This is a genomic window from Marinomonas ostreistagni (genome assembly GCF_016888445.1).
Classification (GTDB): domain Bacteria; phylum Pseudomonadota; class Gammaproteobacteria; order Pseudomonadales; family Marinomonadaceae; genus Marinomonas; species Marinomonas ostreistagni.
The window spans coordinates 461,042-517,554 of the sequence record NZ_JAFEKF010000001.1 but is presented as its reverse complement, the minus strand read 5'-3'; the positions used below and the strand labels follow the sequence as shown (position 1 = coordinate 517,554).

60 protein-coding genes, 1 pseudogene and 1 riboswitch (2 of these 62 running past the window's edge) are annotated in these 56,513 nt (G+C 47.7%); of the genes and pseudogenes, 25 read left to right on the top strand and 36 right to left on the bottom strand.

Annotation, left to right across the window (positions count from 1 at the left end):
* The 6 genes from JQX58_RS02430 to JQX58_RS02405 all read left to right on the top strand — a co-directional run.
* Positions 1-2,144, top strand: the 3' portion of a protein-coding gene (locus JQX58_RS02430) for a heavy metal translocating P-type ATPase (RefSeq protein ID WP_204145224.1). It extends 229 nt beyond the left edge of the window; only the last 2,144 of its 2,373 coding nucleotides appear in the window; its start codon lies off the left edge, out of view; the stop codon is at positions 2,142-2,144.
* A gap of 7 nt (positions 2,145-2,151) precedes the next feature.
* Positions 2,152-2,310 carry a cbb3-type cytochrome oxidase assembly protein CcoS gene (gene ccoS / locus JQX58_RS02425; RefSeq protein ID WP_204145223.1) on the top strand — a complete coding sequence of 53 codons (159 nt, stop codon included), beginning with the start codon at positions 2,152-2,154 and terminating at the stop codon, positions 2,308-2,310.
* Positions 2,307-2,975: a sulfite exporter TauE/SafE family protein gene (locus tag JQX58_RS02420; protein ID WP_204145222.1), complete on the top strand. Its 669-nt coding sequence runs from the start codon at positions 2,307-2,309 to the stop codon at positions 2,973-2,975. Before ccoS ends, JQX58_RS02420 begins: the two co-directional genes overlap by 4 nt.
* Before the next feature lie 72 nt (positions 2,976-3,047).
* Positions 3,048-4,418: an oxygen-independent coproporphyrinogen III oxidase gene (gene hemN, locus JQX58_RS02415; RefSeq protein ID WP_204145221.1), complete on the top strand. Its 1,371-nt coding sequence runs from the start codon at positions 3,048-3,050 to the stop codon at positions 4,416-4,418.
* A gap of 28 nt (positions 4,419-4,446) precedes the next feature.
* The gene (gene fnr, locus JQX58_RS02410; RefSeq protein ID WP_204145220.1) at positions 4,447-5,208 is read left to right on the top strand and encodes a fumarate/nitrate reduction transcriptional regulator Fnr; all 762 of its coding nucleotides are present in this window, start codon (positions 4,447-4,449) and stop codon (positions 5,206-5,208) included.
* Between the two features lie 25 nt (positions 5,209-5,233).
* Entirely contained in the window at positions 5,234-5,776 is a 543-nt protein-coding gene (locus JQX58_RS02405) for an adenine phosphoribosyltransferase (protein WP_204145219.1), read from the top strand.
* An 89-nt stretch (positions 5,777-5,865) separates the two neighbouring features.
* On the opposite strand, the gene JQX58_RS02400 is transcribed toward JQX58_RS02405, so the two are convergent.
* The 4 genes from JQX58_RS02400 to JQX58_RS02385 form a co-directional block, all read right to left on the bottom strand.
* Positions 5,866-6,432 (bottom strand): YfaZ family outer membrane protein, encoded by a 567-nt coding sequence (locus tag JQX58_RS02400; RefSeq protein ID WP_204145218.1) that lies wholly within the window; start codon positions 6,430-6,432, stop codon positions 5,866-5,868.
* Between the two features lie 12 nt (positions 6,433-6,444).
* Positions 6,445-7,281 (bottom strand): tRNA 2-thiocytidine(32) synthetase TtcA, encoded by an 837-nt coding sequence (gene ttcA, locus JQX58_RS02395; RefSeq protein ID WP_204145217.1) that lies wholly within the window; start codon positions 7,279-7,281, stop codon positions 6,445-6,447.
* Between the two features lie 92 nt (positions 7,282-7,373).
* Entirely contained in the window at positions 7,374-7,874 is a 501-nt protein-coding gene (locus JQX58_RS02390; protein ID WP_338040649.1) for a SprT family zinc-dependent metalloprotease, read from the bottom strand.
* A complete protein-coding gene (locus JQX58_RS02385; RefSeq protein WP_204145216.1) occupies positions 7,875-9,638 on the bottom strand; it encodes a RecQ family ATP-dependent DNA helicase in 1,764 nt (587 codons plus the stop codon). It lies immediately after the preceding gene.
* Positions 9,639-9,696: 58 nt separating this feature from the next.
* Between JQX58_RS02385 and JQX58_RS02380 the strand changes: the two genes are divergently transcribed.
* Complete coding sequence (locus JQX58_RS02380) at positions 9,697-10,347, top strand: YecA/YgfB family protein (protein ID WP_204145215.1); 651 nt, start codon at positions 9,697-9,699, stop codon at positions 10,345-10,347.
* Between the two features lie 82 nt (positions 10,348-10,429).
* Here the strand turns inward: JQX58_RS02380 and JQX58_RS02375 are convergent, their stop codons facing one another.
* Positions 10,430-10,906 (bottom strand): Spy/CpxP family protein refolding chaperone, encoded by a 477-nt coding sequence (locus JQX58_RS02375; protein ID WP_204145214.1) that lies wholly within the window; start codon positions 10,904-10,906, stop codon positions 10,430-10,432.
* Positions 10,907-11,331: 425 nt separating this feature from the next.
* On the opposite strand from JQX58_RS02375, the gene JQX58_RS02370 reads away from it, so the two are divergent.
* The 3 genes from JQX58_RS02370 (at position 11,332) to JQX58_RS02360 (ending at position 14,923) form a co-directional block, all read left to right on the top strand.
* On the top strand, positions 11,332-12,441 hold the full coding sequence (locus JQX58_RS02370) for a glycerol dehydrogenase (RefSeq protein ID WP_204145213.1): 1,110 nt from the start codon (positions 11,332-11,334) through the stop codon (positions 12,439-12,441).
* 230 nt (positions 12,442-12,671) lie between these two features.
* Positions 12,672-13,610, top strand: coding sequence for a LysR family transcriptional regulator (locus JQX58_RS02365; RefSeq protein ID WP_204145212.1), 939 nt, complete (start codon positions 12,672-12,674; stop codon positions 13,608-13,610).
* Positions 13,611-13,720: 110 nt separating this feature from the next.
* The gene (locus tag JQX58_RS02360; RefSeq protein WP_204145211.1) at positions 13,721-14,923 is read left to right on the top strand and encodes an NAD-dependent formate dehydrogenase; all 1,203 of its coding nucleotides are present in this window, start codon (positions 13,721-13,723) and stop codon (positions 14,921-14,923) included.
* Positions 14,924-14,993: 70 nt separating this feature from the next.
* Here JQX58_RS02360 and JQX58_RS02355 read toward each other — a convergent pair whose 3' ends face one another.
* The 5 genes from JQX58_RS02355 to JQX58_RS02335 all read right to left on the bottom strand — a co-directional run bounded on the left by JQX58_RS02355 (position 14,994) and on the right by JQX58_RS02335 (position 18,373).
* A complete protein-coding gene (locus JQX58_RS02355; RefSeq protein ID WP_204145210.1) occupies positions 14,994-15,662 on the bottom strand; it encodes a hypothetical protein in 669 nt (222 codons plus the stop codon).
* Between the two features lie 362 nt (positions 15,663-16,024).
* Positions 16,025-16,918, bottom strand: coding sequence for a DMT family transporter (locus JQX58_RS02350; protein WP_204145209.1), 894 nt, complete (start codon positions 16,916-16,918; stop codon positions 16,025-16,027).
* A 99-nt stretch (positions 16,919-17,017) separates the two neighbouring features.
* Positions 17,018-17,431: a universal stress protein gene (locus JQX58_RS02345; protein ID WP_204145208.1), complete on the bottom strand. Its 414-nt coding sequence runs from the start codon at positions 17,429-17,431 to the stop codon at positions 17,018-17,020.
* Positions 17,432-17,535: 104 nt separating this feature from the next.
* The gene (locus JQX58_RS02340; RefSeq protein WP_204145207.1) at positions 17,536-17,862 is read right to left on the bottom strand and encodes a hypothetical protein; all 327 of its coding nucleotides are present in this window, start codon (positions 17,860-17,862) and stop codon (positions 17,536-17,538) included.
* A gap of 130 nt (positions 17,863-17,992) precedes the next feature.
* A complete protein-coding gene (locus JQX58_RS02335; protein WP_204145206.1) occupies positions 17,993-18,373 on the bottom strand; it encodes a Gfo/Idh/MocA family oxidoreductase in 381 nt (126 codons plus the stop codon).
* A gap of 302 nt (positions 18,374-18,675) precedes the next feature.
* Between JQX58_RS02335 and JQX58_RS02330 the strand changes: the two genes are divergently transcribed.
* The gene (locus tag JQX58_RS02330; protein WP_204145205.1) at positions 18,676-19,068 is read left to right on the top strand and encodes a hypothetical protein; all 393 of its coding nucleotides are present in this window, start codon (positions 18,676-18,678) and stop codon (positions 19,066-19,068) included.
* Here JQX58_RS02330 and JQX58_RS02325 read toward each other — a convergent pair.
* Together JQX58_RS02325 and JQX58_RS02320 are read right to left on the bottom strand one after the other, a co-directional pair.
* Positions 19,065-20,018, bottom strand: coding sequence for a D-2-hydroxyacid dehydrogenase family protein (locus JQX58_RS02325; protein ID WP_204145204.1), 954 nt, complete (start codon positions 20,016-20,018; stop codon positions 19,065-19,067). The genes JQX58_RS02330 and JQX58_RS02325 overlap by 4 nt on opposite strands.
* A 156-nt stretch (positions 20,019-20,174) precedes the next feature.
* Positions 20,175-20,531 (bottom strand): hypothetical protein, encoded by a 357-nt coding sequence (locus tag JQX58_RS02320; RefSeq protein ID WP_204145203.1) that lies wholly within the window; start codon positions 20,529-20,531, stop codon positions 20,175-20,177.
* A 449-nt stretch (positions 20,532-20,980) separates the two neighbouring features.
* On the opposite strand from JQX58_RS02320, the gene JQX58_RS02315 reads away from it, so the two are divergent.
* The 8 genes from JQX58_RS02315 (at position 20,981) to JQX58_RS02280 (ending at position 29,143) form a co-directional block, all read left to right on the top strand.
* The gene (locus tag JQX58_RS02315) at positions 20,981-21,490 is read left to right on the top strand and encodes a hypothetical protein (RefSeq protein WP_204145202.1); all 510 of its coding nucleotides are present in this window, start codon (positions 20,981-20,983) and stop codon (positions 21,488-21,490) included.
* A 76-nt stretch (positions 21,491-21,566) separates the two neighbouring features.
* Positions 21,567-22,067 (top strand): hypothetical protein, encoded by a 501-nt coding sequence (locus JQX58_RS02310; RefSeq protein WP_204145201.1) that lies wholly within the window; start codon positions 21,567-21,569, stop codon positions 22,065-22,067.
* A 75-nt stretch (positions 22,068-22,142) separates the two neighbouring features.
* Entirely contained in the window at positions 22,143-22,850 is a 708-nt protein-coding gene (locus JQX58_RS02305) for a molecular chaperone (RefSeq protein ID WP_204145200.1), read from the top strand.
* A gap of 2 nt (positions 22,851-22,852) precedes the next feature.
* Positions 22,853-23,545 carry a fimbrial biogenesis chaperone gene (locus tag JQX58_RS02300; protein ID WP_204145199.1) on the top strand — a complete coding sequence of 231 codons (693 nt, stop codon included), beginning with the start codon at positions 22,853-22,855 and terminating at the stop codon, positions 23,543-23,545.
* Entirely contained in the window at positions 23,529-26,021 is a 2,493-nt protein-coding gene (locus JQX58_RS02295) for a fimbria/pilus outer membrane usher protein (protein ID WP_204145198.1), read from the top strand. The genes JQX58_RS02300 and JQX58_RS02295 overlap by 17 nt, the downstream gene beginning before the upstream one ends.
* A complete protein-coding gene (locus tag JQX58_RS02290; protein WP_204145197.1) occupies positions 26,011-26,898 on the top strand; it encodes a hypothetical protein in 888 nt (295 codons plus the stop codon). Before JQX58_RS02295 ends, JQX58_RS02290 begins: the two co-directional genes overlap by 11 nt.
* 106 nt (positions 26,899-27,004) lie before the next feature.
* Positions 27,005-27,688 (top strand): response regulator transcription factor, encoded by a 684-nt coding sequence (locus JQX58_RS02285; protein WP_204145196.1) that lies wholly within the window; start codon positions 27,005-27,007, stop codon positions 27,686-27,688.
* A 198-nt stretch (positions 27,689-27,886) separates the two neighbouring features.
* A complete protein-coding gene (locus JQX58_RS02280) occupies positions 27,887-29,143 on the top strand; it encodes a cation:proton antiporter (protein WP_204145195.1) in 1,257 nt (418 codons plus the stop codon).
* Positions 29,144-29,228: 85 nt separating this feature from the next.
* Here the strand turns inward: JQX58_RS02280 and JQX58_RS02275 are convergent, their stop codons facing one another.
* Entirely contained in the window at positions 29,229-30,440 is a 1,212-nt protein-coding gene (locus JQX58_RS02275) for a hypothetical protein (protein ID WP_204145194.1), read from the bottom strand.
* A gap of 261 nt (positions 30,441-30,701) precedes the next feature.
* Between JQX58_RS02275 and JQX58_RS02270 the strand changes: the two genes are divergently transcribed.
* Positions 30,702-31,172 (top strand): hypothetical protein, encoded by a 471-nt coding sequence (locus tag JQX58_RS02270; RefSeq protein WP_204145193.1) that lies wholly within the window; start codon positions 30,702-30,704, stop codon positions 31,170-31,172.
* A 77-nt stretch (positions 31,173-31,249) separates the two neighbouring features.
* On the opposite strand, the gene JQX58_RS02265 is transcribed toward JQX58_RS02270, so the two are convergent.
* Together JQX58_RS02265 and JQX58_RS02260 are read right to left on the bottom strand one after the other, a co-directional pair.
* Positions 31,250-31,855 (bottom strand): hypothetical protein, encoded by a 606-nt coding sequence (locus JQX58_RS02265; RefSeq protein ID WP_204145192.1) that lies wholly within the window; start codon positions 31,853-31,855, stop codon positions 31,250-31,252.
* A gap of 105 nt (positions 31,856-31,960) precedes the next feature.
* Positions 31,961-32,107 carry a hypothetical protein gene (locus JQX58_RS02260; protein WP_204145191.1) on the bottom strand — a complete coding sequence of 49 codons (147 nt, stop codon included), beginning with the start codon at positions 32,105-32,107 and terminating at the stop codon, positions 31,961-31,963.
* A 224-nt stretch (positions 32,108-32,331) separates the two neighbouring features.
* Between JQX58_RS02260 and JQX58_RS02255 the strand changes: the two genes are divergently transcribed.
* Positions 32,332-33,207 carry an MYG1 family protein gene (locus JQX58_RS02255; RefSeq protein ID WP_204145190.1) on the top strand — a complete coding sequence of 292 codons (876 nt, stop codon included), beginning with the start codon at positions 32,332-32,334 and terminating at the stop codon, positions 33,205-33,207.
* A 75-nt stretch (positions 33,208-33,282) separates the two neighbouring features.
* Here JQX58_RS02255 and JQX58_RS02250 read toward each other — a convergent pair whose 3' ends face one another.
* The 5 genes from JQX58_RS02250 to JQX58_RS02230 all read right to left on the bottom strand — a co-directional run bounded on the left by JQX58_RS02250 (position 33,283) and on the right by JQX58_RS02230 (position 37,638).
* The gene (locus JQX58_RS02250; protein WP_204145189.1) at positions 33,283-33,510 is read right to left on the bottom strand and encodes an EexN family lipoprotein; all 228 of its coding nucleotides are present in this window, start codon (positions 33,508-33,510) and stop codon (positions 33,283-33,285) included.
* Between the two features lie 375 nt (positions 33,511-33,885).
* Complete coding sequence (locus tag JQX58_RS02245; protein ID WP_338040647.1) at positions 33,886-34,836, bottom strand: serine hydrolase domain-containing protein; 951 nt, start codon at positions 34,834-34,836, stop codon at positions 33,886-33,888.
* 309 nt (positions 34,837-35,145) lie between these two features.
* Positions 35,146-35,709, bottom strand: coding sequence for a hypothetical protein (locus JQX58_RS02240; protein ID WP_204145187.1), 564 nt, complete (start codon positions 35,707-35,709; stop codon positions 35,146-35,148).
* Positions 35,710-36,061: 352 nt separating this feature from the next.
* Positions 36,062-36,691: a LysE family translocator gene (locus JQX58_RS02235; RefSeq protein WP_204145186.1), complete on the bottom strand. Its 630-nt coding sequence runs from the start codon at positions 36,689-36,691 to the stop codon at positions 36,062-36,064.
* A 218-nt stretch (positions 36,692-36,909) separates the two neighbouring features.
* Complete coding sequence (locus JQX58_RS02230; RefSeq protein ID WP_338040645.1) at positions 36,910-37,638, bottom strand: HNH endonuclease; 729 nt, start codon at positions 37,636-37,638, stop codon at positions 36,910-36,912.
* 148 nt (positions 37,639-37,786) lie between these two features.
* Here JQX58_RS02230 and JQX58_RS15570 point away from each other — a divergent pair.
* Positions 37,787-38,751 (top strand): annotated as a pseudogene (locus JQX58_RS15570) (transposase).
* Between the two features lie 669 nt (positions 38,752-39,420).
* Here the strand turns inward: JQX58_RS15570 and JQX58_RS02220 are convergent.
* From JQX58_RS02220 to rsmI, 8 genes are all read right to left on the bottom strand, one after another.
* Positions 39,421-40,461, bottom strand: coding sequence for a potassium channel family protein (locus JQX58_RS02220; protein WP_204145185.1), 1,041 nt, complete (start codon positions 40,459-40,461; stop codon positions 39,421-39,423).
* Between the two features lie 581 nt (positions 40,462-41,042).
* Positions 41,043-41,357 (bottom strand): type II toxin-antitoxin system MqsA family antitoxin, encoded by a 315-nt coding sequence (locus JQX58_RS02215; protein WP_204145184.1) that lies wholly within the window; start codon positions 41,355-41,357, stop codon positions 41,043-41,045.
* A gap of 544 nt (positions 41,358-41,901) precedes the next feature.
* Positions 41,902-43,059 (bottom strand): 2-iminoacetate synthase ThiH, encoded by a 1,158-nt coding sequence (gene thiH, locus JQX58_RS02210; RefSeq protein ID WP_204145183.1) that lies wholly within the window; start codon positions 43,057-43,059, stop codon positions 41,902-41,904.
* Complete coding sequence (locus tag JQX58_RS02205; protein ID WP_204145182.1) at positions 43,056-43,829, bottom strand: thiazole synthase; 774 nt, start codon at positions 43,827-43,829, stop codon at positions 43,056-43,058. The genes thiH and JQX58_RS02205 overlap by 4 nt, the downstream gene beginning before the upstream one ends.
* 1 nt (position 43,830) lies before the next feature.
* Positions 43,831-44,028: a sulfur carrier protein ThiS gene (gene thiS / locus JQX58_RS02200; RefSeq protein WP_204145181.1), complete on the bottom strand. Its 198-nt coding sequence runs from the start codon at positions 44,026-44,028 to the stop codon at positions 43,831-43,833.
* Complete coding sequence (gene thiE / locus JQX58_RS02195; RefSeq protein WP_204145180.1) at positions 44,009-45,145, bottom strand: thiamine phosphate synthase; 1,137 nt, start codon at positions 45,143-45,145, stop codon at positions 44,009-44,011. Before thiE ends, thiS begins: the two co-directional genes overlap by 20 nt.
* Positions 45,146-47,122, bottom strand: a complete 1,977-nt coding sequence (gene thiC, locus JQX58_RS02190; protein WP_204145179.1) for a phosphomethylpyrimidine synthase ThiC — start codon at positions 47,120-47,122, stop codon at positions 45,146-45,148.
* A 143-nt stretch (positions 47,123-47,265) separates the two neighbouring features.
* Positions 47,266-47,370, bottom strand: a riboswitch (TPP riboswitch).
* Between the two features lie 62 nt (positions 47,371-47,432).
* Entirely contained in the window at positions 47,433-48,287 is an 855-nt protein-coding gene (gene rsmI / locus JQX58_RS02185; protein ID WP_204145178.1) for a 16S rRNA (cytidine(1402)-2'-O)-methyltransferase, read from the bottom strand.
* Positions 48,288-48,403: 116 nt separating this feature from the next.
* Between rsmI and JQX58_RS02180 the strand changes: the two genes are divergently transcribed.
* From JQX58_RS02180 to JQX58_RS02170, 3 genes are read left to right on the top strand one after another with little or no spacing between them, the layout of a single operon-like run.
* On the top strand, positions 48,404-50,152 hold the full coding sequence (locus JQX58_RS02180) for a penicillin-binding protein activator (RefSeq protein ID WP_204145177.1): 1,749 nt from the start codon (positions 48,404-48,406) through the stop codon (positions 50,150-50,152).
* Complete coding sequence (locus JQX58_RS02175) at positions 50,115-50,483, top strand: YraN family protein (RefSeq protein WP_204145176.1); 369 nt, start codon at positions 50,115-50,117, stop codon at positions 50,481-50,483. Before JQX58_RS02180 ends, JQX58_RS02175 begins: the two co-directional genes overlap by 38 nt.
* Positions 50,484-50,496: 13 nt before the next feature.
* Positions 50,497-51,090 carry an SIS domain-containing protein gene (locus JQX58_RS02170; RefSeq protein WP_204145175.1) on the top strand — a complete coding sequence of 198 codons (594 nt, stop codon included), beginning with the start codon at positions 50,497-50,499 and terminating at the stop codon, positions 51,088-51,090.
* Between the two features lie 2 nt (positions 51,091-51,092).
* Here JQX58_RS02170 and JQX58_RS02165 read toward each other — a convergent pair whose 3' ends face one another.
* From JQX58_RS02165 to zapE, 8 genes are all read right to left on the bottom strand, one after another.
* Positions 51,093-51,482 carry a ClpXP protease specificity-enhancing factor gene (locus tag JQX58_RS02165; RefSeq protein WP_204145174.1) on the bottom strand — a complete coding sequence of 130 codons (390 nt, stop codon included), beginning with the start codon at positions 51,480-51,482 and terminating at the stop codon, positions 51,093-51,095.
* Between the two features lie 58 nt (positions 51,483-51,540).
* Entirely contained in the window at positions 51,541-52,173 is a 633-nt protein-coding gene (locus tag JQX58_RS02160) for a glutathione S-transferase N-terminal domain-containing protein (protein ID WP_204145173.1), read from the bottom strand.
* A 110-nt stretch (positions 52,174-52,283) separates the two neighbouring features.
* Positions 52,284-53,066 (bottom strand): cytochrome c1, encoded by a 783-nt coding sequence (locus JQX58_RS02155; RefSeq protein ID WP_204145172.1) that lies wholly within the window; start codon positions 53,064-53,066, stop codon positions 52,284-52,286.
* Positions 53,067-53,068: 2 nt separating this feature from the next.
* Positions 53,069-54,304: a cytochrome b gene (locus JQX58_RS02150; RefSeq protein ID WP_204145171.1), complete on the bottom strand. Its 1,236-nt coding sequence runs from the start codon at positions 54,302-54,304 to the stop codon at positions 53,069-53,071.
* The gene (gene petA, locus JQX58_RS02145) at positions 54,304-54,900 is read right to left on the bottom strand and encodes a ubiquinol-cytochrome c reductase iron-sulfur subunit (protein WP_204145170.1); all 597 of its coding nucleotides are present in this window, start codon (positions 54,898-54,900) and stop codon (positions 54,304-54,306) included. Before petA ends, JQX58_RS02150 begins: the two co-directional genes overlap by 1 nt.
* A 199-nt stretch (positions 54,901-55,099) precedes the next feature.
* Positions 55,100-55,492 (bottom strand): 30S ribosomal protein S9, encoded by a 393-nt coding sequence (gene rpsI / locus JQX58_RS02140; protein ID WP_204145169.1) that lies wholly within the window; start codon positions 55,490-55,492, stop codon positions 55,100-55,102.
* 15 nt (positions 55,493-55,507) lie between these two features.
* A complete protein-coding gene (gene rplM / locus JQX58_RS02135; RefSeq protein ID WP_204145168.1) occupies positions 55,508-55,936 on the bottom strand; it encodes a 50S ribosomal protein L13 in 429 nt (142 codons plus the stop codon).
* 153 nt (positions 55,937-56,089) lie between these two features.
* Positions 56,090-56,513, bottom strand: partial view of a cell division protein ZapE gene (zapE, locus tag JQX58_RS02130; protein ID WP_204145167.1) — the 3' portion only. 686 nt of this gene lie beyond the right edge of the window; only the last 424 of its 1,110 coding nucleotides appear in the window; the start codon falls outside the window, past its right edge — the gene reads right to left on this strand; the stop codon is at positions 56,090-56,092.

Genomic DNA, 56,513 nt, shown 5'->3' with positions numbered 1-56,513 from the left:
TGTACCAACATTATGTCTATCAAGAAGGCACGGTACACAGCATGCAACTGCTGATTTGCGGAATCACTTGTTCCGCCTGTGCCTGGCTGATCGAAAAACACTTAGCACAGCAGGTCGGCATCGAGTCTGTGCATGTTAATGTCAGCACTCGCATCGCCAGTATCAGCTGGCAAAAAGATCAACTCTCACCCAAAGACTTAGCAGAGCTGCTGGCAGACATCGGCTATCATGCCCAGCCTTACGTGCCTGGTGAACGAGATCAACAGCAAAAACAGCACAAAAAACAAGCCATTATTCGTCTAGGTGTTGCCGGTGTTGGCATGATGCAAGTGATGATGAGCGCTATCGCTATGTACGCAGGCGATTTACAAGGCATGGACGATGTTTACCGTCAGCTATTGCGCAGCATCAGTTTTATATTCGCCACGCCCGTCGTCCTATACGCTGGTTTGCCTTTTTATCGGGGGGCATTACGTGATCTGCGCACGCTACATTTCACCATGGATTTACCGGTATCGATTGGTGTGTTGCTGGCTTATGTGTCAAGCGTAGTCGCGCTATTTAGTCAGTCAGGACATGTCTATTTTGACTCGGTGACCATGTTCATTTTCTTCTTACTTTTAGGAAGATTTTTAGAGGCTGTTGCTCGTGCTTACCAAACCCAAAGCAATGATCACGCCCCACTAACCGCGGTCAAAGTCAAACGTGACGAGACACTACAGACCATCGCTCTGCATCAACTGCAAGTCGGCGATATTGCACAAATAGACCCAGGCCAAAGCTTCCCTGTTGATGGTATTTTGCTCAGCCCCCATACCAGTGTGGATGAGTCGAGCTTGACCGGCGAGTATCAGCCTGTAAGCAAACACAAAGGCGATGTCATCCACGCTCAAACCATTAATATTGAGCAAAAAGTTGAGTTTGAAGTGACCCATACAGGGCAAAATACACGGGCCGCAGCCATTTCTAGAATCACTGAACGCGCTTTGGCTGAAAAACCACCTGTCGCCATCATGGCGGATCGTGTGGCGCATTATTTTGTCATCGCTGTGCTGGTAATTGCCGCGCTAACGTATATATTCTGGAGCTTCCAAGGGCGCAGCGACGCCTACTGGGTTATGGTCAGCGTGCTGGTCGTCACTTGTCCTTGCGCCCTGTCACTGGCAACGCCCGTTGCGCTTACTACAGCCACGAATGCCCTTAAACAAGCGGGATTACTCATCACTCGCGGTCATGTCATCGAAGCGTTGGCTAACACCCAGCACATTGTGTTCGATAAAACCGGTACACTGACTCAAGGGCGTTTTGCTATTCGTCACATTGAAATCATCAATACCCATTTGTCAGAAGACAGCATTTTGTCAATGGTGGCAGGCCTTGAGCAACACTCCAAACACCCGATTGCTCAAGCGTTTGCTGATATTGCGCCGACACCGATTGAAGCAATTGAGAACCTACCCAGCCAAGGCGTATGCGGCACTTGGCTAGGTCAAAAACTGTATTTCGGCAATCGCACGTTATTGGAGTCACTTGGCTTAGAGATACAGCACGCCAACATAGATGGCTACACTAGCCTATACTTGGCCGACGCCGATCATGTGATTGCCCGCATTGATCTGTGCGATGCGCTGCGTCCAGAAACGCAGCAAGTATTGACTCATCTTAAGCAACGCGGCGCCCGTTTAAGCCTATTAACAGGCGATACCCTCACTTCAGCACGGGCAATTCTACCGTTAGAACTGTTTGATGATGTCGTCACAGACTGCTTACCCGAACAAAAGTGGCAATGGATCAGAGACCAACAGCAGCATAATGTGCTCATGGTAGGCGATGGCCTAAATGATGTGCCAGCCTTGGCGGGTGCCACTACCTCATTGGCCATGCAGGCAAGCTCTGATCTCGCTAAGACCCATGCGGATGCGATATTACTAAACGATCATCTGGCGACATTGCCCAAGGCCTTAGCCAGCGCCAGTAAGTGTCGTCTTATTATTAAACAAAACTTAATCTGGGCCGCAGGCTATAATGCTACCCTGTTGCCACTGGCGGTAGCGGGTTTAATTCCACCTTGGGTAGCAGCGCTTGGAATGGCGTTAAGTTCGCTCCTAGTCGTGCTCAACGCTACCCGATTAACCACTGTATAGGTCAGTTATGGAAAGTTTGTTTTTACTGATTCCCATCGCGGCAGTATTCGTCGTAATCGCGGTTGCAATCTTTATCTGGGCGGTCAAGGGCGATCAGTTTGAAGACCTCAATCGTGAAGGTGAGCGCATCTTATTTGATGATGACGATGACACACCAAAATCATGATTAGCACCTTTATCTCTGCATTATTGATAGGCTTAGCGGGCGCTGGCCATTGTTTGGGCATGTGTGGTGGCCTAGCGACCCTATTGTCCATCAACGGGCAGCCTTCAATCCTGCGCATCATCTGCTATAACCTAGGGCGCATGCTGTCGTATGCCCTGTTTACCGTGTTATTGGTGAGCGCAGTCCAATTAGGCACCGAAAGTCTGTATCAAGATTTACTGATTCCATTGCGCACCTTAGCCGCTCTATTGCTCATTTTTATGGGCTTGTATATTTGTGGCGCGTGTCGCTGGATTTTAAAAGTCGAAGCACTGGGCCGTGTGGGTTGGCAAGCTCTCCAGCCCCTAGCCAAAAAAGTCCTACCGATCGAATCTGCGCCACAGGCCCTGATCGCGGGCATGCTCTGGGGCTGGCTGCCCTGTGGTTTGGTCTACTCCACAGTGCTTTGGGCCAGTGCATTGGGTTCATGGCAGCTTTCTTTAACTGCCATCATCGGGTTTGCCATCGGCACTTTGCCCGCCATGCTATTAGCCGGTTTTTTCAGTCAAACACTAAAGCGCATCTGGAGCGCCTACTATTTGCATTGGCTATTCGGCGGTTTATTGATCATGTATGGCATTTACACCCTCCCTTTTGTAAAAGCCGCCCTCTCTGTGTCCCATTAATTGATCTGAGTCAGCTTGTTAAATTGAGATGGGAGTAAAATTCCTATTAGAAAATTTAATAGGACTCAGCATATGCTTTGGGACGCCCAACTTATCCAAAAATACAATCTGGCCGGGCCACGGTATACCTCTTACCCGACGGCGCCGCAGTTCTCGACGGAAGTCAGCAAAATGGAGCTCATCAGCAAAATGCTAGAGGCTTCTACTTTGCCCTTGAGCTTGTACTTCCACGTTCCATTTTGTGCTCATCTTTGTTACTACTGCGCTTGCAACAAGATTGTTACTAAGCAATACGACAAAGGTGCTGAATACGTTGAATTACTCGGTGAGGAGCTACGCTTACGCTCACTCATGATCGACCAAAATCGTCCTGTTGATCAGCTACATTTTGGCGGTGGCACACCCACTTTTCTAAGCGAAGCCAACTTACGCCAGCTGTTTGACTACATTCATAGCTACTTCAATCTAGTTACTGACGGCAGTCAAGATTACAGCATCGAAATCGACCCTCGTGAGGTAGATCGCTCTAAGCTCGCCACCTTGGCAGAGCTTGGCTTTAATCGCGTCAGCTTGGGCATTCAAGATTTTGCTGAAGACGTGCAAAAAGCCATCCATCGCGTGCAACCGCTTGAACTTGTGCAACAAGTTGTCGCTGATATCCGTGAGCTAGGCTACCGCTCAATGAATTTCGACTTGATCTATGGCTTACCTAAGCAAACGGTGGCAGGTTTTGATGACACGTTAGACAAAGTTATTGCCTTATCGCCTGATCGTATTTCGGTGTTTAATTACGCCCACTTACCACAGCGTTTCACGCCACAAAAACGTATACTTGATGAAGATCTGCCAACACCCGATCAAAAGCTGGCGCTACTTAAGCACACCATCGAAAAATTGACCGCAGCTGGCTACGTTTACATTGGCATGGACCACTTCGCCAAACCCGACGATACGTTAACAAAAGCACAACAAGAAGGTCATCTGCAGCGTAATTTTCAGGGGTATACTACCCACGCTGATACTGATCTATTAGCCTTTGGTGTGTCCGCTATCAGTCAGCTAGACGGCACCTATTTTCAAAATCATACTGACCTAGCCCTATACCAAAACAGTATCGAAAACGGTCAGTTGGCGATTATGAAAGGCTATATCAGTGACCGTGATGATCGCATCCGTCACAGCGTGATCATGCAATTGCTTTGCAATAATCACCTAGACAGCAAAGCCATTGACTCAACCTTTAGTATTAAATTCACTGACTATTTCGCGCAAGAACTAGACAGGTTAGAAAGTCTCAAGGAAGATGGTGTCATTAACGTCTATTATAATGATGACGATGTCGAAATAGAGATAACAGAAGCTGGGCGTTTGTTAGTTCGCTGTGTTTGCATGGTGTTCGATAAGTACCTAACAGCCAGTAGCACTTTTTCAAAAGTTATATAATCACCCGATCGAGCTCAGGGAGAGTTTCATGTCCATTACCAACGCAAACAACCGCTTTAGCAGTAAATTGACGTCTCAGTGTCAAAACTGCAGCCTTAGCGCACTTTGCCTACCTATTGCTTTGGCAGACGAAGACGTTAACCGTTTGGACCAAATCATCGAGCGTAAGCGCCCACTGAAAAAAGGTGAAGTTTTGTTTCACCAAGGCGAAGAATTTGACTCTGTTTTTGCGGTCCGCACTGGCACACTTAAAACCTTTAACATCACTAATTCTGGCGAAGAACAAATCACCGGTTTTTACTGCCCTAGCGAGCTACTAGGATTAAGTGGTATCGACGATAATCGCTACCCAGTGTCGGCAAAAGCACTGGAAACAACTACTGTCTGTGAAATCCCGTTTTCACACCTAGAGCAACTATCGGCGCAGATCCCGTCGCTTAAGCACCAGTTGTTCCGCTTAATGAGCCGTAAGATTTGTGATGACCAACAAATGATGGTGCTGCTGGGCAAGAAAAACGCCGACGAAAAAGTCGCTTCTTTCTTACTTAACCTTTCCCATCGCTTTAAAAAGCGTGGTTACTCAGCGACGGCGTTCCGCTTGTCTATGTCACGCGGTGAGATCGGCAACTACCTTGGGCTGGCGGTAGAAACGGTAAGTCGTGTGATGACTCGTTTCCAAAAGAACGGCTTAATTGATGTAGACGGCAAAGAAATTTCTATCGTCAACATCGAAGAAATGGAAAAGCTTGTCGGTGCTTCTGGAGAATGTGCTACCATTGAGCACGTTTAGTTAACCAGTTAGTTAAGGTTTATATATGCTCTTTGACGACTTTTACTTTAAGTCTCTTATTCGCACCGTAGAAGACTGGCCAAAGCCTGGCATCAGCTTCCGCGACATCACCCCTATTTTTAGCGATCCTAAAGGGATGCGCATCGTGGTTGATGCCTACGTGCACCGTTACATTGACAGTGACATTACGCACATTGCTTGCATTGATGCGCGCGGTTTTTTGATTGCCTCCGTGTTGGCATATGAACTGCGTAAGCCTTTAGTATTGGTGCGTAAAAAGGGCAAATTGCCGGGTAAAACGATTTCACAGAGCTACGACCTTGAATACGGCAGTGCTGAGCTTGAGATCCAAGAAGGCGCAGTACAAGCAGGCGCGCAGGTATTGTTGTTTGACGATTTGATCGCGACTGGCGGTACTCTCATCGCAGCCATGAGTTTGTTACAACAACAAGGCGCTGACATCAAAGAAGTGGCATCGATCATCGACCTACCCGATCTTGGCGGCAGCACTAAGATTCAAGAGTTAGACGTACCTGTCTTTGCATTATGTGCCTTCGAAGGCGAATAATTCGTCTTGATGCAGACACAGCAAACACACATAAAAAAGGTGGCCTAGGCCACCTTTTTTTATTGCAACACTCTTCACACTGATAGCGCTTAGAACGTAGCTGAAATACCAATGCCGAAGCTTTTGTTCATTTCTGCATCACGCGAGTAGCTGTCTAGGTCTACATTGGTTAGACCGTAGCGAATGAATACCAAAGCGTTACGCAGCGTACGGTACTCACCACGAATTTCTGCTTGGTACATGTTGTCGATGTTTTGGAAAGACAATACGTTTGGCGCATAGTGAGCTGAACCGTAGACACTGAAGCGGTTTGCTTGTGGGAACGTGTAACGGTAGAAACCACCAAGACCAACTGCCGTACCTGTGTCATCACCATTTAGGTCAGCATCCACAGCTAATAGACGACCACCGATACCGATCTGTACTGGGTAATCTTGTGACAAATCTTTGTCTTCAATGTGCGCACCGATGTAACCGTATTTGCCATCATCGCTGTGGTACATACCACCTGCATCCAAGAAGTAAGTGCCTTGATCCGAGCTCACGTCTACTTTCACAGCATCATTAGAAAGACTTCCTTCTATTGTGTTAGCAGCGGATACTTGCATAGACACTGCAGCGCCTAGAACAACTGGCAATAACTTTTTAATCGACATTGTGATTCCTTTTTAAAGCGAAATTATATTTAAGCGTTTGAGTGCGTCTTCAGATTGCGTCAACCCTTTAAAGTCGAACAATTCGGTATCGGCTAAATGCGACGGCACAACATTCTGAACGGCCGAAAACATAGTGTCCAAACGGCCTGGGTGTTGTTTCTCCCAGCTTTGCAGCATGTCTTTAACAACTTGACGCTGTAGATTCTCCTGAGAACCACATAGATTACAAGGGATGATTGGGAAAGACTTCAGTAAAGAATACTGCTCAATATCAGACTCTTTACAGTAAGCCAGCGGTCGAATCACCACGTGCTTGCCATCATCGCTTAATAATTTAGGTGGCATCGACTTAAGTTTACCGCCAAAGAACATATTAAGGAAAAGGGTTTCCAAAATGTCATCACGGTGGTGACCTAAGGCAATTTTGGTCGCGCCAATTTCTTCTGCGAAGCCATAAAGAGAACCACGACGCAAGCGTGAACACAAGCCACATGTGGTTTTACCTTCTGGCACCACTTCTTTAACGATACTGTAGGTGTCTTTTTCCAGTATGTGGTAATTCACACCAAGACCAGACAGATACTCAGGTAACACGTGCTCTGGGAAGCCTGGTTGCTTCTGATCCAAGTTCACCGCAATGATTTCAAAATCAATGGGCGCACTGCGTTGCAAATTACATAGAATGTCTAGCATGGTGTAAGAGTCTTTACCACCGGATAAACACACCATGACTTTATCGCCATCTTCAATCATGTTGAAGTCAGCAATAGCTTGGCCGGTATTGCGACGCAAACGTTTTTGCAATTTGTTTAGCTCAAGCTTTTCTTTACGATCGATCTCAGAATTCATTATTGGTTACCATAAAACAGTTGCACGCATTTTACTACAAGCCTCGCCGCGAAGCATCCCATCCAGCCAACGAAGCACTCAGCAAGTGCTGCTTATTTCTTTTTTACAAAATGCAAGGCACTACCACAGGCGCGACAAATATACTGTGTCCCACGGGTAGCGCGGCCATGACGATGAGCAGTGAACTCATGCGCTTGGCAATGGCAACGATAGAGATACAGATTACGCGCCTTAGGCACATCAAAATCGTGCGTACGGGCCGCTTCGACATTAAACAAATGCTCCATCACCGCCGTCCATTCACGGCCATGGGGGCGCACTTTTGCACCATAGATTTGATGGACCACAATATGTGCCACTTCGTGGGGTACGACATTGTCGATAAATTTTTGCGGATCTTGCGCCAACATATAGGCGTTAAAGCGCATTTCATTACGCTGCAGATACGCCGTCCCAGCACTGCGTCCACGCTGCTTGAAGTTAAAACTTGGCGCCTTTAGCGTGACCTTAAAATAACGCTGAGCCTGGGTTAAACACTGCTGAATTTTCTGCTCTACCGCACCTTGGTAAGCCTTCAACTCCGTATCGGTCACCTAGTACTCCTGAAACAAATGTTCGGCATTTAATGTCTGCAGCAAATCTTTACTAAGCCCCGTGACACGACTCAGCGCCGCCAGAGACTTAGGCCGCGCCTCATAAATTTTGTGTAGCTGAGTTTCAGACAAAAACTGATGCACCTTATTCGTCACACTCCATTGCATCAGCGACTGCCAATCATGAGCCTGCAACTGCGCCAACTCAGGCTCTTTCAACAGCGGATAAAAGTGATCGGCCCCCAGTAAGAGTTGCTCTTCTGCTCGCAGCAAGCGTCGGCTCTTTTCAGCCAACGACACCGAAAAAGGCATGATACTGTGCAGTAATAGATAGCGCTTGGCGAGCAGACTACGCACTAACGCTTTCCACTGCACTTCATCCAGCCCTTTGCCTTGGGCAAACAAAGCATTACTCTCTAGGCCGTATTCGAGCACATTCTTGGTCCGTTTGCCGAGCAAGGTTGCAATCAAAGACGCAAAGGGAATGCGTCCTTTAGTACGGTGCACCAAGCTTAGAAACTTCTGTGCCGCGACAGTGACATTATGTTGGTTATGACCACGGCGACAGCGATCGCACTGCCCACACCCTTGCTCACGCATTTCATCGAACATGCCACCAATGACCTTAGAACGGCATTCTAAACTTTCTAAATAGGCGATTAGCGCCCAAAAGTCGTCTTCGTCACTCTGCTCTAGCTGGACAAACTGCCAAGTTTGCAAAATATCCTGCAAGCCATAAAACAACAATGCATTGGCGGCACGACCATCACGTCCGGCCCGACCAACCTCCTGCACATAACTTTCGATCGACAGCGGCAAGTCTAAATGCACGACAAAACGTACGTGCTCCAAATCCACCCCCATACCATAGGCCGTGGTCGCGACCAGCACTTGCACATCCCCCGAGGCGAAGCGCTGGTGTGCTTGCTCGCGCTGCTCAGGCGACAAATTGGCATGATAACAGGCCGCAGAGATCCCCTGTTCTTGGAGCCAGTGGGCGATTTCTGCGGTTTTATTTCGGGCGCGACAATAGACAATGCCCGACTGAGTGCGAACCTCTTTGAGTAAAAAGGCTAACAATTGATGCTTGGCGCGTTTTTTTTGAGATACCTGCAAACGAATGTTGTCGCGCATAACATCTTCACGCACCACAAACGGTGAATCCAGTCCTAGCGCATCACTGACCGAGGCTTCTTTATCTGGTAGCAAAGTACCGGTCAAGGCAATGACTGGCACATTGGCAAACACCTGACGCAATTGGCCAAGCTGAGCGTATTCGGGGCGAAAGTTCTGCCCCCAGCGCAACACACAGTGCGCTTCATCCACCGCAATGCAGGCAAGCGGAACATCTTCTAGCAACCCCATAACGCTTGGCTGCAGCAGTTTTTCCGGCGACATGTAGAGAATTTCTACGTCGCCATGGCGTAAACGCCAATGCAGATCGTTTTGCTCGGCGCCATTTTGGGTCGAATTCAAAAATTCTGCCTTGATGCCTTGTTCACGTAAGCGACTCACCTGCTGCTGCATAATGGCGATCAAAGGGCTGATGACTACCCCTACACCTGGGCGGGCCAAAGCCGCCATTTGGTAAATCACGGACTTACCAGCCCCCGTTGGCAAAAGCGCCAAAACATCCTGCCCGTCAATCAAGGCGGTCGCACAGCGCTCTTGAGCACCGATAAAATGCTCAAAGCCCAAGCGTGCCAAGGCATCTTGGGCGAGTGTTTTCGTGGTCGTGGAAGCCAAATTGGCTGCTTTGCTCATGGTGTTTTACAACTGATGTGTTTAAACTGTCACGCGATTAAATAATAGGATTAGCTCAATGCAACACCAACCTCTTGATGATTTAGAACTTGAAGAACTTGAGAACTTTTTAGACTCAGACGCGGTCCATGAAGATTGCCAAAACTTTGTTATGGCGCATGGCTTTTTAACCGCCCTAGCAATTTGTCCCAATTCTCCTCAACCATCACATTGGTTACCTATCGTTTTTGAGGAAACGCCTGATTTTACCTCTGAATCAGAACAAAAGCACATCGAGAATCTATTGATTCGCCTATTGAGCGATATTCAAAAAGAGCTGGAGTCCGAAGAAGACTTCTTAGTACCGTGTGAAATCGAAGTCAGCAGCGATCCAAACGAGTTAAGTGAGCTGGAAGAATGGTCATCAGGCTTCATGGAAGGTGTATTCTTTACTGAGCGCAGCTGGTTTGAGAGCGAAAAAGAAGCGGAAATCGCCGAGCTGCTATTACCATTTATGGTGGCCTCAGGTCTTTTTGAAGATGAAGAAGTGCAACAGATTCGTGAGAGCGAGAAACTGACCCAGTCTTGCATCGAGCAAATTCCACAGCTGGTAACGGACTTGTTCCTTGTGCTGCGTACCGAGCCAGAAAAGAAACCAAACAAGCCTAAAGCAAAAGGCCCACAAGGTAAAAAAGGCGGCGGTAACAAGTCTAATAAAAAGCGTAAGTAACCATTACTGACGCTCTTATCGTTAGCGATAACGCAAAAAGGCCACTTAGAGTGGCCTTTTTTTGGATTCACGGTGCTTGTAATTAGCTGCCGCGCTGTTGGCTACCCGCTTCCAGCTGAGCGATCTGCTCATCGGAAAGTAGCTCGTAGAACTGGTGACGGATCTCAGCTTGCTGAACATCCATACGCACCATTAGGTCACTACGCTGCTCTGCCAACTCTTCTACTTGGCTCACGTAGTTGTCATCTTTAGGGCTTAGCATCTGCACTGGGCCCGTCAGCTCACGCATATCATCTAGAATTTCTTTGCGCCCTTCACGAGCTTCAGCGAATAGCTCCGACGCTTCTTGACGGGTGTCGGCGTCCATTTTTAGTTGGGTCGCCATACGATCTAACATTTGCTCAGAGTATGGGTTCATCATCTGCTGAGCTTGCTGAGCACGTTGCGCTTGAGCATTATTGTTGTCAGCAGCGTAAGTTAGTGAAGTCGCCGATGCAGCGATCGCTACAGCTAGACCTAGTGCAGTACATTTCACAAGATTGTTGTTTAGAATTGCCATGTCTCTTTCTCCCTACTCGTTGATGTAAGATGAGTTCATTATGAATAAGACAGCGTCAACGTGTGTCAAAGTTTAGAAAAGCGACTGTAAAGTGAATGCAAACACTCTTGCATAAGTCGTTTATTTTCAAAGAAATAAGATCAAACAGGCGAACTATGCACTGCAGCAGTCACACTCCACCTAAGCGTGCACTTGACGTCACTAAAGCCTCCTTAAAACTCGCCTGAGACGTAAAGAACCTATCGCTGAAGCATCTGGGTTATAGCAGTTATTACTCTTCTGACTAGTGCTTAAAAAAGTGAAAAGCCAGCGCCTACCGACCCGTGTCACACCCTTGTTACTAAGCCTTAGATAAACTTTAGCCGTCACTAATTTTAGGCACGTGAGCTTTCGTTCATGGCCAGTAATATCAATAGGAGCAAGACATGAGTGTCACAGAACGCACCGTTACCTCACCCAAGAAATTTATGATTGGCTCGGGCTTATTAGCGAAGATGGCCGACTACGTAGGCGCATTCGGTGATAATGCCCTTATTCTTAGCGATGAGTTCATCTTGGATCGTGCGGCGACACAAGCAACGCCAGCACTGGACCAAGCAGGCATCGCCAGTAAAGTAGAAAAGTTCGAATACGAATGTACCGATAAAGAAATCAACCGCGTTTGTGAGGTTGCCAAAGCCCAAGGCGCTAATGTCATCGTCGGCATCGGCGGCGGTAAAACCCTAGACTGCGCCAAAGCCGTGGCTTACAACAACAAAATCTCTGTCGTGCTTTACCCAACCATTGCTTCCACTGATGCCCCTTGTACTGCACTATCAGTGATCTACAAAGAAGATGGCGAGTTTGACCGCTACTTATTCTTACCGCAAAACCCAGATGCCGTCATTGCTGACACGGATATCCTTGCAGCCGCACCAGCACGCTTCTTTGCCGCCGGCGTGGGTGATGCGCTAGCGACTTACTTCGAGGCGCGTGCTTGTTATGCATCCGATGGCGTGAACTTGGTGCTTAAAAAACCATCGCGCACCGGACTTGGTCTAGCCGAGCTTTGCTTCCAGCTGCTTAGTGAGAACGTCGAAGCCGCCATGGACGCTGTTAACAACAAGGTTTGCACACCCGCGCTAGAGCAAACCATCGAAGCGACTATTTATCTAAGCGGTGTCGGTGCCGAAGCAGGCGGCCTTGCAGCCGCACACGCCGTCAATAATGGTATGTCAGCAGTACCTTCTCTGCATCATGTGCAACACGGCGAAAAAGTGACCTTTGGTCTACTGACTCAGTTAGTCCTCGAAAACGCCCCACAGGAAGAAATCGACGAAGTGGTACGTATCATCAAGGTTGCTGGATTACCACTGACACTGGAAGATATGGGGTTAACGGAGTTTGTTGAATCTGAGTGGCGCACTGTAGCCAGCATTGCTTGTGCTGAAGGCGACACCATGGGCAATATGCCAAAACCAGTCACTGAAAACGACGTTTACAATGCTATGGTCGCCGCAAATGCCATGGCACACCGTTACCAAGAGCTGTTCTAAGCACTTACAAAAACTGAGCAGATCATAACCAGATCTGCTCAGTTTCATCTTTTTAGCCGCATTTTATTTCCACTTTCACTCTCTTTTGCATTCTTTAACAGCTCCCTCTTCAGTCAATCTGATGCTTTAGCTAGATTGTCGCCACACTGAATTTGGCATAGCCTGAATAAGTACTATCAAACAAGGCGTGTTGATCACAGCACATTTTTAGCAACTTACGCGGCCCCACTATGTTTATTCGACAAATTCATTACCTGCTGGCGCTGGCCAAAACGCAACACTTTGGCCGTGCCGCCGAAATTAGTCATGTGTCACAGCCTGCCCTGTCTACCGCTATCCAACACTTAGAGGAAGAGCTGGGCGTCACCATTATCAAACGCGGTCATCGCTTCCAGGGCTTTACCGAAGAAGGACAGCGCGTACTCGAATGGGCCAGCGTACTGGCGCAAGACTGGGACAGCCTACGCCAAGCCGCCACGCAAAGTAGCCAACAGCTCACCGGCACCCTAAACATCGGCGCGATTCCTACCACAGTCGCGGCAGCACCATTGCTCACTGGCCCATGGCAAACAGAGCATCCAGGCATTGCCATCAAATTGATGTCATTGTGCGCTGAAGAGCTGATTCGACAGCTGGACAGCTTTGAGTTAGACCTTGGTATCACCTATCTTGATGACCCACGACTCAAAGGCTTTAAAACCTTACCGCTCTACCAAGAGCATCATATTTTATTGGCCCGCAATCCAGCACAACATCTGCTTAAGGACGATCTGACTTGGAGCGACTTGGCCGATTTACCTTTGTGTTTACTCACGCCTAATATGCAAAACCGTCGCCTGATTGACGCTGCTTTTCGCGATGCCGGCATTGCTCCGAAGGTTATGCTTGAGACAGATTCGATTTTTGCATTGTATGCCCATGTGCGCAGCGCGGGTCTTTACAGCGTCGTGCCGCAAAGTATGTTGTCGCAATTTGAAACCCAAAAAGACATCGTCGCCTTACCTTTATCACCGGATTTATCACGCGATGTCGGTCTAATTATACGCCGTCAGGATTTGCCCTCACCGATCCAGCAAGCCGTATGGGATATGGCACAGAGCCTGAATTTACAGAGTACGTTTGATGCCTTGATAAGTGCGAGTTATCAAACCATTCTCGCAAACAATTAGACGCCATCTGTCAGACACACTACAAATAGAGTTCCCCGGCCGGGATACATCAAAGCATGCAGATGACGCATCTGCTGCAAGACACTCATGACAGAGAAGGAAATAACCACATGGCTAAAATTGTCGCAGTTCTTTATGATGACCCGATCGATGGCTACCCAACAACGTATGCGCGCAACGACTGCCCGCAGCCAGAGGTCTACCCTGACGGACAAACCTTACCGAACCCTAAAGCGATCGACTTCGAGCCTGGTCAGTTATTGGGCAGCGTGTCAGGAGAGTTAGGTCTGCGTAAGTACCTTGAGGAAAATGGCCATGAGCTAGTGGTGACGTCCAGCAAAGATGGCCCAAACAACGTTCTAGACCAAGAGCTACACGACGCTGAAATCATTATTTCGCAGCCATTTTGGCCGGCTTACATGACCGCCGAGCGTATCGCCAAAGCGAAAAATCTTAAGATGATCGTCACTGCTGGCATTGGCTCTGATCACACTGACCTACAAGCCGCGGCCGAACGCGATATTACCGTCGCCGAAGTGACTTACAGCAACAGTAACGCCGTCGCAGAACACGTGGTGATGTCGACCTTAGCACTGGTGCGCAACTTTATTCCTTCACACGATATTGCCCGCAATGGCGGTTGGAACATCGCCGACTGTGTGTCGCGTTCTTATGACCTTGAAGCCATGACCGTTGGCACCGTGGCGGCTGGCCGTATCGGCTTACGCGTTTTGCGCTTACTCAAACCATTTGGCGTGAAGTTGCATTACATGGACCGTCACCGCCTGCCTAAGAAAATCGAGCAAGAGCTGGATTTAACCTACCATAGCAGCTTAGAAAGCTTATCTAAGGTGTGTGATGTGGTTACACTGAACTGCCCACTGCATCCTGAAACCGAGCACATGGTTAATGCCGAATCGCTCAAACACTTTAAGCGCGGCGCCTATTTGATTAACACCGCTCGCGGTAAGTTATGTGACAAAGACGCCATTGCCGCCGCCTTAGAAAGTGGTCATCTGGCAGGCTACGCGGGTGATGTTTGGTTCCCACAACCAGCGCCGCAAGATCACCCTTGGCGCTCCATGCCACACCATGGTATGACCCCACACATTTCAGGCACCAGCCTATCGGCCCAAGCTCGATACGCTGCTGGTACCCGTGAAATTTTAGAGTGCTATTTTGAAGGACGCCCGATCCGCGATGAATACTTAGTGGTTCAAGGCGGCGCACTTGCCGGTGTTGGCGCGCATTCTTACAGCAACGGCAATGCCACCAGTGGCTCGGAAGATGCAGCGAACTTCCAACCGGCTTAACCCCTTCTCAGCCAAAAAAAACGCGAGCCTGATAGCTCGCGTTTTTTTGATCTGGTTAATGTGTTCAGTGCTACAGTGGACGTTCATCCAAAGTAGTTTCATCCACCCAACCTTCATCCGACAATACCAACGTAGCATTCTCGCGACGAGTCGCTTCTAAGCGGCTCGCAACATTCGGGAAAGCAGCTTGCACCGCTGGCGAGCGGCCCCACTCTTGGATGCCGGTTGGCGTCATAGTGTAATGCACATGTGAGACCGTTTGTCCCATGGTTTCCGTCGGCTCAGAAAATTCCAGCACTTCATCTACTTTATAGGAGGCGACACAAAAGCCTTTGCGCACACCGCCCATGGCATTTTGCATATGCACGGCTTTTAGTGACTGCTGCCCCTTATCCGTCAACGAATAAGTCTTGGCAGACACCGTATGCGCATCCTGCTCAAGTGTGGCCATCACTTCGCGCTGCTCGTTTTGTACTTGCAGCAAGCCAGCTTCAACCAAGGCATCGTATTGTTCGATCTTGGTACTGTTCACCGAAATCAACTGTTCACGATCCGTCTGAGGCACATCTACGGTAACAGGGAAATTGGCATCACGAGTGGTCAGCATCAGGCAGTCATTGGCCAAATTTTCATTGATGGCATATTCAAAGGTTTCTTTGTCGGCGCTATCTGTCGTTGAGCAACCAGTCATCACAACGGCCAAGCCAGCGGTAACAGCCAAAGTGGTAAATTTCTTCACAGTGCCTCCTTGTCGGAACGTGCTGAAGGGAAAGCTAAGCAGTTTTACTGCTCGTATTCAGTGACGTCATCATGCTCTGCAGTCGGCTCAAGCGTCGAATTCACCAGCCATACAATGCCAAGTGTGCCAAATTTTAAAGCTTGTCCAAAAAAGCGCGTCATGATCCTTTCCCACAGATGTATTTGATGACGCTATTGTACGAAATAAATAACGTCAGATACGTTACGAGCACGAAAGACCTGAGTAAAAATCCCGTAGCTTGCGTCCAAAAATGCACCCCAAAAGGCACACTGTGGCAAAAAGTGATAAGTGTGCAAAAAAGCGTCCTATTTCACACCCTTACGTTCTCGATTAGGCCTCACCTAAGCACGGCGTGCCTGCAGCAACACATATAAGCCACTTAGCATCACCACCAGCGCCCCCACCATCATCCAGCGATCCGGCAGCTCACCAAACACCCCAAAGCCGATCAAGGTGGCAAACAACAATAGACTGTAGTTAAACGGCTGTAATAATGACGCAGAAGCGTATTCAAGTGCCTTCACCAGCAGCAACTGCGCCGCCACACTCAACACTGAAATCAACGCCAGCCAGCCCCACTGCCCCCACGTGGGAGCTTGCCAACTAGACACACCAAAGACACTGGCTAAACCGCAGCCGATCAGCGCCATATACAGCACATTGGTATGAAAGGTATCGCCAAGACGCGATACCTGACGTGTTACGACATGATAACCCGCGAAACAGAGCGCCGCGGACAATGGAATAATGGCCTGCGGCTGAAACACTCCAAGACCTGGACGCAAAATAATTAACGAGCCGATAAAACCGATCGCTACGGCGAACCAGCATGCCAACGGGATGCGCTCACCCAGCACAGGTACGGCAAGGATAATGACAAATAAAGGAAACATCGCCATCAAAGAATGCGCTTCGGCTAAGCCTAGATAACGCAGTGCCACATTAAATAAGGCAATTTCTGCCAGTGATAATACCGAGCGTAGTAGCTGTAAGCGGGGCGAAGCGGATTGCCAAGCACGACGCAAAGCCCCTGCCTTGAGCACCCAAACCATGGCAAATAGCGCAAATACCCAATAGCGCACCATCACCACCTGCGCCACAGGTAAATCCTGCACCAAAATTTTGGTCACCGCGTCTTGGCTGGCGAAGGCCAGCATTGCCCCCAAGCATAAAGCAATCCCTTTTATGCTGTGTGAAGCCGTCCCAATCGCCGACGTGTTCGATCCATTTGTCATCGTTTAAATTCCCAAACCTTGCAGAGCGTTACCCACACTCGACACAAAAAAAGGGCCAATCAACTGGCCCTTTTGAACATAACTTCAACTTTGTCGTAATTAGCGAATCACCATCACAGACACCTTCGCATAAGAAGCAACATAGCCAGAATTCGAGGCAAAGATATGCTCTACTAGGCCAGGCACGTGGGACGCCATCACCACCAAATCGGCATTCGTTTCTTTGGTGGCCTTGATAAGCGTGTCATCCAGATCGACCGCCGGATCGTGCGTAATATACGTGACCGAGCTGACATCTTTTAAACCATAGTGCTGGGCTTGCTGTTGCGCAAAGTCTTCCACCATTTCGGTGAACTCTTCTTGATTATGTGCCACGCCAGGAGCCGAACTCGACACCCCAACATAGCATACGGGCGCATCATAGAGCTTGGACAAATCCGCTGCTGTCGACAGCGCCTTCTCCAAGCGCTCCACATGACCCAAATCCACTGGCACCATTATTTTATTATACATTGTTGTCCCTCCTCGTTTAGCACCTAGGCTCTAAACTGTTGTCGGTGAGTGCCCCTTCAGTATTGCAGAGGATAAGCAGAACAACAAATAACAAAGCGTGACGTTTAAGGGTTTGGGTGACGCTCGTGAATAATCACACGCAAGCGGTTGCGAATGAAAAAACGCTCCAAAAACTGATTCAGATAGTTTGCGCCAACAAACAAAAGTACTGCCAAAGCAAGCGTACCCCAAGACTCAAAGGGGGCGGCACTCAGTGTCGGAAACAACCAGACAAACAAAACATTAAACATCGCCAACACAATGACAACATTTAACACACGGCGAGAAGTACGGGTTTTAGATTCTGCTTGATCGACTAACTCTGACGTATCAACTTTAGGATCGGCTGCTAGCGTTGGGTACTCTTTTGCTAGCCATTCGGCATGATTCATCGCGGCTCCTTGATTCAGACATAATTGCTATCTGCTAAAATTTCACCATCATCCTGTGAAAAAGGCAAAATTTTTGTTCATCAAGTAGATACAGCGCCAATCCAGCGGATCAGCGCTCCCTCACATCGCCTTAATAGTATTCATCACTCGCTTTGGTGTGGATCATCATTCCGTTAAATAACGACAGCAACAAGGCTGAAATACGCTCATGCATAATCACAGTATGATGATTGCCAACCTGCTGCATATGATTACGTAGCGCATCGCGCACCGATTTGATGCCGGTTACATCGATCAAGATATCAATTTGCGTGCTGTCTTCTAATAGATCGTACATATCCAGTGTCACCGGCACATTATGCTCCTTCGCCAGTAACACCCCCGGCGCCTCTGGATTCGTGTCTGCAACTCCTAAAATCTCAACAAATTCCGCAGTAAAAAGGCGGTCTAACAACTCTAACCCAGCGTTACCGCCACCGATGACGGCAATTTTAAACGTTTCAGTACTCATACCTCGTCCTTGTCTTAGGCGTTTTTAAAAACCACCACACCAAAATTTAGGCATTTGGCATGGTCTAAATTGCCAACATACCCATCCCGCTATGGCTTGAATAGGCTAAGCCCTTAATTGGGCTAAGAATCTTACCAGAACCTGAGTTAGGTCAGAAAAACACCAAGGCGGTACCTTGCAGAGAAAAAGCGAAAATAAAGGCAAATAAATTGAGCTGAAATCAATCATCGTTCGTATTAACAAAAACAAACAAATTCACAGCGACTATGACATCGCTCAACTATAAGAAGGGAGGCTTAAACATGGCAGCAACACTTCACTCACTCGTCACACCATCCGATTACCTTCAACTTGAAGACGGCTCTTGGGCACTTCCTACCACTGGCGAGTTTTTAAACATTGAAGGAGCAAGCTGTCATGATCCACATATCGGCGCCCTCGAGTACAACCGCAGCTTGATTCGCCACCTTAAGCGCCAAGAAGTCGATGTCAGCGGCGAGTCGCGCTACCAGCGTATTTTTCGCAAATACGCCCGTAATCGTCGAATTAGAAATGTACTAGCCGTGGCAGCGGCCATCAGAGCCAAGCAAGTACCTGGCGAAGCCAATATGACTCAGCGCAATGCCTTTAATAGCTTTACGCCGATCGAATCGATTTTATTTTTCCACGTTCCAGCCGAATACCTAAAGGCTTAAGACGTGCTCTGCTCGCCCGCGTCAGCGGCTACCAGATTCTCAAAGGCAATGCGAAAGTACAGCTCATAGCTGTTTTGCTCAACATAACCCAAGTGCGGCGTAGCAACCACGTTGGGTAGATTCAACAACGGCTCATTGGTCGTTGTTGCCGGCTCCATCGCAAACACATCCAGCGCCGCTTGCTTAGACGGCACGTTTAGTAATTCCTGATACAGCGCTGAGGCTTCGACTAGCTCAGCTCGACTGGTATTTACAAATAAAGAGTCTGGCTTCATCAGCGCCAAATCCTCAGCTCGTACGCAACCATGTGTGATCTCATTGAGACGCAAATGCAGCGATAATACATCCACCTCAGCAAAGAACGCTGCTTTAGAAGCAGCTGCGGTAAAGCCATCCGCCTCAGCTTGCTTGCGTGACGACTCACTGCCCCACACTAAGACCTTCATGGCAAATGCCTTGGCATACTGAGCGATGCGCTGGCCGATTTTGCCATAGCCCCAAATGCCAAGGGTTAAACCATTAAGAGTTCGCCCTAACCCTAAACTACCGGAGTCTTGCCATTGATCTTGTTTAAGGTTGGCAGCGTAAGTCGGCACATGACGACTGGCCGCCATAATAAGCGCCCAACACAGCTCCGAGGGCGCGATGGGCGAGCCACGCCCTTCTAGAACTTTGACACCAAAACGCTCACACATTGCCACATCAATATGATGACTGACCTTACCCGTTTGCGAGATAAACTTAAGATTGGGTAACTGCGCCAACAAAGACTCAGTGATGACAGTACGCTCGCGGATCAACACCAGCGCTTCGACATCCTGAAGACGTGCCACCAACTCAGGCTCGGCATAAGTATCATTCAGCACCCGTACTTCATGCTCAGCTAACAAAGCAAAGCACTCTAAATCCTTCACCACATCTTGGTAATCATCCAGTACCGCAATCTTCATCTCACTCTCCTTGGCTATACAGGTTCAATCGGTATGACTTTGAACATACCATAGACGCACCGCAATCCAGAGACATAGGTATAGCTAGGGCAAACAATTTGCGCGTAGTTCCTTAATTAATACAAGCGAGACACAGCATTAGATTTAGCGCTGCTTTTAACCTTGACGCCCTTGAATCTCACGGATTTTCCAGACAATCAGTTCGGCGACGAGATCATTGATCAATTTGGTTCTGGGGTTAACCAATGAGCGCACACAATCATTCACTTGATCATTGATGTGTTCGCGCTCCTCTTCGGTACAGGGGATTTCGAGAGTAAACGCACATTTGGAGTGAGACTCCATGTCTTTCACCGCGGACCAAAAGCCCTTGGCGTAGACAAAGATCTCATGCTTTTCAGCGTCTGATAGGGATACTTCTAATCCTTCAAGGGATTTAAGCAGAGCCGTTTCTAACTCTTGCTCTTCTGGCATAGCGCTTAAGTACTGTTTCATATCAACAACATCGCCCATGAAGCTCTCCTTAACAACTGGCTACTCTTTGACTATAGCCCAAGGCCGAGGATTGTCGATCTGGCGCATCCTAGCCGCCATTGGCCCAATTCTGAGTTACACCCGCACTTTATTTAAACGCAAAGCCAAGTTGGTTGATTAAATCAATTAAAATCAGCTAGCTTATTTGACTGTTTTCTTACAATGATATTCATGAAAACGATTTAAATAATTCAAAAATCAATTTTTTTATTTATTTTGACCGCTTTCAGGGAACTAAAAAATACATAACAACTTCAGTGACTTAAGTGTGAGAATCATTATTTTAGCATTATCTAATAATAAAAAAGTCATACCTTTTCTAATACTTTGATTAAATTATCAACTTTCTTTAATACTCCGCCACTTTCCTTGTCGTTTATATTCTAATTACTTAAACAATAAGTCCTAACGAAAGTTGAGGTTGGCACATGTATAAACAACTTTTAGTTTTTTATCAGATGACAATACCAGCATTATGTTTGGGCTCATTAATTTCTTTAAATGTCGATGCTAATACACTCACCATGAATATTAGTGGCCATATTAAAGATCGTTGTGAAATAAATTTTTCATCAGGAAACACAATGACATTTACAGAGCAAACTACACAATCTCTACCGTTCGATTTATATTGCAATCGACCACTAGGGATTACGATTAGCTCAAAATATGGCGGCCTAAAACATCAACAAGATGGCTTAGATATTATTGAAAATTACGATTTAACATTACAAGTAGACGCATTACATCTCAATGAAAGTCGCAAAAGCCAACAATTGCTAACGCCGACCATCATTGAGGACAGTTCTGGTGTTATTCCTTTTTCTCAACAAGGAGTACTGAGGGTGGCACTCGAAAATACCCTGCTTTTCGCAGGATATTATCAAGACGTTATCGAAATTGAGGTATACCCATCGATTCATAACGTCACAAGGTAAGACCTCTGCAAATTACTGCAGAACAGCATGAGCTCGGTATTACTAGAGCTAACAACTAAAGTTAAAGGAGTTTCTCATGAAAAAGCTAACACTTAGTGCAGCAGTAGTTGCTGCAATGTTCGGTACACAAGCCTACGCAGCACCTGGTGATGTTCAGCTAACAGGCTACGTATCTCCAGTGTGTGAAGTAACAGGTCTTTCTACACAACTGTTTGACTTCGGTGATGTATCGACGATGCAAAACCTAACAGTAAGTGGCCTAAACATGAAATGTAACGATGCTGATGGTGCAACCGTTACCCTAACAAGCTCTGAAGGCGGCTTGGAGTCTGATGACAATGAAGACTTCGCGCTAACTTACGATGCAACCTTTACTCCAGGTGGCGGCCTACCAGCTTTCACCCTTAGTGCACCTGGCGGCCCAGGTCAAAACGACGTGTCTGCAACGCAGGCATACAGCGGTTCTGAATTGCTAGCAGCAGGTGTTAGCGCATCAATTGATGTGGCGACAACTGAAGTCTCTCCTTGGGCGGGCGGCTACTCAGATACGCTAACAGTGAACATCACTTCTAATTAGATTTTACAGCAGGAGGCTTTCCTTGAGCCTCCTGCTTTTCTAATTCTTCTCTTCTCCTCATAAGGAGCACACGCTATGTCTCGATTGCTTATTATGTTGCTGCTGTCGTTTACCTGTCTGTCTGCGCAGGCATTTAAAGTGGAACCTATGTCGGCAGAAATGGCCCCGATGGGCAAACGCGCACAGATGACTATGCGCATCGAAAACTCTTCCCCTGAGCCACTGACGGTAGAGCTATTTCCACTGTCGATGACTATGGATGAATACGGCAAAGAAACCATCACACCTGCCGATGACGACTTATTAGTTATACCCGTCACTGCGATTATCGAACCCGGACGCTCTCAGTCAGTAATGGTGCGTTATTTAGGCGATCCGTCTATTACCGAATCCAAAGCTTACCGTGTAGCGATTAAACAAGTCGCGGTTGAGCGTGCTAGTAAAGAACAAGGGCAAGTAAGCTTCTTATTACAATTTAATACGCTTATAAACGTGCGACCTAATAATACCAACCCTGAATTAGCCATTAAAAGCATTAAACCAAGCGACAATAATAAATGGTTACTAGAGATTTTAAACAGTGGCAATAGTTATGGACGCCTTACCAAAACCAATTGGCGCGTAACCGATGGCACACATTCTACCTACATTAAAGGTAGAGAAATTGCACAGCGCATCCCAGGCACCTTAGTTCTGCCTAATTCAACACGCTACTTAGAAATGCAACCGATTGAAAACTTCAACGTAAACACCTTATCAATTGAAATTGATCAGGAGATGTAATCATGCGTCGACTAATATTGAGTGGTTTAACCTTATTAATACTCTGCACTAAGGCAATGGCATTAACCATATCGCCCTTGGTCATTGAAATGAATACCGACCACCGATTAACGTCGCAGCTGATTGTCACCAATAATTCCACCCAAAAACTGGCCCTCGAAGCCAATGTTCATCAACTATCGTTTGGTGCGGATGGCGCGATACATACCTCTGAAAACCCAGATAAAAACGTACTCGTGTTTCCGCCCGCGGTATTATTGGAGCCGGGCCAACAGCAAGCCTTTCGTGTCCAATGGATTAGCCAAGCGCCGCTTAAAACCTCGCAAAGTTATTTCGTGCGCTTTAGCACTGCTAATCTAAAGCAAGATTCTGGACAAGTAGAGTTTCTGCCGAAACGTTTCTCCACCGGCATCAATGTCAAACTCCACTACAATGCCCTACTGCATGTGTATTCGTCGGCACAAAAACCTGATGTCAGCGTGATCGTTGGCGACCAAGGCAATCTGACTCTGACCAATGCAGGTGATCGTTTTACCTTTACCACCGCCCTATTTTTTAAAAACCTTGACCACAACACGGTCGACGCCTTGTATGAAGCACTGGGTGCACAATTTATTCCGCCAAAATCTACCCTAACCTTTCATGCCGCAGAGCAAGCGTTACCAGTAGGCACCTACTATGGTTACGAGCACTAAGTCGCTTGCTGAGGAGCACCATTGGTGGCTGCTTATCGCGTTATTGTTATGCTGCTTGTGCCTAAGCTCTCTAGCACGCGCACAAGAAATGATGCTGAATCCAACCGGGCGAGATATTCAGTTAACCTCGTTATTGCGGATCAGCGATACCGTGTTAGGCGAAGCGGAACTGACCATCACGGCGGACAACCAGCTTTTACTGCCCAAAGATAGTACCTTGGCCTTACTGTCTAGCGTAATTACCCAAGAAGCGATCCAGGCCTTACGTGCCACTAGCACGGACGACCAGCTCTCACAACAGCAATTTGAGCAAATCGGCTTAACACTCGCCTTTGATTTTGCCACCTTAGAATGTGTAATCACCGTCCCGCCTGAGCACAGCCTAAGACAGCAGCTGTCGTTGCGTGAGGCCGAAGACATCTATAGCTACGTTGATCCGAGCCTGTTTAGCGGCTACCTCAACGTCGCGCTCTCAGCCAACAAAAGCCAATTGGTAGAGGACGAGTCCGAGCGCCAAAGCCTGTATCGTGCCCAGTTTGACTCAGCCCTGAATCTCAAACGCCTAAACTTAGAGTACGAATCCTATCTTGAAAATGGCTCCGACACTGAAGCCAGCTACATTCGTGAAGGCACACGTTTTAACTACGACTTCCCTGACCAAGGCACGCGTTTAGTCGTGGGGGACATGTACAACAGCGGTAGCGGTTTTCAAGACGCTGCCGATATTCTCGGTGTGGGTATCACGCGTGACTTTTCCATCATCCCAACACGTAATGTGCGCCCGCGCGCTAATCAATCGTTTACGCTACAGCGCACCTCTAATGTGGATGTGTATGTAGATGGCATCGCAGTGCGTCGACTGACGCTCGGGGCCGGCAGTTATGACTTGAGTGATATTCCCCTTGCGCGAGGCACCAATGACATTGAGCTGGTGATTACCGACCGCTCAGGCAACGAAGAGCGCATCGAGTTTTCGGTCGCCACAGGCAACGGCTTATTAAACACTGGCGAGTTTGAATACAGCTTACTTTACGGTGTGCCAGCACAAATTGATGACGGTGAACGGGACTATTTGACTGACGAGCGCATCTTACATGGCTACGTGGATGTTGGCGTCGCACCATGGTTAACCTTAGGCGTTAACTCACAGACCCGTGAAGACCTCAACCAATATGGAGTCTCGGCGCTGATCGCCTCAGGCTGGGGTGTCACCGAACTAACCGCTTCACAAAGTGACCATCCTGAACACGGACATGGCAATGCCTACAAAATCGCCTTTGATGCCTTATTCCCTGATCATATTCCAATGGACCCGCAATTAAGCGTCAGCTACGAATACTTCACCAATAGCTTTAGTGGGATCAGCAGCTTGGATGCCACCGAAGAAGACATTCATTTAACCACCCACTATTTCAGCGCCTTTGGCTCGCTTTATATCAATCGCTCATTGCGGACAGCGCTGACGTTTAACTACCGTGCGGGAGTGGATAGCGACAACGATTACTGGATCGCCAGCCCCAGCCTATCAGCAGGATTATTTGATACACCCGCCACCTGGAGCGCGCGCCTTAATTACAAACACAGCGCCAATGGTGAAGACGATGATATCGGCGCCACACTCTCGATCAGCTGGCCACTGAGCCGCCAAACACGCTTAGTCGGACGCCATGCAACCAACTCAGACGAAACCTCTCTAGATTACAGTTACCAAAACAACATCGGCAGCACTGGCGGTATTTCTGCCTTCGCCAGCGCGGTTAACAGCCAAGATGCTGACGCGGACTTAAACGCGGGCGTTAACTACGCCGCCAATCGCTATGAACTGAACGCCAGCCACACCACACGCCTTACCGACCTGAAAGGCGAACAACGCAGCCACAGCACAGATGTCACCGTAAGCAGTGCTCTAGCCTTCGCCGGCTCCACGTTTAGCGTCGGCCGCCCCGTGCGCGAAGCGTTTGCCATCGTCAAAAAACACCCAAGTCTTGCCGAAAACGAAATGGCCGTCGACCCGTCCCGCGATGGCAAGCATGCGCGGGTTTATCTACAGGGCGATGGCACTGCCATGGTACCGGACCTAGTCGCCTACAATAGCCAAAATCTCAGCTATGACATCAAAAACCTACCGCCTGGTTACGATCTAGGCGAAGGTGCTTTTTGGCTCAACCCAGGTTACAAAAATGGCTACTTGCTCGAAGTCGGCTCCGATGCGGCGCTGACCGTGATCGGTAAGCTGTTTGACCAACAAACCCAGCAGCCTATCTCATTGGTGGCAGGTAGCGCCCATTATCTTGGCTCAGGCAAACAAGCACCGATCGAATTCTTTTCCAACCGCAATGGCGTATTTGCCATTTCAGGGCTCAAACCTGGGCCGTACAAGCTAATCCTCGACACTCGCGCCCGTGAATCCGTGACGGTGGATCTAAGTAAGCACAACACGACCCTGATTAGATTAGGAGACTTATATGTGGAATAAAGCATTAAGCACCGGCCTCATCAGCCTTGCCTTGATCCCTCATGTATCGTCCGCATTGGCCTGCGATGTCAGCACTTTATCGCTGCAACCGATCATGACCCAATCAAGTTATGATGTGTTCAACAACAGCCGTTACGCGGCGACTTACTCTTATCGTGTCGCCGCTAATCTGGTGGGTGAGGATTGTGCTCTGGAGGTGATTTTACAACTCGAGGACACCAGCCGCTCGCTAAAAAGCGTCCAGCGCGAAGCCCTTGATTTTGAATGGTACAGTCAGACAGGTAACGCCGTGGCCAACCAGTGGCGTCTTACCTTGACCGACGAGCAGCCAAGCGCCACGGTACAACTGCGTTTCCCTGGTAAACAATGGCTCAACGCGGGCATTTATGAGGGTGAGTTAGAGCTTTTATTACCGCAAGCAGCCGACTACCCAATGATCGATATCAGCCCAAGTTCAGTGCCAGTCTATATGTCGGTACCGGCGGCCGCCAAGATCCATTATTACGGCGCCTCACAGCACCACTACGACCTCGCCTTAGGCGAGCTTTATTCCAATAAGGTGATTCATTCCGCGCCCAACTTATGGGTACAGAGCAACGCGCCTTATACCATCACTCTATCTTCTGCTCATCAAGGCATGCTCCGTCATGAATCCAACAACCCTAAATGGGACATCCCTTATCAAATAACTATTGATCAAGATGCAGTAGATCTAAAACAAATAGAGGCGTATATTGATCGTAATGCTTCCACATTTGGGCAAGCATTACCGATGAACTTTACTATTGGTAACACCATAGAAAAGCCAGGAGGACAGTATGAAGACACACTTGAGATATCTATTGAGCCTCATCTCTCACAGCGACCCTACTTATAGCTGACTAGATATAACTATCGGAAACTCATTCACCCAACTGAGATAACATAAAACGATAACAATGGTGGATGATAATAAGTGAATGGCATCAACGGTGGAGAGCGTCATGAGTAGTCAATCGAAAACAAGTTGCAACTCCGACACCAACAACATACTTCTAATCGGCAGCAACTGTATCAATAATCAATTTTTCCAACGAGAAATCGAAAAGCACTCGGTATTTTGTTTTGCACGGCATTGCCCGCAGGAAATCGAAAAGGCTCACACAGCCCAAACACCTGACATCGTGCTGATCAGCTACCCAATATTGGTCAACACGGCCGACATTAGTACGGCCTTAGCAAAGGTGTTATCTAATAAATGGATCGTCTACGACGTGCCCCGTGATAAAGATGAACAAGCGATCCAAGATATTCAGCAGTATCCCTTCATCACGCTAAAAGGCATCATTTATCACGACGCGCCCATCGAACACCTAACTCGCTGCCTCAAAGCCGTCGTCGACGGTGATTTTTGGCTACCGCGTAAAATCATGGCACAAATGCTCTCCGAAGCGCGCCCTTATGCACTCAAGATTCAAGAGACGCAGAATGAGCTGACTAAGCGCGAGCAACAGGTGTTTAAAAAACTGATCGAAGGTGCTTCTAACCTAGAAATCTCAGAAGACCTCTACATTTCAGAGAGCACTGTCAAAACCCATATCTACAAGATCTACAAAAAGCTTAACGTGGCGAATCGTAAGGAAGCCATCCGTAAAGCCGCCTATATATCAGACCTCGAATTTAGCTAAACCGCCCCACAGCACACCTTGCACATCCATACAACGCTGCGCCACTCAGGGATTGAGTGAGCGGCACAGCCTTCCCAAAAACTCGGCATCACCGCTCTCCAATTCAGCAAATTTCGCGACATTAAAACTCAGCCGCTCTACCGTTCGGCAATCTGGGGCATACTCAAGAGAATCAATTATTCAAAAGAGCTTATCGACATGGAATCAGCGTCTAGCCTTAGCGTGCTGGAAGTCAGCGCCATCTTTCTCTCCATCACCGCCTTGTTGGCGTACGTAAACCATCGGTTTATTGGTTTACCCACGACTATCGGTGTAATGGTTATCTCCATTGTCGTATCGATCGGCGCCATTTTCATGGGCTTTTTAGGCTTCGATCAACTGATCAACTATGAAGTCAGCTTGCTCGATCAACTGGATTTCACTGAAGTATTGCTCGATGGCATGCTCTCGATGCTGCTGTTTGCTGGCGCCTTACATGTCAACGTCAACGACCTTAGACGCTACAAACTGCCTATCGGCCTGCTGGCCATTGTCGGCACCCTGATCTCCACTGTACTCATCGCTACCGCACTTTATTACTTAGTGCCAGTGATCGGTTTTGAGCTACCGTTTATCTGGTGTTTATTATTTGGCGCGCTGATTTCTCCAACCGATCCGATTGCCGTAATGGGTATCTTACAATCAGCTGGCGCACCCAAGAGTATCGAAACCGTGATCGCAGGCGAATCACTTTTTAACGACGGCATCGGCGTCGTGGTATTTGTGCTGCTACTAGGCATCTTAACCAGTGGTGATATCCCCACCGCAGAATCAGTACTGCACACACTAAGTGTAGAAGCTGGCGGCGGCATCGTCTTCGGACTTGTTTTAGGGGCGATACTGAACCTATTACTAAAAGGCATCGACAGCTACCAAGAAGAAGTTTTACTCACACTTGCGGGCGTTATCGGTGGCTACACACTCGCCAGCCACTGGCATTTGTCGGGTCCGCTTGCGATGGTGATGGTGGGCTTAATGGTTGGCAATCACGGACGCAGCTGGGCCATGAGTGACCAAACCCGCCACTACGTGGATTTATTTTGGGAATTGATAGATGAAATCCTCAACGCCGCGCTGTTTGTCTTAATCGGCCTGGAAGTCGTCATGATCAGCTATTCTGGCAATCTTATGCTCGCTGCAGGGCTTACTATACTGATCGCACTTGCGGCACGACTTATCGTCGTCGGCCTAACCACCACCGCCTTTAGAAGCCAGCTCAAGCTGCCAAGCGGCGCGTGGAAGGTATTAACCTGGGGCGGACTACGGGGCGGCATCTCCGTCGCCCTTGTACTGCAACTCCCCGCCAGCGAAGAGCGCGATATGTTACTCGCACTGACCTACGCCGTGGTGATCTTCTCGATCTTGGTGCAAGGACTCAGCATCGGCAAAGTGGCTAAAAGTATCGCGGTAAGATAAGTGCGCTTGAAAATGAAAGTCCCAAGTCGATCTTTTATCAACTCGGGACTTAAAAATGAGTCTATTTTATATTCAAAATGCTATCTTATTGGGAAGACTTTTGGGCAAGATAAGCGTCTAAATCTTCCAGCTCTTTAGTAGAAAAACCTAGACTTGCTTCTACGCTGTAGTGACCATCTTGATGCCGTGTCACACGGTGACTGCTAATGCCTAACCCACGCTCGAATGCAGTAAATTTTTGCTTACTTTTTAAGTCATAGACATTGAGCTCTGACAGAGAATTCTCCCGCGCAACAGCAACTACACCACCATCATGCAATGTAAACCAGTCGACCAACCAATAATAGTGGCTAGTATTTGGCCTACCGTATTTGTCATACAGAGACTCGCGGAAGTTAACCTGACTGCACTTATTAACCGCAAAATTAACCGACTGGCAGCCAGAGTAATCACCAACTTTTTTGCCGCTAGCACTAATGTTAAGACGTGTTGTCTCGCCTGTACGAGTATTAAACAAAGTGTAGTCAAATGCTTCTGAATCCCCACCAACAACCTCTTTTGCTATTGAGAAGATTCCTTTGATTGCATCGACCGCACCAGCTGCCGCATTACTCGGTTCTACTTGAACTTTTTCCAGTAACACAAGGCCAGTTGAGGCAATATCGCCTTTCTGTAGAGGGGCAATCATAAAGCCCTCAGGAATGCTTAAATTAGCGACTTGACCATCAAAAATGTTGTATTTAAATACGACATCACCACGATCAATAATAAAACCGTCCGCTGTAGGAATTAAGTTATTTCCTGATAAATTCTGACCATCATAAGTTGAAATAGAAATACTTCCTCGCTGATAAACACCCTTTGCTACCGTCACACGATCACTGTCGCCCAACACACCATACTTAAGCGAAAAATGTTGTGAGCCCGTTTTGACAAGATAGATAAATTCACCGGTAGTAGAGTTGACTCCGTAGCCAAATACCTGCCCTTCAGGATCAACTACACGATGACCATTTAATTTAAACCCGTCACTCTGCTCAGTAACAATCACCACGCCTTCATAAGGTGCTTTTCGCTTTGTCAGCTGATCAGTTTGAAAATCTTTATTCACTTCAGGTGCAGCTGGAGCAGTATTCATTCTTTGATTCATACGCTCAATCAACATGGCACGAAGTTCGTTTTGCTGTTCAATCTGCTGTGGAGACTTCTGAACATTACCAGGTAGACAGCCTTGCAGTAGCAACGCAGAAAGTAGCAATGAACTAGCTTTAAGTGGAGTAGAATTAAAGATTCGCATAAACATCCTGTAATAGTTTGTAATCTAGAAGATTGTCGATTTCGCAAAGAAATAGTCAGGATTCATTTATATTAGATAGAAAAAGTAAATTCAAGGCACATTTAATGAACAATTATCGACTAACCGTTACATACTTGTACATAAAGTAAACTTAGTAAGTAAGAAGCGACACAAAAACCTATGAAATCAGCTTTAATAGTTGAAAAGACGCACTCAAACAATAACAATACTCATTTAAAATACTATCAATAAGGATTTTGGATGTCTTCCAAGCTGATCGTTGCCGTAGGGTTATCAATGTTTCTTACAGCCTGTAGTGCCCCAGGCCCAATGCAACTCCCTAGCGGACCTCACGACACGTCGGTTTTTGAGCCAGTTGCCTTGGACATGGCAAAAGATTGGCAAGGAGAAATCCTGTTTAAATCAGCCTTTTCACACCTTTATAGAAATGGCGAACGTGAGTCACCCTTATTCCGCGCGGGGACTTTTTTTATTACCAACAAAGGCGCGTACTACATGACTTGGAATAGTGCTACTTATGAATATTCCATGATGTACGAGATTATGGCGAAAGATATTAAAGCTGTTTCAACTCGAACGGTTGAGCGTGATTACTTGCCTGATTCAGAATACTTAGACATCAAAGATACGCATGACATAACGACTAGTTTTACACTGTTTAACCGTATCGGCGCTGAACAGGTACTAACGAAAATTATGGCGGATAAATAACATCTTAATTTACTTATGCATGAGTAGGCGTGACTTTCGTGACGCTTACTCATAGCAATACACACCCTAATCAATAACTAATCCTTCCTAACCCCTAGCAAAATCGTACACTCTGAACGGCCGGAGCTTAACAAACTGGCGCAAATAAAGCTGTTTTCAGGCAGTTGCGCTTCTAGGGCATCGCTGCCGGCTTTTAAGTCATTCAAGCGGCTATGGCCGTGGGCAAGATAAACAACATCGGCCAGCTCGCCAATGGTTTGCGTAGCCATAAAATCCAGCGCTGCTAAGTGGCTAGTGAAGGCAAAAATGCAGTCGGCGTTTAGCTTGAGATTACGGATATCTTGTAGGCCAAGGTTGGAAGGCATTTCGTCTGAGAAGAGTTTATCAGTGATATTAAGCAGTGCATCTTGAAGGACTTGCTGATCGCCTGTGGGATGTTCAAAGATGATCAACTCGGTGCCAAGCTTAGCACACAGATCTGCAACGCGATCTTGTTCTGTTAAGGCAGACGCCACCAATACCGCATCGTATAAATCACCAGCTACCAAGGTGTCGGCAAGCTGCTCGTGTGCTACACAAGGATATTGAGCACTGGATTGCGCCTCAGGCAATGCAATCAATAATGACAGTTCGTCTTGCTCAGGCTCTGCTAAATGCCATTCTGGCTCTGCTAAGTCCAACATCACTTTTCCCTCTATGTGATCAATTAATGCTCTTTCGTTTAATACGCAGCCACTTAGTAAAATGGCTGCGTTTTTCAAACCTTACTCACGTCTAAAGACGGTAGGTTAGCCTTTTTGTCCATTGTTAGATCGAGCGTTGCGCTTTTGTTTCTTACGCTCATTTTTCTCTGTCACGATCTTGATGGCTTCATCTTTTGAAAGATGCGGATGTTTCGCAATCAGCTCTTCCACTCGGGTATCAAATTTTGTCATGGTTTATCTCATATAATGTTGTGCGTGTTTAGTAATCTAGCGCGCATTCCATCTTAGCAGACAGGCACCGCTAGGCACTATAGATAAACACTGGCGACGGACATTTTGTTATCACGACAGACACGTAAATCAACGGTGTCGTCGCCGACGAAAACCCCGTAAAATCCAGCCCTTTGCTTCCTTCGTACCGAGAAGTGACCTAGACAGACAAAAGAGATGGTAAAATGACCGATAAGATTCAAGTGATCGCGACACACAATGGAAACTTTCACGCCGACGACGTATTTGCTGTCGCAGCACTTAAGCACATTTACCCATCTGCCAAGCTTATCCGCACACGTGATATGGCCGTGTTAGAACAAGCCGACATCGTGCTTGATGTGGGCGGCGTATACGATGCCGACCAAGGCCGCTTCGATCATCACCAACGTGGTGGCGCTGGCGCCCGCGATAATGGCATTCCTTATTCTTCGTTTGGTTTGATGTGGCAAAAATACGGCCTAGAGCTGTGTGGAGGCAACCAAGAAGTCACCGACGCGGTCGATAAAAACCTCGTGTCAGTGATCGATGCCATCGACTGTGGTCATGTAGACGGCCCACTTACGGGCGTAAGCCTGAGTCAAACCATCTCTATGTTTAACCCAACCTGGGAAGAGCAAGGCGACTTTGATGCCTGCTTCGAAGAAGCTGTCACCTTCGCCTCACGCGTGCTGGCACGCTTTATCGCTGCGGCAAAAGGCGGCGTTAATGCCAAATCCATCGTTGCGCAAGCCATCGAAAACGCCGCTGACCCAAGAGTAATCGTGCTTGAGCAATTCACGCCATGGAAAACCACAGTACTGAATTTGTCCCAAGACGCCCTCTTTATGATCTACCCATCACAAACCGGCGAATGGCGTATTCAAACCGTACCGGTTGAACTTGGCTCATTTGAAGATCGCAAAAAACTTCCAGCGGCATGGGCCGGTTTATCAGGTCAAGAACTGCAACAAGTCACTGGTCTAGACGATGCCATGTTCTGTCACAATGGCTTATTTATCGCAGGCTGTGAATCGTTTGAAAATACTATGAAAATGGCCGAAATGGCGCTGGCCGAATAACACTTTGGTAGGAAAGATCGATGCGCAACGCATCGATCTTTTAGTTTGAAAGCCACTTTGACTAAGTGGCCATTACTATTGTTGCATAAACTGTCTTAGGACATTAACAGCCATTCGATTTTGGGCTTCACGGGCATTATTACACTCTTCAGTGTCGGTATCTTTGCCTTGAGCCATCTTCATGCCACACTCTTCTAGCACTTCAACAAGCTGCTCTGGATCTTCCATTAGATCCTCAACAGAAGCTGGGCCACAAGCCGTAAGTAACATAGTGAATGGAACCGCTAACAATAGTTTTTTCATTTTTAGATTTCTCCACATCCTGTGGTTTATAAAAGATCGGCGCAGGATGTATAAACGCCATTTTTACAACGCAAACATAATAAACTCAGGATAATGAATAGTCTACTGCTATGACGATATTATAGCGGTGGCTTTCTAAGATAATTTTTGATTATGTCTTTGTTATCTTCTGGTAGCTTTAAACATGTATGAATATGACTTTTTTTAGTCACTATTATTAAGTTTTAAATTTAAACCATCAGACTCTAACGTTTATTTTTGATTTTTTAGTCAAAAATTACCCATAGGCTAATTTCGCCGACAGCATATTTTTTATCGAATACGCCTCTTAACTAATAAAAAAGCCAGCTTATATAAGCTGGCTTTCTAGTGCATTCATCGAGCCGCTTCAATCGCAGGAATAATATCTTGGCTCAACATACGATGCAGCGAGTCACGATAGCCAGTGCGACCAGAAGGCGAATCTTCCTGCGAGGTAATAGCCACAGTGAGCTCTAGCTCGGGCAAGACATAAATCATCTGACCGCCATAACCCCAACCGTAGTAGCCTTTTACGTCTGCAAAAGACTGAATAAACCAGCCGTAGCCATACAGACCGCGATGATATTGTGACTGGGTTCTTGGTGTCCAACTTTGAGCTATCCAGCTTTCTGAAACAATACGTTGGCCATCTTGAGTGACACCACCGCGACGATACAATTCACCAAAAGCCAATAACGACGCCGGTGTCATACCCACTTGATTACCGCCCATTGGAATCCCTTGCGGATCAGTCTCCCAACTGTGGATGCGCACGCCAGAGCCTTGCAACCAGTCATTGGCAAGCTGGTACGTATGTCGCCCACTCTCTTGCATTATGATCGCCGATAACACATGTGTATTGCCGGTGGAATATTGCATCTCGCCACCTACCTCATCGACAAAAGGTCGCGACAGCGCATCTTTCACCCAATTATCACTGGTGACCCAAGAGCCATAATTACGTCCAGAGGTGCGCTCTAATCCAGCTTGCATCGAGAGCAAAAGACCAATGGTAATCTCATTCAAACGAGGATCAGGATTTGGCGGAAGTTGGTCAGGCAACAAGGTCGTAACCGATTGCTCCACACCCTCAAGCACACCACGATCGATCGCCACACCAACGATCGTCGACATCAAAGACTTTGAAGCCGACTTAATGTTGGTTACCGCATCGATATCGGCACCGTTATACGCCTTAGACCAAACCAGATCGCCCTGATACGCCACTTGAACGGTTTTGATATTTGAAAAACCTTGAGCAGTTTTGTCCATGGCGCTCAGATCAATGTCACTTGCCTGCGCCACAGCCGTGACACTTAGCGCAGAAATGGAGCAAACAGCGACCGTTCGAAAAATAGGAAATCTTGATAAAAATGAAAGCATAAAAGGTATATCATCCGTTGAAGGTGCGAATTACAGTCTAATCAATGACAAGTAGTGAACCAAAAAGTGCCCCTAAGACTAGGCCCTAATGACACAAAAAAGCCAGTTCCGGAGAGAACTGGCTTTTTTATCCATGCCATCATAAACAGTTAACTAAGCGATGGAATAAACAATGCTATGCATAGCATTCACTGTTAAATGATCACTCTTACATATTAGTTACGCAGCGGCTTAAAGATTGATCTCTAGCAACGAAGATTTCACTGCTTTGCCATCGGCGAACTCATTGACCACTTCAATGCTATCACCCGATGTAAAGACAGTAGGAATCAGCTTAAACTCTTGAACCTCAGGAAGGTAAACATCACGTCCTTTCGCATCCTCGACTTCATAGCCCTTTAGGACTTTGATCTTGTAGGAAACAAAAAACTTATCATTACCGATCGCCTTGGCTTTCACCCATGAATCACAGTTTAGTTTCTTAGTGTCTAAAGCTGCTTTATTGATACCCTCTGAAGATGGGCTGACTGAATCTTTAAGGTCATAAATGCGAGTGTTTTCACACAAATTGAACGCTTTTTTATAGGGAGCTTTGTCAAAATTAACGGTGACAGCCTGCTCATAGCCATCTACAGGTTTTAAGGTAATCTTCACATTACCAATGGCCGACTCAGCTTTACCAACTTCATACTGAACAGTTTGATTCACCACAGTCTCTTCAGGCAATTGCTTTTCTGTAGTCGAACACCCCGATAAGATCCCGAACAAAACTACCGCTAAACCTTTATATTTCATGTCACATTCCTATCCATATATTCAGTAAAAACTCGGCTACAGAGCTCTCAACGAGCCCCAATACTAAACTTGTACTCATAGACCGTCCACTGCTCGCCTTCTTGACGCTCCATCACTCAAGGACCGAGAACGCATCCTAAGCCAACCTCACAAAGCCAGTAGCCAAGCACCTCTGACAGCCTACTGACACTGTGTGACACCCAGCGTTTGCCAAGATTAAGGCACTGACATCGACATACTTTTTACACGGATTTTACAGCGCTTAAACATTCCCTAAGTAGGTTGAGTGGCTATCGCAGTTAAGTGTGAGCACTTTTAAGATAGGTGTCTTTGTTAAATACTGCACAGTTCGCTACGACACCTTCGTGGTCAGTACCTTCAGACCAAGCAACACCATGGCCCCACCAAAAACACGATCGACCCAGTGACCCATACGCTGAAATTTTTCATTGATCGCCGGACGCGATAGCACCACCACGACCAAGGCAAACCAAATAAACTGGATGAGCATGATCCAAGCGCCATAGATCGCTAGCTGGTACAAAGGCATATCAGGGGACAAGACGACAGTAAACAACGACACAAAATAAATCGGTGCTTTAGGGTTGAGCACATTACACCAAAAGCCAGCCCCAATCGTTTTAAGGTAAGAGCTTGACTCAATGATCGGTGCAGCACTGGTTGTGGCGCTCTGCGGTTTCGCTCTGAGCCCTTTATAGCCAAGGTACAACAGGTATGAGCCACCCAGAATCTTGATCACCCACAGCCCGACTGCAGAATTGGCAATTAAAGCAGCCAAGCCAAAAGAAGAATAAAGGATGTGAACCGACAACCCCAAAGCGATCCCCAAGCTACACAGCAACCCCATACGACGCCCCTTGGCGAGGGTTTGCTGAGTCACCAAAACAAAATCTGGGCCTGGCGAGGCAGCCGCCAAAAAATGGATCGAGGTAATAACGATCAAACCGTGCAGCAAGTCCATTCTATCTCCTTGTAGTATGAGCTGATAAAACAGACATTGTAACCGATCTTAGGCTGTTGCGGGTGGGGAATGGGATGGCGTTTGTGGGTCTATTGGGGTGTATATGTTAGACCTTTAGGATGCGAAGAATGTAAATAAGCCAGCTCTAGGTATGACTCGCTTATCTTTATGGTTCAGGTAGGAGTGAATTGGGAGCCTTTTTTATGATGGGCAACTTGTTAGACGCATCCCTGACCAAAGTGTAATTCTCTATGACAATTTGGACATATAGCATTCTCGACTGTGTCTTCGCCGCCATTCGATAGCCGAACTTTATGATGAACTTCTAAGTATGGGGTATTATCCTTAGCTCGTAGAAACGGTGCAGGTTTTTCGCAGCGCTCGTAGAAACCCGCAGCACGACTCAGAACCTCCGCTACAACGTCAGGATTTCTTCGGTACACTGTAGTTTGAACAGTTACGCTTTTAGGGAGTTTATTCGCTACATTTAATCTTACTTTACGTTTCTCTGCACCATCGCTAAGAGCTCGATCAACTTCTTCAGAGAACTCCGATAGATGATCTTCAATCGCTTGATCAATAGTACCTTGAGCCCAATAGTGCTCGACAATATCTCTTATAGATTTTTGTTTTGATTTACCGATACCTTCATAGTAGTTCAAATGCTTATTCACAGAACTAAGCGCTAGGCTTAAATATTTTGGCCCGTAATCCTTCGATATTGATGCCAAAAAATATTCTGTGGCTGGTAGATTAAGAGTTCTTTGATATTCCAACCCCTTCATCATCTGTAAAAAGTTACGAATGTAATCTGTAGCGGAACTTTTGTTCATTGATCCATTTAAAACCAGATCATTTATGGCATCAGACAAAGCCATATGACCATCAAAAACGGCTTTTCCCTTTGAGTATGCCTCTTCGATCTGATTCGATATAATTTTTGCCACGAGCCCTCCCTTCGTCTATTGCCCTTTTAAGGTGTCGCAACTTAATAGTGCGCAACTTAATAGGACACCCATATTAAACTTGTACAAATAGCCAGTCCACTACTAACCTTATCTACGTTGTATCTCTCAAGGATCGAGGACTCATCGCATGCCAAAATCACGAAGCCAGCAGATAAGTTTATCTAATACTCCCTACTATCACTGCGTTTCACGCTGTGTACGTCGCGCTTTCCTATGTGGTGAAGATGCCGCAACAGGCCAAAGCTATGAACACCGACGTGGCTGGATCGAAATGCGCTTACTGTATCTAAGCCGCTTCTTCTCTATTAAAGTTTGTGCCTATGCGGTAATGAGTAATCATACCCATGTGGTGTTATTCGTTGACGAAGAGTCGGCTAAAAACTGGTCGACTGAGCAAGTATTAACCCGTTGGCATACTCTGCATAAAGGCACCTTGATCACACAGCAATATATGATGAATGGCACCGTTCCAGACTATCTGCGACCATTGCTCGATGCTACTACGGCCAGCGACTCATGGACATTAGCTGGTTTATGCGGGAACTGAATGAAAACATCGCTCGCCAAGCAAACCTAGAAGATAATTGTACCGGTAGATTCTGGGAAGGCCGCTTTAAATCCCAAGCTCTACTCGATGAAGCCGCATTGATCGCATGCATGGCATACGTTGATTTGAATCCAGTAAGGGCAAAGATTGACCAAACACCTGAAACATCCAAGCACACCAGTATCAAAAAACGCATTCACGCTGCGAAACATAACCAGCAACCGAAGACTCTTTATCCTTTTGTTGGCAACCCAAGAGAGAACCAGCCGAACGGCCTGCCCTTTCGTTTAGAAGATTACTTAGAGCTAGTTGATCTCACTGGGCGTATTGCTCGCCAAGATAAACGTGGCAGCATCGACCTATCCTTTGCACCTATTCTGCAGCGGCTTCATATCCCATCCGAAAACTGGATTACTATCGCCATAGAATTTGAGCAACATACCCACGCCGCAGTGGGTACAGAGTTAATCTTATCTAACTACTACCAAAAAGTAGGCTATAAACGGCGACCGAAGATAAGCAAAACGAAGCAGCTTTTCGCCTAGCCACGCTACAGCCACCTCACAATACATATGATCTGAACTGGTCAGGACTAATCACATCTATCGTTCACTAAATTGAATAAAATGTAGCAATTGAAAGCCTAAATGAAGGTAGATAAGCCAGTTCTAAGCTGAACTGGCCTACCCTTACGGCTCAGATAGAAGTGAGCAGCGAGTCACTTTTTATGATGGGTGTCTTGTTAAATCCTATCATTTTTTCTCCGATAGTGACTAATAGTGAAAGGGTATAACAATTAAGAATTATATTGCATCGTAGCCGCGGCTATAACCCACTGTTGGACGGCTGTGTTGTCAATATAGGAGATTTCATTTTTCATAGTGAGACGCCCTATAAAATAACTAGTTTAATACCAAATTCCATGTAAACTATGCTGCTTAAGATCACATTTTTCAGAAACTATGCTAACTCTTTATCCAACTTTTTGCAGTGGAACTTAACCTGATAAATAAGTGCTTTTCTCTTATATCTTTTTACCTAATCTACTATAAACACCCACCATTTTAATATACTTACGCCAAAAAAACCTAGTTTTAGGTGAAAAAGGCCAATTGCTTGGAGTTGGCAAGAATTAAGAGAAAAGTCACTATTTCAGATGGGGTTCTGCTGTAACATTCATGGAGCTTTTAGTCTATTTTGATTTTAGCTATTAACTAGCACTTACCACGTTTTCTAAGTTCAGCAATACACTTCTTAACCATCGCTGTAGATACTCCTAGCTCATCCGCTATTGTGCGATTCAGGTCTTTTGGCCATTCTCCCCTACTTGTTTTCGGCAATAGATTTTCTACCTTCATAATTTTGGCTTCGGTAAATGAAGAGTTGTATTTGTTCTTTAGCTTCATATATTTATCTTTAAGCATTGAGATATTTATATTTTTAACCCTAGTGTTTTTTTCGTTATTTTGAGCATCCAAAAAGGTTTCAATATCTCTCATTCTTTTAGCAACACTTAAACAGCCTGTCTCGATCTTTTCCGTGTTCAAAGCTATTAGCTCCAAGCTTTCTATAGTTTCATGGACATCACCCATTTTTAACATCAGGTTTTTAATGGCGGCCTCACTCCCTATCTCAAGCAACATAGATTGATTAACATGAAAAGCAATATAACTCATAATAGCTTCTAAAAGTGACCTTAAACCCCTAAGTTCCTTATAGATTAAATCTTCATCTATTTCATTTCCATCAAAGCTATTTGATATTTTTAAAATATAAGCATCAATTTTTACTTCAAAATCAAACATCCTTCTTTCAACATCACTAGTATGTAGAAGCAATAGTAATGAAGACTGTCGCTCAGATGAAATTTTTGAGATTAAAACAGCAATAATTGTAAGCCCGGACATTGACAGTAGAACAGCTACAACTCGGCCAAACCCAATAGGTGAAATATCACCGTAGCCAAGCGTAGTCAGGGTTACACCAGAGAAATATAGTGCAGAAGAAAAAACTTCCATCAAGCTTTTTCTAATACATTCATCAGTTGCACCAATACTACAAACCGGATCAAAGTTCATACCTTGATTATAGTATGTAGCAATAAAAAAATATAAACTGACAGTCAACCAAATAATAAATGTTATGCCTAGTAGCCGAAGATAGGAAATAGAATCGATAAAACGCCCGAAACTCGTTGTTAGATAACTTTTATTATGGGGTCGTTCAATATTTTTTATTTTTCTTTTAAAAACCATTTTTACTACATCTCATCAAAAATTACACATTTATTAGCATTTAAACAACTAACTTAAAAAACCTTCTTTTGGTTATTTAAAGATTTGAAAAAAATAAATCAGCTTATAAAAATTAAACCTAACTATTTTTGCAATCATTCTTCTGTGATTCGTGGACTGGTACTTTTCACTTATTGGTGAGAGAGCTTCAACCCATTGACGCTTTATTGACATAGTATCATAGCGCACCAAAAGTGCCCATCTTGGTTGGGTGGTTCTTTGGGCATTTTATGCGGATTTTTTCTTACAAAGCTATCGCTTTGATCGCCGGCGCAGCCGCCTCGTACAGGGGATATGTTGGAGTGAGAGTCTTACAAAGCTGGCGCTATGATCGCCGGCGCAGCCGCCTCGTACAGGGGATATGTTGGAGTGAGAGTCTTACAAAGCTGGCGCTTTGATCGCCGGCGCAGCCGCCTCGTACAGTAGGTCATTGCAGCCCAGGGAGATTGCTTAGGCTGCGAATTTTTCCCTCGCACAGCGAGGTCTTACAAAAGGTCAATCTGTGGGTTTTTCCTTTGAGCCGCTGCTCTCTTCTGAACGAGTTATAGCTCCGCAATATGATTAAGTGTTTCTGGATGGCGTTTCACGAGTTTCAATAAAGTGACGGCTTGGCCATTTGGAACGCTACGTCCTTGCTCCCATTTTTCTAGGGTTCGCGCAGAGGTATGAAGCAAGCGGGCGAAGACTCCGCGTGACATGTTGAATTGCTCTCGGATACTGACGATTTCACTAGGGGTGATATTCAGCTCTGAAACGTTATCAATATGATGTGTTTTGAGAGTCAGCTTACCCTCGGAGTGTGCTTTCGCTTCACCTAACGCTGAGTTTAGCTCTTCAAATACATTACGGTTGCTCACGCGCCAAGCCTCCATAAAAACCTAAACTCTTCATCTGTTAAATAGTCCGGTCGGTACTTTTCAAATATGGTTGATTCAACAAATACGTTTTTCATAGATTAAATATACGCTAATAGCGTATAGATAACAAATCTGGCTCATATCGCTTTCTTACAAAGCTAGCGCTTTGATCGCCGGCGCAGCCGCCTCGTACAAGGGGATATTTTGGAGTGAGAATCTTACAAAGCTGACGCTTTCATCGCCGGCGCAGCCGCCTCGTACAAGGGATGTGTTGGGGTGGGAGTCTTACAAAGCTGGCGCTTTGATCGCCGGCGCAGCCGCCTCGTACAGAGGATGCGTTGGGGTGGGAGTCTTACAAAGCTAGCGCTTTGATCGCCGGCGCAGCCGCCTCGTACAGGGGATATGTTGGGGTGAGAGTCTTACAAAGCTGTCGCTTTGATCGCCGGCGCAGCCGCCTCGTACAGGGGATATGTTGGGGTGAGAGTCTTACAAAGCTGGCGCTTTGATCGCCGGCACAGCCGCCTCCTACAAGGCGGCTTTGCGGTTACAGGTTTAGGGAGATGTCCCAGTCTTTCCAGACGACTTCGCGGCCTTGGGCGCGGATGGCGTGGGCGATTTCGCTGACGCTGCGTTCGTCGCTGATTTCAAATTGCTCAAGAGCTTCTTTGGCGTCATCAGCATAGCCACCCGGTTGGGTTTTCGATTCGGCGCTCATGGTGGTGAAGCCCATGCGCGCGGCGTGGTTACGAAATTCTGGTGACTCACGGGTCGAGAGGCTCATTTCTAAATCTGCATCAAAAAGTCGCCATGCGGCGATCAGTTGGATAAGTTCTAGGTCGGAGATCACGGATTTGGGTTCGATGCCGCCGGCGCAGGGGCGAATCCTTGGGAAGGCGACGCTAAAGCGTGAGCGCCAGTAGCGCTTTTGTAGGTGCCTTAGATGGTGCGCCATCATGATGGAGTCGGTACGCCAGTCATCCAAACCCAGCAATACCCCTAGCCCGATTTTATGCACCTTGGCTTGGCCAATGCGATCCGGTGCGTCGAGTCGATGGTTAAAGTCCGATTTATTGCCACGCAGGTGATGCTCAAGGTAAGTACTACGGCGATAGGTTTCTTGATACACCAAGACGCCATCGAGCCCTAGGGTTTTCAGTTGCGCGTATTCGTCTGTTTCTAGCGGTTGCACTTCCATTGAGAGCTGGCTGAAGGCGGGTTTAAATAGTGGCAGCATGCGCTCGAAGTATGGCATGGAGACTTTTTTGGTCTCACCGGTGACCAGCAAGATATGGTCGAAGCCCTTTTGCTTGATGGCGGCGATCTCGCGCTCGATCTGGGCTTCATCCAAGGTGAGTCGCTTGATGGCGTTGCTCATGGAGAAGCCGCAGTAGGTGCATTCGTTGGCACAGGTATTCGATAAATACAGCGGCGCAAACAGGCTGACGGTGTTACCAAAGCGCTGCTGGGTCAGGCGCTCGCTTTGTGCCAGCATCTCATTTAAGAAAGGCTTGGCCGCAGGCGAAATCAGCGCAGCAAAGTCGTTGATATCACGCTTGGGCTTGGCCAGTGCGCGGCGCACGTCAGCTTCTGTCGCTTGTTGATGCTGAGCCGTGGTTGCTTGCCAGTCGAGCGCTTCGAGCTCGGCGCTAAATTGCCCAGCGACCGCAGGGCTTTGGTGCAAGACGCGTACGCTGCCGCTCATAATAGCTCCTTAAGGAACTCGGTAAACGGGCTTGAAGCGTCTGCGGTTTGCTGTACTTGGCCGGTGCCTGATTCGTAGGCCATGCGCCCTGCTTCCACTGCCAGTCTAAAGGCTTTGCCCATGGTTTCTGGTTGGCTGGCCACGGCCATGGCGGTGTTCACCAATACCGCATCCGCGCCTGCTTCTAGGGCCGCCGCCGCATGAGAAGGTGCGCCGATTCCGGCATCGACGATCACCGGCACATTGCTTTGCTCGATGATAATGTCGAGGAAGGGTTTAGAGGCCAACCCTTGATTGGAGCCAATCGGTGCGCCAAGCGGCATCACACATTGTGCGCCGACTTCTTCTAAGCGCTTGCACAGCACAGGGTCGGCGTGAATGTAGGGCATCACCACAAAGCCTAAGCGTACCAGTTCTTCGACGGCTTTTAATGTCTCGATCGGGTCTGGCATCAGATAGCGCGGATCTGGGTGGATTTCCACTTTGACCCAGTTGGTGTCTAGCGCTTCTTGAGCTAGCTGCGCGGCGTACACGGCTTCTTTGGCATCCCGTGCGCCTGAGGTGTTGGGCAGCAGTTTGACGCCCAGTTTTTGCAATGGCTTTAGAATATTGTCAGAGCCCGCTTTTAGATCCATTCGTCGTAAGGACAAGGTGGTCATTTCACTGCCACTGGCAAGGATCGAGGCGATCATTTGCTCTTGGTTGGCGTATTTGCCCGTTCCGGTGAACAAGCGCGAGGTAAAGGTATGACCTGCAATGGTGAGTGACATATTAACCTCCGGCAATGGATTCAAAAATATCGATACGATCGTTGTCGCATAGGATGCGCTCCGTCCATAGGCTGCGCGGCACCACTTGTTGGTTGATCGCCACGGCGACTCGCTGTTCGGCGGGCACGATTTCAGAAATCAGATCGGCTAGGCGCGTGTGTTCTGTGTTGAGCACTTCGTCATTCACATAGAGCTGCATCGGCGTCTCCTGTTTCGGTGACGGCACGCAACAAGTCTTGCGTGGCGATTGCTGGGTCGTCGGCACGAGTGATGGCAGTGACCAGCGCAATCGAGTCAACCCCTGTGGCTTTGACCTTAGGTAAACGCTCGGCATTGATGCCGCCGATGGCAACGGTTGGGTAAGCGCCATGAATCAGCTCGACATATTGCCCCAGACGCGTCAGACCTTGCGGTTGCGAAGGCATGTCTTTAGTGACGGTCGGAAAGATATGGCCAAGGGCGATGTAGCTTGGTTTGAGGTTAAAAGCGCGCATGATTTCAAAGTAACCATGGGTGCTAATGCCAAGACGCAGACCGGCTTGCTGGATCGCACTCAAGTCCGCTACTTCGATGTCTTCTTGACCAAGATGCACACCATAAGCGCCAAGCTCGATGGCAAGCTGCCAGTAGTCGTTGATGAATACTTGGGCGCCATGTTGCTCGCCCAAAGCGATGGCCTGTTGCACCTTATTCCTTAGGTCCTTGTCGCTCGCATCTTTAATGCGTAGCTGAGCCGTGGTCACGCCCTGCTCTAGCACCAGTGCCAACCACTCGACGGTATCGACCACTGGATAGAGGGTAAATAGCTCTTTGCGGATCGGGCTAAAGGCTGCGTCGTCGGCCATCACATGATCATCTACAAAGTTTGTACGCGGAAACCAAGTGCGATCTTCTGGCCAGCCAGCGCCTGCGGCGCGTGCTTGTTGCGTCAGCCACGCCAGCGCCAAGGTCATCGCATCCAGATGCTCATAGCCTTGCTCGATAAAGCACGCCAACGCCACGGCCAGATCATTACGATTGATCTTAAGCAGCTTAGGCGCTTCGAACTTTGCGATGCGCTGATCTGGCAGCTGAACCGTGACTTGATTGCCTTGGCAGCAGGCTTGATACGCTGAATTGTCGCTAGCAAGAGTGTTAACAAAGTGCCACGTTTCATTCTGGGTATGAAGCGTTACGCCTTGCGCTGTCGGCTCGATGCGGGCGCTGTCTGTCTTGGCGTGACCCACTCGACACCCAAGGTGTCGAGTGTGATCGATAACAGACGCTTTAAACCCAGCCTCGGTGAGGCCGATGTGTTTAAGATCTGTTGTGGCCATTTAGTGCTCGCTCTCTAATGCGTCTTCAGCGTGCTGGTCGCCCGACAGTTTATCGGTCGTTAGGTAGACATCGCTGCCCAGCTCCTTGAACTGCTCGGACATTTTTTGCATGCCTTCTTCCGCGGTGACATCCACGGTTTCAATCTTCTCAAGACCTGCCGCGTAGTCACGCACCTCTTGAGTGATCTTCATCGAACAGAATTTCGGGCCGCACATAGAGCAGAAATGCGCCACTTTGCCAGAGGCTTGTGGCAAGGTTTCATCGTGGTAAGCACGAGCAGTTTGCGGATCCAGTGATAGGTTAAATTGATCTTCCCAACGGAATTCAAAGCGCGCTTTAGACAAAGCATTGTCGCGTACTTGGGCGCCTGGGTGCCCTTTGGCCAAGTCCGCTGCGTGCGCGGCGATCTTGTAGGTGATCAGACCTTGCTTAACGTCTTCTTTATTCGGCAGACCTAAGTGCTCTTTAGGTGTCACGTAACACAGCATGGCACAGCCGTACCAACCGATTTGCGCCGCACCGATGCCAGAGGTGAAGTGGTCGTAGCCTGGGGCAATGTCTTGAGTCAATGGCCCTAAGGTGTAAAACGGCGCTTCGTGACAGTGGTCTAATTGCAGATCCATATTTTCTTTGATCAGCTGCATTGGCACGTGGCCTGGGCCTTCGATCATCACCTGCACATCGTAGTCCCAAGCGATCTTGGTCAATTCACCCAGCGTGCGCAGTTCAGATAGTTGCGCTTCGTCGTTGGCATCCATAATCGAGCCAGGGCGCAGGCCGTCACCCAGTGACAAAGACACGTCGTACGCGGCACAGATCTCACAGATTTCTTTAAAGCGCGTGTAGAGGAAGTTTTCTTGGTGGTGCGCTAGACACCATTTGGCCATGATCGAGCCACCGCGAGAGACAATGCCCGTTAGACGCTTCGCCGTCATCGGCACGTAGCGCAATAGGACGCCACAGTGGATAGTGAAGTAATCCACGCCCTGCTCGGCTTGTTCGATCAGCGTATCGCGGAACACGTCCCAGTTAAGGTCTTCGGCCACGCCGTCCACTTTTTCCAGCGCTTGGTAAATCGGTACAGTGCCAATTGGGATCGGTGAGTTGCGCAAGATCCATTCGCGGGTTTCGTGGATGTTTTTGCCAGTCGATAAATCCATCACGGTGTCCGCGCCCCAGCGTGTTGACCAAACCAGCTTCTCAACTTCTTCTTCGATGGAAGACGTTAGCGCTGAGTTACCGATGTTAGCGTTGACCTTCACCAAGAAGTTACGGCCGATGATCATTGGTTCAGACTCTGGGTGGTTGACGTTGGCTGGAATGATGGCACGGCCTTCGGCGACTTCTTTACGCACGAACTCTGGCGTGATTTCGGTTTGGATATTGGCACCGAAGCTGTGGCCAGGGTGCTGTTTTAGCAGTAGCTCAGATTTGATCGCTTGCAGGTTTTGGTTTTCACGGATGGCGATGTATTCCATCTCTGGTGTGATAATGCCTTGGCGAGCGTAATGCATCTGTGTCACGCATTGGCCGTGTTTGGCTTTACGTACGCTTGGCAAATGCTGGAAACGCAGTTCGTTCAGCTCTTCGTTCGCTAGGCGCTCTTGAGCGAAGTTGGAGCTGACGCCATCTAATACTTCGGTATCTTGGCGGCCTTCGATCCACTGCTGGCGCATTGGCTTTAAGCCTACATGCACGTCGATGTTTGCTTCAGGGTCAGCGTAAGGGCCCGCGGTGTCGTAAACATAGATCGGCTCGTTGGGTTCAAACGTCAGGTTGTCTGGGTCGGAGCCAATCGGCGTGTCGCTTAGGTTGATTTGACGCATAGGCACTTGGATCGATGCATCAGAGCCTTGCACGTAGATACGCTCAGACGATGGATACGGTGTGGCCTGTAAGGATTCGATAAAGGCCTTGGCTTCGAGACGGGCTTTTTCGCGTGTTTTTTTATTCGGTTTTAACGGTGTTGTCGACATTAGCAGATTTCCATGATGTTTGTATTTGGAAAATATGCTTGTCAGGAGGTCACGTGCTTCCACGCACGTGTGGCGGTTTGGCGCACTTTGGCTAGGTATTCCTAGATTCCAAGTGGTTAAACCACGCTTATTCAGCAGAAAAGAAATGATGCTTTCTTGTTCCCTTCGCAGGTACTAGCCTGATCAGGTTCTGCGGATCCCGCATTAAAATGCGATCTCAGCCAATTAAGGCACTCCGACAAGTTGCGTATCAGTATACGCGTTTAGGTGTGACTGTAAACTCCCCAAACGCGACACTTTTTAGGCGGTGTTACGCTTCGTTCATGGCCAGCGCTTGTTTGTACAAGGCGTTTTTCTTCTCGCCGGTGATCTCTGCGGCGAGTGCAGCGGCTTGTTTGACTGGCAGCTCTTTGAGCAACACTTTTAGCACTTTTAACGCTTCTGTGTTGTCTTCTTCGGCGGCAGGCAATGACACCATCATGACGAATTCACCACGGGTTTGGTTGCTATCGTCGGCTAAAATCTGACGAATCTCGGCTACTGAGCCAGATAAAAAGGTCTCAAAGGTTTTGGTCAATTCACGAGCTAGCGCCACTTGCACCTGCTCGCCCCAAACGGCTTCAAGATCCGCCAGACAATCTAAAATGCGGTGGGTCGATTCGTAAAACACGACAGTGCCAAGACTGGGCGCCCAGCTCGACATTTCATCACGGCGCGATTTGCTTTTGGCAGGCAAAAAGCCAACAAAGCTAAAACGGTCAGTCGGTAAGCCCGAGGCACATAACGCGGTAATCAGTGCCGATGCACCTGGTACGGGCACAATACGATGGCCTTGTTGGCGCAAAAAGCTCACCACATGGTAGCCAGGGTCTGAGATCAATGGCGTGCCCGCATCTGAGATCAAAGCCACATTTTTACCTTCATTGAGCAGGGAGTCGATGTAGCTGGCTTTATCGCGCTCATTGTGGTCGTGCAGTGCAAACAGCTTGGTACCTATGCCGAAGTGATTTAGCAGACGTTTACTGTGACGAGTGTCTTCTGCGGCAATATAGTCAACATCGTGCAAAGTTTGCTTGGCTCGATCGGTAAAATCCTCTAGATTGCCGATTGGGGTGGCGACTATGTAGAAGGTTCCTCTCACATCATTATCAGACTGTGTTAACATGATTCCTCTTTTTTCGGCTTAGGTATTGCGAGCATATGAGTTTGTTTAGATCCCGTATCATACCACTTTCCCTCGTCACATTGTCTTTAATTGGTTGTGGCAGCATTGAGACCAATTTGCCCACTCAAACTGGCAACAATGCAGTGATGAATGAGGCGCAAGACGTTGGTTCTTATGAAGTCGCTCTTAAGCGAGCGCAACAGCAGCCAACACCTGAGCTGGCAGCGCCCTTCTATTTGACCGCGGCGCAAGCTTTAACCGCAGATGAGCAATACCAACAAGCCTTTGATATTTTGCAGTCGCATGTGGTGGGTATCGACTTTGCTGGGCAGTTTGATGGGCTCTTGTTAGTGGCACAGACCGCCGTAGCGTTGGATCAGTCTAATGTAGCCCTTGATGCGCTCAAGCAAGCTGAACGTATGCCGATCGCCGAACGCCCGCAATACCACATCGCCTTGTTAAACACTCGTGCTGATGTCATGGGCGCGCTAGACAACTGGACCCGTGCCGTGCGTGATCGCTCGAACCTGAGCTTAATCCTGCCCAAAGCCCAGCAACTAGAGAACCAACAAAAGCTATGGCTGGCGATCCAAAACCTGACCGATAACGAAGTCAGCGATTTACAGCAAAGCGATTTACCGCTGATTCGTGGCTGGCTCAACATAAGTAACATCTTACGCCGCCAAGATCTGACGGTAGAACAGCAAGTCAGTGCCTACGAGCGTTGGCGCAGTGACAATCCATCCCATCCAGCCGCGATCAACGCACCGCTGGATTTTCAAGTGATGTCGACGCTCAAAGAGCAAGAGCCTAACTCGATCGCGGTTTTACTACCGATGAGCAAGGAGCTTAAGCCCGCGTCGGAAGCCATCTTAAATGGCATGTTGAAGTCTTACTATGCCAACGCAGAATCTCAACGCCCTGCTTTGCATGTGATCGACACCGATCAGTACACGGATTTTGCCGACGCTTATCAAGCCGCTCTAGACAGTGATGCCGAGACGATCGTAGGTCCGTTGCGCAAACAAAACGTGGCTCGCCTAGGCAACTTGGTGGAAGACGTACCAACCATTGCCCTAAACCAGCTTGAGACCAATCGCGTAGTCGATAACCTTTACCACTTCTCACTCAATGTGCGCGACGACATTCGCGAGTTGATGAGTTTTGCCAAACAGGAAGGCGCCAGCAACGCGGCAGTGTTGGCACTGCAAACCACTTGGGCGGCGCGCCAAAGCGATCAGTTTAACTTCATTGCCCAAGAGCAAGAGTTGCCCGTGCTGACCACACTCTCTTACGAAGACACACCCAATGGTCGCCAGCAGACGGTGAAAAAGCTTTTGCAAGTGGACGAAAGTGAAGCGCGAATTCAGCAAATTCGTCGCTGGACCAAGCAATCGGTCGAGTCGACGCCCCGTGCGCGCCAAGACCTTGATTATGTGTACTACATCGGCAAGCTAGACGATGCTAAGCAGATTCGTCCACTACTGGACTTCTACTTTGCTGAAGACATCCCGATGCTGGCCGCACCAACGATCCACGATCGTACGCCAAGCCCGAACACTAAAGAAGAAGACATTGAGCGCATTGTGTTCAGCGAAATTCCCGCGATCACCAATGCCGATCAAGAGCAAACGAATACGCCATTTTTGCTACAACGCTTGGATGCGATGGGCAATGACAGCTACCTTATCGCCAAGCGTTTGATGCTGTTTACCCATGTACAATCGGCAAAAGTCTCGGCTAAGACAGGGATCCTCACCTTGGATGGTGATGGCATCTTTAACCGTCGACCTAATATCGTTACCTATAAGCAAGGAGTGCTTATCGATGCCAAGGAAGATTACTTCAAACATCAAGAAAACTAACGGGGACGCCGCCGAACGGATAGCGGAGCATTTTTTAACGCAACAAGGCTATGTACTGCTGGAGCGCAATTTCAATTCCAAGGTCGGAGAAATTGATCTCATTATGCGCAGCGGCCATACCTATGTATTTGTCGAAGTACGCTACCGCGCCAATAGCTCACGCGGTAGCGCCAGCGAAAGCGTTACCCATTACAAATACCAGCGCTGCTTAAAAACAGCGCAATATTGGTTAATGAAAAACAATTTAGCAAACAGCCAGTTTCAAATTGACGTCGTCGCCATCGATGGGCGTTTACGAGCCGACAATATCACCTGGCTGGCCGCCGTTTAAGAAGCAGTAATTTATGGACTTACAAGAAGCAATCTATACCCAATTCGCGCAAAGCTTTGAATCACAACAGTACGCGCTTGAATCTCTGCCAGCGCACATCGAGCACGCGGCCAAAGTGATGTTTAACAGCATCGCTAACGGCGGCAAGGTCGTGGCCATCGGTAACGGCACTGGCTCTTATATTTCGCAGTACTTTAGCACTTTGCTAATGGATCGCATGGATCGTGAACGCCCAGGCTTACCGGCGGTATCCTTGACCAGTAACGGCAATGCCCTACTCTCGATCACCCACAATGACAGCTACCACGATGTATTTTCTAAGCAGATTACTGCCATCGGCAACCCAGGTGATGTGCTGTTTGTAGTAGCTAATAAAGGCAATACCTCGCCTATCATTCAGGCGATTCAAGCGGCCCACGAGCGCAAAATGTACATTGTGCTGCTGACCACGCCGGATGCTAAAAACGTGTCTTCGCTGACCTCACGTGATGACACACAAATCAAGATCAATCTAACCGGGACGGCACGGGTACAAGAAGTGCAAACAACCGTCGTTCATACCTTGGTAGATTTGCTTGAACGACAGCTGTTTGGTTATGACGACTAAGGCTATTTCACGACTTTAAGGGTGAAGCCTTTTTGTGGCGGCTCTGGTGGCGTTGGTTCTGGCTCTGGATCCAGCGCGTCAAAGTCTTCTGGTGGGAACACCAAACCATCGTTATTTTCTTTGGCATAAAGTGCGACAGCAGCCCCCATAGGGACAAATACTTGCATCGGCTTGCCGCTAAAGCGGGCCTCAAACGACACCCCTTCTTTATCAATATGCAGATGCTTGACTGCACTCATGCTGATATTCAGCACGATCTGACCATCATTAACAAACTCACGTGGCACCACGGCACCAGGATAATCCGCATCCACCAATAGGTACGGAGTCATCGTATTATCTGCTATCCACTCGTAGGTAGCATTTAATAAATATGAACGCTTTGGAATCATACGCTACTCCTAAAAACAAAAAGGGGCGAATCCGCCCCTTTTTCATTACACACTCAACTTAGTCGAGACGCATCTCTTGCTCAGCTTCTGACAGGCTTTCTTTAAACGATTCACGGTTAAAGACAAGATCCATGTACTTGTATAAGCCTTTTGCTTGCGACTTCTCGATATTCACACCCAGTACTGGCAGACGCCACAAGATTGGCGCTAGGCAGCAGTCTACGATGGTGAATTCTTCACTCATGAAGTAAGGCTTTTCTTCGAAAATTGGTGACACGCTGATTAGGCTCTCACGCAATTCTTTTTGAGCTGTTTCAACCGCTTCACGATCTTTGCTAGAAAGAATCGTATCAACTAGGCTGGCCCAGTCGCGTTGGATACGGTACATGTACAGACGGCTTTCGGCACGTGCTACAGGGTAAACTGGTAGCAACGGCGGATGAGGAAAACGCTCATCCAAGTATTCCATCATGACATTTGGTTCATACAAAACAAGGTCGCGGTCCACTAGGGCCGGTAGCTCGTTGTAAGGGTTAATATCCGCCAATTCCTCTGGCTTGTTGAAAGGATCAACATCAATAATATCTACGGTTACCGCTTTTTCAGCCAACACGATACGGACACGGTGGCTGTAGTGATCTTCTCCGTCAGAGAAGAACGTCATGGAAGAGCGCTTTGCAATAACACCCATGTATAACCCCTATTCAATAAACAACGAAAACCCCATGAAGGGGTTAACTTAACAAACTAATTTGTAAATGTCCCTCTGATCAGAGGGACATTTTTGGCGATGCGATCACATCAGTGAATTTCGCGCCAGAATTCTTTATTCAGAAGATATGCAAAGATACCAAACAGAACAATGAATAGTAACACTTTTATCCCTAATGATTCAGCCTCTTGGCGGCTAGGTTCTGCAACATATACTAAGAAATTTGTAACATCGTAGGCTAATTGGTCGAATTCCTCTTCGCTCAATTGCCCTGCGGTTTTCTGTACCACGACATTACATTGCTCTTCTGTTAGAACATCACCGGTTAGTGTATCAAATTTTGGCTTACCGTGCTCATCCAATGCAGGCGCTTGAGCACACGTCATATGACGCACACCTTGCAGATGCTCTAACACATTCGGCATGCCCACACTTGGGAACACAGTATTGTTGACACCCCAAGGGCGGCTTTCGTCTTCATAGAATGACTTAAGATAGGTATAAACCCAATCAGGCCCACGCAGACGCGCTTCTAGCGTAAGATCTGGAGGCGTTGCACCAAACCACTGCGCCGCATCGTCCGCATTCATCGAGTTGGTCATCAACTCACCGATTTTTTTATCCGCTGGCAAAAGGTTTTGCTCAAACAGATCATGGGGAATACCCAAGTCATTGGCCGCACGCTCATAGCGCGCGTACTTCATTTCGTGACAGCCAGCACAGTAGTTGGTGTACACCTGCAGACCGCGCTGCAAAGACGCTTTATCGTCTAAGTCTGGGCTCATGTGCTCTAAATGAACGTTGGCACCACCCGCCGCGAAAGTCATCGTTGATGCAAACACCAACGCCACCGTTGCAAACATCTTTTTCATGGTTAGACCCTCTCTGGTACCGGTTTAGTGCTTTCCCACTTGGTGTAGAATGGCATCAAGATGAAGTACAGGAAGTACACTACCGAGGCGATTTGCGCCATGGTCGTACGTGCCTCAGTTGACGGCAGCACACCCAACACACCCAGCACCACGAAGCTGATACAAAACAGCACCAAAGCCACTTTACTCATCCAACCTTTGTAGCGCATCGCTTTTACCGGACTACGGTCCAACCAAGGCAAGACAAACAAGATCGCGATCGCACCGCCCATCGCCACCACACCCCAGAACTTGGCATCTAAACCAAACAGTGGGTAAGTGACCGCACGTAAGATGGCGTAGAATGGCGTGAAGTACCACACAGGCGCAATGTGCTCAGGGGTTTTCAGCGGGTTCGCCGCTTCAAAGTTCGGCTTCTCCAGGAAGTAACCACCCATTTCAGGGAAGAAGAACACCACCGTACAGAAGACAAACAAGAACACCGCAATACCGACTAAGTCGTGCGTGGTGTAAAACGGGTGGAAAGGAATACCGTCTAGTGGCACGCCGTTTTCATCTTTATGCTTCTTGATATCAACGCCTTTCGGGTTGTTAGAACCCACATGGTGCAGCGCCAACAAGTGCAGCACGACCAAGGCCACCAACACGAGTGGCAAAGCAATCACGTGCAATGAGAAGAAACGGTTTAACGTGATACCTGAGATCAAGTAGTCACCGCGCACCCATTGCGCAAGATCTGGACCGATAACAGGGATGGCACTGAACAATGAGATGATTACCTGCGCCCCCCAGTAAGACATTTGCCCCCATGGAAGCAAGTAGCCCATGAATGCCTCGGCCATCAAGGCTAGATAGATCGCCATACCAAACAACCACACCAGCTCACGTGGCTTCTGGTAAGAGCCATATAGCAGACCGCGGAACATGTGCAGATATACCACCACGAAGAACGCTGATGCGCCTGTAGAGTGCAAGTAGCGAATCAGCCAACCGTATTCCACATCACGCATGATGTATTCGACTGAGGCAAAGGCGCCCTCTGCTGAAGGGTTGTAACTCATGGTTAGCCAGATACCGGTCAGCAGCTGGTTTACCAACACCAATAGCGACAACACACCGAAGATGTACAGCACATTGAAGTTTTTCGGTGCGTAGTACTTGCTCATGTGTTTTTCAAAGGCTTGCGTCACCGGTAGGCGATCATCGATCCAAGCCATTAATTTATTTTGACCAGACATTATGCATTACCCCCGGCATCCACACCCACCTCAATCACTTCATCGCTGATGAAGTTGTATGGTGGTACCACCAAGTTAGTCGGCGCTGGTACGCCTTTATAAACGCGTCCAGCCAAATCGAAACGAGAACCGTGACATGGACAGTTGAAACCACCTAACCATTCTGGCCCCAAGTCATCAGGCGCCACTTCTGGGCGGTACGTCGGTGAACATCCAAGGTGGGTACAAATCCCTAGCAATACCGCAATCTCTGGCTTGATCGAGCGGTATTCGTTTTGTGCATACTCTGGCTGCTGCTCGACCGAGGATGTAGGGTCGGCAAGTTTGTCAGTCAACTTGGAAAGATCAGCAAGGTTTTGCTCTGAACGCTTGACGATCCAGACTGGCTGTCCACGCCACTCGACGATCATCTGCTGACCTTTCTCTAATTTACTAATATCGGCCTTTACAGGTGCCCCGGCTGCTTTTGCTTTGGCACTTGGGTTCCAGGAGGCAACAAAAGGGGTCGCGATACCGACCGCCCCAACTGCGCCGATGGCGCTGGTTGCTCCAATCAGGAACCGACGACGGCCTTTATTTACGCCGCTTTGACTCATTATGGTTCTCTCCCACCAATTTAATGTCACCAAGCTCAAAACCTTATAAAACGTAAGGATTTGAATACTTTAAAGGATGTTATGGGAAAGGGATTTGGGGGGCAAGGCAACTTTCTTGCACAGTCACAAAACACTGATTTAAGACATAAAAAAACGCCTGCGAATGCAGGCGTTTTGAAGAATCGTAAAAGCGATAAAATTAACGCTTAGAGAACTGTGGACGACGACGTGCTTTGCGTAGACCAACTTTCTTACGTTCAACCTGACGAGAGTCACGAGTAACGTAACCAGCAGAACGTAGAGTACGACGTAGAGTTTCATCGTATTGAATTAGCGCACGAGTAATACCGTGACGGACAGCACCTGCTTGACCAGAGATACCACCACCAGCAACAGTAACGTATACGTCGAATTTTTCAGTTGCTTCAACTAGTTCTAGAGGCTGACGAACAACCATGCAAGAAGTTTCACGACCGAAGTATTGCTCTAGAGAACGGTTGTTGATAACTAGGTTACCAGAACCCGCTTTTAGGAATACACGAGCAGTAGACGTTTTACGACGACCTGTTCCGTAGTATTGAGTAGCTGACATATTGACCTTCCCGTATTAGATGTTAAGTTCTTGTGGCTGTTGTGCTGCATGTGGATGCTCAGTACCAGCATACACTTTCATTTTCTTGTGCATTGCACGGCCTAGAGGACCTTTTGGCAACATGCCTTTAACAGCGATTTCAAGAACGCGCTCTGGAGCGTGATCAATCAGCTTCTCGAAGCTCATAGAACGTAGGCCACCTGGGTAACCAGTGTGACGGTAGTAGTTCTTGTCAGAGGTTTTGTTACCTGTAACACGAACTTTCTCAGCGTTGATAACAACGATGTAATCACCAGTGTCAACGTGAGGAGTGTATTCTGCTTTATGCTTACCACGTAGGCGGCGAGCAATTTCTGTAGCCAAACGACCAAGAGTCTTGCCTTCAGCATCTACCACGAACCAGTCGCGGCGTACTTCAGCAGGTTTTGCAGTAAAAGTTTTCATTAAAAAACCCTTTATCTATACATGCGAGCGCGCATGCCAATACCTATTATTATTGGTTATCTTGCTAACGAGTAGCAGGATAACGTACACATACTCCATAATCGGAGCGCGCGAATTATAACCAAGTTAGCAACAGAACTAAAGCCTTTTTCGTTATGGACGATGCTCTAAGGCCAAATATTCTTCTGATTGCATCTCTAGTAAGCGGCTCACCGTTCGATCGTATTCAAACGCTAAGCGCGTGCCTTGGTAAATGTCCGGAATCGCCACTTCAGCACTGAAGATAACTTTGACGTGACGATCGTAAAATTCATCGACCAAGTTAATGAAACGACGCGCCATATCGTCACGGTTGGCATCAAACTGCGGCAAGTTAGAGATCAAAATCGTCGAGTAGGTTTTGGCGATCTCGATGTAGTCGACTTGACTACGCGGGCCATCACACAAGGCTTTGATATCAAACCAAGCCACGTCTTCGTAGCTTTTGATCAATGGAATCTCGCGGCTCTCCACCTCGATCGCACCACCCTCTTCGATCAAGTTCTTGTTAGCCGCTAGGCTGTTAAAGCGCTCATCT

What these genes read in the sequence shown, in the direction of transcription:
- ccoS (WP_204145223.1), top strand. Translation starts at nt 2,152, where the DNA reads ATGGAAAGTTTGTTTTTACTGATTCCCATCGCGGCAGTATTCGTCGTA.
- JQX58_RS02420 (WP_204145222.1), top strand. Translation starts at nt 2,307, where the DNA reads ATGATTAGCACCTTTATCTCTGCATTATTGATAGGCTTAGCGGGCGCT.
- hemN (WP_204145221.1), top strand. Translation starts at nt 3,048, where the DNA reads ATGCTTTGGGACGCCCAACTTATCCAAAAATACAATCTGGCCGGGCCA.
- fnr (WP_204145220.1), top strand. Translation starts at nt 4,447, where the DNA reads ATGTCCATTACCAACGCAAACAACCGCTTTAGCAGTAAATTGACGTCT.
- JQX58_RS02405 (WP_204145219.1), top strand. Translation starts at nt 5,234, where the DNA reads ATGCTCTTTGACGACTTTTACTTTAAGTCTCTTATTCGCACCGTAGAA.
- JQX58_RS02400 (WP_204145218.1), bottom strand. Translation starts at nt 6,432, where the DNA reads ATGTCGATTAAAAAGTTATTGCCAGTTGTTCTAGGCGCTGCAGTGTCT.
- ttcA (WP_204145217.1), bottom strand. Translation starts at nt 7,281, where the DNA reads ATGAATTCTGAGATCGATCGTAAAGAAAAGCTTGAGCTAAACAAATTG.
- JQX58_RS02385 (WP_204145216.1), bottom strand. Translation starts at nt 9,638, where the DNA reads ATGAGCAAAGCAGCCAATTTGGCTTCCACGACCACGAAAACACTCGCC.
- JQX58_RS02380 (WP_204145215.1), top strand. Translation starts at nt 9,697, where the DNA reads ATGCAACACCAACCTCTTGATGATTTAGAACTTGAAGAACTTGAGAAC.
- JQX58_RS02375 (WP_204145214.1), bottom strand. Translation starts at nt 10,906, where the DNA reads ATGGCAATTCTAAACAACAATCTTGTGAAATGTACTGCACTAGGTCTA.
- JQX58_RS02370 (WP_204145213.1), top strand. Translation starts at nt 11,332, where the DNA reads ATGAGTGTCACAGAACGCACCGTTACCTCACCCAAGAAATTTATGATT.
- JQX58_RS02365 (WP_204145212.1), top strand. Translation starts at nt 12,672, where the DNA reads ATGTTTATTCGACAAATTCATTACCTGCTGGCGCTGGCCAAAACGCAA.
- JQX58_RS02360 (WP_204145211.1), top strand. Translation starts at nt 13,721, where the DNA reads ATGGCTAAAATTGTCGCAGTTCTTTATGATGACCCGATCGATGGCTAC.
- JQX58_RS02350 (WP_204145209.1), bottom strand. Translation starts at nt 16,918, where the DNA reads ATGACAAATGGATCGAACACGTCGGCGATTGGGACGGCTTCACACAGC.
- JQX58_RS02345 (WP_204145208.1), bottom strand. Translation starts at nt 17,431, where the DNA reads ATGTATAATAAAATAATGGTGCCAGTGGATTTGGGTCATGTGGAGCGC.
- JQX58_RS02340 (WP_204145207.1), bottom strand. Translation starts at nt 17,862, where the DNA reads ATGAATCATGCCGAATGGCTAGCAAAAGAGTACCCAACGCTAGCAGCC.
- JQX58_RS02335 (WP_204145206.1), bottom strand. Translation starts at nt 18,373, where the DNA reads ATGAGTACTGAAACGTTTAAAATTGCCGTCATCGGTGGCGGTAACGCT.
- JQX58_RS02330 (WP_204145205.1), top strand. Translation starts at nt 18,676, where the DNA reads ATGGCAGCAACACTTCACTCACTCGTCACACCATCCGATTACCTTCAA.
- JQX58_RS02325 (WP_204145204.1), bottom strand. Translation starts at nt 20,018, where the DNA reads ATGAAGATTGCGGTACTGGATGATTACCAAGATGTGGTGAAGGATTTA.
- JQX58_RS02320 (WP_204145203.1), bottom strand. Translation starts at nt 20,531, where the DNA reads ATGGGCGATGTTGTTGATATGAAACAGTACTTAAGCGCTATGCCAGAA.
- JQX58_RS02315 (WP_204145202.1), top strand. Translation starts at nt 20,981, where the DNA reads ATGTATAAACAACTTTTAGTTTTTTATCAGATGACAATACCAGCATTA.
- JQX58_RS02310 (WP_204145201.1), top strand. Translation starts at nt 21,567, where the DNA reads ATGAAAAAGCTAACACTTAGTGCAGCAGTAGTTGCTGCAATGTTCGGT.
- JQX58_RS02305 (WP_204145200.1), top strand. Translation starts at nt 22,143, where the DNA reads ATGTCTCGATTGCTTATTATGTTGCTGCTGTCGTTTACCTGTCTGTCT.
- JQX58_RS02300 (WP_204145199.1), top strand. Translation starts at nt 22,853, where the DNA reads ATGCGTCGACTAATATTGAGTGGTTTAACCTTATTAATACTCTGCACT.
- JQX58_RS02295 (WP_204145198.1), top strand. Translation starts at nt 23,529, where the DNA reads ATGGTTACGAGCACTAAGTCGCTTGCTGAGGAGCACCATTGGTGGCTG.
- JQX58_RS02290 (WP_204145197.1), top strand. Translation starts at nt 26,011, where the DNA reads ATGTGGAATAAAGCATTAAGCACCGGCCTCATCAGCCTTGCCTTGATC.
- JQX58_RS02285 (WP_204145196.1), top strand. Translation starts at nt 27,005, where the DNA reads ATGAGTAGTCAATCGAAAACAAGTTGCAACTCCGACACCAACAACATA.
- JQX58_RS02280 (WP_204145195.1), top strand. Translation starts at nt 27,887, where the DNA reads ATGGAATCAGCGTCTAGCCTTAGCGTGCTGGAAGTCAGCGCCATCTTT.
- JQX58_RS02275 (WP_204145194.1), bottom strand. Translation starts at nt 30,440, where the DNA reads ATGCGAATCTTTAATTCTACTCCACTTAAAGCTAGTTCATTGCTACTT.
- JQX58_RS02270 (WP_204145193.1), top strand. Translation starts at nt 30,702, where the DNA reads ATGTCTTCCAAGCTGATCGTTGCCGTAGGGTTATCAATGTTTCTTACA.
- JQX58_RS02265 (WP_204145192.1), bottom strand. Translation starts at nt 31,855, where the DNA reads ATGTTGGACTTAGCAGAGCCAGAATGGCATTTAGCAGAGCCTGAGCAA.
- JQX58_RS02260 (WP_204145191.1), bottom strand. Translation starts at nt 32,107, where the DNA reads ATGACAAAATTTGATACCCGAGTGGAAGAGCTGATTGCGAAACATCCG.
- JQX58_RS02255 (WP_204145190.1), top strand. Translation starts at nt 32,332, where the DNA reads ATGACCGATAAGATTCAAGTGATCGCGACACACAATGGAAACTTTCAC.
- JQX58_RS02250 (WP_204145189.1), bottom strand. Translation starts at nt 33,510, where the DNA reads ATGAAAAAACTATTGTTAGCGGTTCCATTCACTATGTTACTTACGGCT.
- JQX58_RS02240 (WP_204145187.1), bottom strand. Translation starts at nt 35,709, where the DNA reads ATGAAATATAAAGGTTTAGCGGTAGTTTTGTTCGGGATCTTATCGGGG.
- JQX58_RS02235 (WP_204145186.1), bottom strand. Translation starts at nt 36,691, where the DNA reads ATGGACTTGCTGCACGGTTTGATCGTTATTACCTCGATCCATTTTTTG.
- JQX58_RS02220 (WP_204145185.1), bottom strand. Translation starts at nt 40,461, where the DNA reads ATGGTTTTTAAAAGAAAAATAAAAAATATTGAACGACCCCATAATAAA.
- thiH (WP_204145183.1), bottom strand. Translation starts at nt 43,059, where the DNA reads ATGAGCGGCAGCGTACGCGTCTTGCACCAAAGCCCTGCGGTCGCTGGG.
- JQX58_RS02205 (WP_204145182.1), bottom strand. Translation starts at nt 43,829, where the DNA reads ATGTCACTCACCATTGCAGGTCATACCTTTACCTCGCGCTTGTTCACC.
- thiS (WP_204145181.1), bottom strand. Translation starts at nt 44,028, where the DNA reads ATGCAGCTCTATGTGAATGACGAAGTGCTCAACACAGAACACACGCGC.
- thiE (WP_204145180.1), bottom strand. Translation starts at nt 45,145, where the DNA reads ATGGCCACAACAGATCTTAAACACATCGGCCTCACCGAGGCTGGGTTT.
- thiC (WP_204145179.1), bottom strand. Translation starts at nt 47,122, where the DNA reads ATGTCGACAACACCGTTAAAACCGAATAAAAAAACACGCGAAAAAGCC.
- rsmI (WP_204145178.1), bottom strand. Translation starts at nt 48,287, where the DNA reads ATGTTAACACAGTCTGATAATGATGTGAGAGGAACCTTCTACATAGTC.
- JQX58_RS02175 (WP_204145176.1), top strand. Translation starts at nt 50,115, where the DNA reads ATGCCAAGGAAGATTACTTCAAACATCAAGAAAACTAACGGGGACGCC.
- JQX58_RS02170 (WP_204145175.1), top strand. Translation starts at nt 50,497, where the DNA reads ATGGACTTACAAGAAGCAATCTATACCCAATTCGCGCAAAGCTTTGAA.
- JQX58_RS02165 (WP_204145174.1), bottom strand. Translation starts at nt 51,482, where the DNA reads ATGATTCCAAAGCGTTCATATTTATTAAATGCTACCTACGAGTGGATA.
- JQX58_RS02160 (WP_204145173.1), bottom strand. Translation starts at nt 52,173, where the DNA reads ATGGGTGTTATTGCAAAGCGCTCTTCCATGACGTTCTTCTCTGACGGA.
- JQX58_RS02155 (WP_204145172.1), bottom strand. Translation starts at nt 53,066, where the DNA reads ATGAAAAAGATGTTTGCAACGGTGGCGTTGGTGTTTGCATCAACGATG.
- JQX58_RS02150 (WP_204145171.1), bottom strand. Translation starts at nt 54,304, where the DNA reads ATGTCTGGTCAAAATAAATTAATGGCTTGGATCGATGATCGCCTACCG.
- petA (WP_204145170.1), bottom strand. Translation starts at nt 54,900, where the DNA reads ATGAGTCAAAGCGGCGTAAATAAAGGCCGTCGTCGGTTCCTGATTGGA.
- rpsI (WP_204145169.1), bottom strand. Translation starts at nt 55,492, where the DNA reads ATGTCAGCTACTCAATACTACGGAACAGGTCGTCGTAAAACGTCTACT.
- rplM (WP_204145168.1), bottom strand. Translation starts at nt 55,936, where the DNA reads ATGAAAACTTTTACTGCAAAACCTGCTGAAGTACGCCGCGACTGGTTC.